At 64.6% G+C, this 56,595-nt stretch carries 54 protein-coding genes, 1 tRNA gene and 1 CRISPR repeat array (2 of these 56 running past the window's edge); of the genes, 26 read left to right on the top strand and 29 right to left on the bottom strand.

All coding sequences use genetic code 11. The features are described 5' to 3' along the window. Both U4Y90_RS24535 and U4Y90_RS24540 read right to left on the bottom strand, forming a co-directional pair. Positions 1-567, bottom strand: the beginning of a protein-coding gene (locus tag U4Y90_RS24535; protein ID WP_321798421.1) for a cytochrome c. Its footprint begins 732 nt before the window's first position; 567 of the gene's 1,299 nt are visible here — the first part of the coding sequence; its start codon is at positions 565-567; its stop codon lies off the left edge, out of view. 21 nt (positions 568-588) lie between these two features. Then, positions 589-1,335, bottom strand: a complete 747-nt coding sequence (locus tag U4Y90_RS24540; RefSeq protein ID WP_321798507.1) for a c-type cytochrome — start codon at positions 1,333-1,335, stop codon at positions 589-591. 461 nt (positions 1,336-1,796) lie between these two features. Here U4Y90_RS24540 and U4Y90_RS24545 point away from each other — a divergent pair, with 461 nt between their 5' ends. Next, the gene (locus U4Y90_RS24545) at positions 1,797-2,729 is read left to right on the top strand and encodes a copper resistance D family protein (protein ID WP_321798509.1); all 933 of its coding nucleotides are present in this window, start codon (positions 1,797-1,799) and stop codon (positions 2,727-2,729) included. A gap of 15 nt (positions 2,730-2,744) precedes the next feature. Here the strand turns inward: U4Y90_RS24545 and U4Y90_RS24550 are convergent, their stop codons facing one another. The 7 genes from U4Y90_RS24550 to hda all read right to left on the bottom strand — a co-directional run bounded on the left by U4Y90_RS24550 (position 2,745) and on the right by hda (position 8,398). After that, positions 2,745-3,044, bottom strand: a complete 300-nt coding sequence (locus tag U4Y90_RS24550) for a hypothetical protein (RefSeq protein WP_321798422.1) — start codon at positions 3,042-3,044, stop codon at positions 2,745-2,747. 127 nt (positions 3,045-3,171) lie between these two features. Next, on the bottom strand, positions 3,172-3,987 hold the full coding sequence (panB, locus tag U4Y90_RS24555; RefSeq protein WP_321798424.1) for a 3-methyl-2-oxobutanoate hydroxymethyltransferase: 816 nt from the start codon (positions 3,985-3,987) through the stop codon (positions 3,172-3,174). Between the two features lie 38 nt (positions 3,988-4,025). Next, the gene (locus tag U4Y90_RS24560) at positions 4,026-4,706 is read right to left on the bottom strand and encodes a deoxynucleoside kinase (protein WP_321798425.1); all 681 of its coding nucleotides are present in this window, start codon (positions 4,704-4,706) and stop codon (positions 4,026-4,028) included. After that, on the bottom strand, positions 4,703-5,257 hold the full coding sequence (folK, locus tag U4Y90_RS24565) for a 2-amino-4-hydroxy-6-hydroxymethyldihydropteridine diphosphokinase (RefSeq protein WP_321798427.1): 555 nt from the start codon (positions 5,255-5,257) through the stop codon (positions 4,703-4,705). The genes U4Y90_RS24560 and folK overlap by 4 nt, the downstream gene beginning before the upstream one ends. Positions 5,258-5,335: 78 nt before the next feature. Continuing rightward, complete coding sequence (gene pcnB / locus U4Y90_RS24570; protein ID WP_321798428.1) at positions 5,336-6,913, bottom strand: polynucleotide adenylyltransferase PcnB; 1,578 nt, start codon at positions 6,911-6,913, stop codon at positions 5,336-5,338. Then, positions 6,906-7,592 (bottom strand): HAD family hydrolase, encoded by a 687-nt coding sequence (locus U4Y90_RS24575; protein WP_321798429.1) that lies wholly within the window; start codon positions 7,590-7,592, stop codon positions 6,906-6,908. Before U4Y90_RS24575 ends, pcnB begins: the two co-directional genes overlap by 8 nt. A gap of 11 nt (positions 7,593-7,603) precedes the next feature. Beyond that, a complete protein-coding gene (gene hda, locus U4Y90_RS24580) occupies positions 7,604-8,398 on the bottom strand; it encodes a DnaA regulatory inactivator Hda (RefSeq protein WP_321798431.1) in 795 nt (264 codons plus the stop codon). Positions 8,399-8,648: 250 nt separating this feature from the next. Here hda and purM point away from each other — a divergent pair, with 250 nt between their 5' ends. After that, positions 8,649-9,704 carry a phosphoribosylformylglycinamidine cyclo-ligase gene (gene purM, locus U4Y90_RS24585; RefSeq protein WP_321798433.1) on the top strand — a complete coding sequence of 352 codons (1,056 nt, stop codon included), beginning with the start codon at positions 8,649-8,651 and terminating at the stop codon, positions 9,702-9,704. Positions 9,705-9,764: 60 nt separating this feature from the next. On the opposite strand, the gene miaA is transcribed toward purM, so the two are convergent. Together miaA and mutL are read right to left on the bottom strand one after the other, a co-directional pair. Then, positions 9,765-10,712 (bottom strand): tRNA (adenosine(37)-N6)-dimethylallyltransferase MiaA, encoded by a 948-nt coding sequence (miaA, locus tag U4Y90_RS24590; RefSeq protein WP_321798435.1) that lies wholly within the window; start codon positions 10,710-10,712, stop codon positions 9,765-9,767. Continuing rightward, positions 10,709-12,661: a DNA mismatch repair endonuclease MutL gene (mutL, locus tag U4Y90_RS24595; protein ID WP_321798437.1), complete on the bottom strand. Its 1,953-nt coding sequence runs from the start codon at positions 12,659-12,661 to the stop codon at positions 10,709-10,711. The genes miaA and mutL overlap by 4 nt, the downstream gene beginning before the upstream one ends. Before the next feature lie 214 nt (positions 12,662-12,875). Between mutL and U4Y90_RS24600 the strand changes: the two genes are divergently transcribed. Then, a complete protein-coding gene (locus U4Y90_RS24600) occupies positions 12,876-13,535 on the top strand; it encodes a DedA family protein (RefSeq protein WP_321798439.1) in 660 nt (219 codons plus the stop codon). Between the two features lie 70 nt (positions 13,536-13,605). On the opposite strand, the gene U4Y90_RS24605 is transcribed toward U4Y90_RS24600, so the two are convergent. Beyond that, a complete protein-coding gene (locus U4Y90_RS24605) occupies positions 13,606-13,854 on the bottom strand; it encodes a GlsB/YeaQ/YmgE family stress response membrane protein (RefSeq protein ID WP_321798510.1) in 249 nt (82 codons plus the stop codon). Between the two features lie 405 nt (positions 13,855-14,259). Between U4Y90_RS24605 and U4Y90_RS24610 the strand changes: the two genes are divergently transcribed. The 3 genes from U4Y90_RS24610 to U4Y90_RS24620 are packed head-to-tail and all read left to right on the top strand — an operon-like array spanning position 14,260 to position 16,185. Next, positions 14,260-15,192 (top strand): peptidoglycan DD-metalloendopeptidase family protein, encoded by a 933-nt coding sequence (locus tag U4Y90_RS24610; protein ID WP_321798441.1) that lies wholly within the window; start codon positions 14,260-14,262, stop codon positions 15,190-15,192. A 38-nt stretch (positions 15,193-15,230) separates the two neighbouring features. Further along, positions 15,231-15,779 carry an outer membrane protein assembly factor BamE domain-containing protein gene (bamE, locus tag U4Y90_RS24615; RefSeq protein WP_321798442.1) on the top strand — a complete coding sequence of 183 codons (549 nt, stop codon included), beginning with the start codon at positions 15,231-15,233 and terminating at the stop codon, positions 15,777-15,779. A gap of 19 nt (positions 15,780-15,798) precedes the next feature. After that, the gene (locus U4Y90_RS24620) at positions 15,799-16,185 is read left to right on the top strand and encodes a hypothetical protein (RefSeq protein WP_321798444.1); all 387 of its coding nucleotides are present in this window, start codon (positions 15,799-15,801) and stop codon (positions 16,183-16,185) included. A 324-nt stretch (positions 16,186-16,509) separates the two neighbouring features. Here U4Y90_RS24620 and U4Y90_RS24625 read toward each other — a convergent pair whose 3' ends face one another. Both U4Y90_RS24625 and U4Y90_RS24630 read right to left on the bottom strand, forming a co-directional pair. Beyond that, positions 16,510-17,001, bottom strand: a complete 492-nt coding sequence (locus U4Y90_RS24625; protein ID WP_321798446.1) for a hypothetical protein — start codon at positions 16,999-17,001, stop codon at positions 16,510-16,512. Between the two features lie 140 nt (positions 17,002-17,141). Further along, a complete protein-coding gene (locus tag U4Y90_RS24630) occupies positions 17,142-17,819 on the bottom strand; it encodes a glycine zipper 2TM domain-containing protein (protein WP_321798448.1) in 678 nt (225 codons plus the stop codon). Between the two features lie 189 nt (positions 17,820-18,008). On the opposite strand from U4Y90_RS24630, the gene U4Y90_RS24635 reads away from it, so the two are divergent. Further along, positions 18,009-18,905 (top strand): glutamate/aspartate ABC transporter substrate-binding protein, encoded by an 897-nt coding sequence (locus tag U4Y90_RS24635; protein ID WP_321798450.1) that lies wholly within the window; start codon positions 18,009-18,011, stop codon positions 18,903-18,905. Positions 18,906-18,921: 16 nt separating this feature from the next. Here U4Y90_RS24635 and U4Y90_RS24640 read toward each other — a convergent pair whose 3' ends face one another. The 7 genes from U4Y90_RS24640 to U4Y90_RS24670 form a co-directional block, all read right to left on the bottom strand. Continuing rightward, complete coding sequence (locus U4Y90_RS24640) at positions 18,922-19,476, bottom strand: carboxymuconolactone decarboxylase family protein (protein ID WP_321798452.1); 555 nt, start codon at positions 19,474-19,476, stop codon at positions 18,922-18,924. Positions 19,477-19,520: 44 nt separating this feature from the next. After that, positions 19,521-20,855 (bottom strand): aspartate aminotransferase family protein, encoded by a 1,335-nt coding sequence (locus U4Y90_RS24645; RefSeq protein WP_321798453.1) that lies wholly within the window; start codon positions 20,853-20,855, stop codon positions 19,521-19,523. A 148-nt stretch (positions 20,856-21,003) separates the two neighbouring features. After that, the gene (locus U4Y90_RS24650) at positions 21,004-21,864 is read right to left on the bottom strand and encodes a MurR/RpiR family transcriptional regulator (RefSeq protein ID WP_321798454.1); all 861 of its coding nucleotides are present in this window, start codon (positions 21,862-21,864) and stop codon (positions 21,004-21,006) included. 117 nt (positions 21,865-21,981) lie between these two features. Then, positions 21,982-22,058, bottom strand: a tRNA-Met gene (locus U4Y90_RS24655). Positions 22,059-22,152: 94 nt separating this feature from the next. Further along, positions 22,153-23,811, bottom strand: a complete 1,659-nt coding sequence (locus U4Y90_RS24660; RefSeq protein WP_321798455.1) for an MFS transporter — start codon at positions 23,809-23,811, stop codon at positions 22,153-22,155. A 231-nt stretch (positions 23,812-24,042) separates the two neighbouring features. After that, positions 24,043-25,626, bottom strand: coding sequence for a sensor histidine kinase (locus U4Y90_RS24665; protein ID WP_321798457.1), 1,584 nt, complete (start codon positions 25,624-25,626; stop codon positions 24,043-24,045). Positions 25,627-25,631: 5 nt separating this feature from the next. Further along, the gene (locus U4Y90_RS24670; RefSeq protein ID WP_321798459.1) at positions 25,632-26,360 is read right to left on the bottom strand and encodes a response regulator transcription factor; all 729 of its coding nucleotides are present in this window, start codon (positions 26,358-26,360) and stop codon (positions 25,632-25,634) included. Positions 26,361-26,643: 283 nt separating this feature from the next. On the opposite strand from U4Y90_RS24670, the gene recA reads away from it, so the two are divergent. From recA to U4Y90_RS24715, 9 genes are all read left to right on the top strand, one after another. Next, positions 26,644-27,714, top strand: a complete 1,071-nt coding sequence (recA, locus tag U4Y90_RS24675) for a recombinase RecA (protein ID WP_321798460.1) — start codon at positions 26,644-26,646, stop codon at positions 27,712-27,714. Between the two features lie 19 nt (positions 27,715-27,733). Then, positions 27,734-28,717: a recombination regulator RecX gene (gene recX / locus U4Y90_RS24680; RefSeq protein WP_321798462.1), complete on the top strand. Its 984-nt coding sequence runs from the start codon at positions 27,734-27,736 to the stop codon at positions 28,715-28,717. A gap of 111 nt (positions 28,718-28,828) precedes the next feature. Next, the gene (locus U4Y90_RS24685) at positions 28,829-29,479 is read left to right on the top strand and encodes a DUF2889 domain-containing protein (RefSeq protein ID WP_321798464.1); all 651 of its coding nucleotides are present in this window, start codon (positions 28,829-28,831) and stop codon (positions 29,477-29,479) included. Between the two features lie 93 nt (positions 29,480-29,572). Further along, on the top strand, positions 29,573-30,754 hold the full coding sequence (gene sucC, locus U4Y90_RS24690; protein ID WP_321798512.1) for an ADP-forming succinate--CoA ligase subunit beta: 1,182 nt from the start codon (positions 29,573-29,575) through the stop codon (positions 30,752-30,754). A 98-nt stretch (positions 30,755-30,852) separates the two neighbouring features. Further along, positions 30,853-31,734, top strand: a complete 882-nt coding sequence (gene sucD / locus U4Y90_RS24695; protein WP_321798466.1) for a succinate--CoA ligase subunit alpha — start codon at positions 30,853-30,855, stop codon at positions 31,732-31,734. A gap of 108 nt (positions 31,735-31,842) precedes the next feature. Next, positions 31,843-32,553 carry a TerC family protein gene (locus U4Y90_RS24700; protein WP_321798513.1) on the top strand — a complete coding sequence of 237 codons (711 nt, stop codon included), beginning with the start codon at positions 31,843-31,845 and terminating at the stop codon, positions 32,551-32,553. 110 nt (positions 32,554-32,663) lie between these two features. Beyond that, the gene (locus tag U4Y90_RS24705; RefSeq protein WP_321798468.1) at positions 32,664-33,254 is read left to right on the top strand and encodes a pilin; all 591 of its coding nucleotides are present in this window, start codon (positions 32,664-32,666) and stop codon (positions 33,252-33,254) included. Positions 33,255-33,435: 181 nt separating this feature from the next. After that, a complete protein-coding gene (locus U4Y90_RS24710; protein ID WP_321798469.1) occupies positions 33,436-35,241 on the top strand; it encodes a PglL family O-oligosaccharyltransferase in 1,806 nt (601 codons plus the stop codon). A 68-nt stretch (positions 35,242-35,309) separates the two neighbouring features. After that, positions 35,310-36,200 carry an HNH endonuclease gene (locus U4Y90_RS24715; protein ID WP_321798470.1) on the top strand — a complete coding sequence of 297 codons (891 nt, stop codon included), beginning with the start codon at positions 35,310-35,312 and terminating at the stop codon, positions 36,198-36,200. Between the two features lie 73 nt (positions 36,201-36,273). Here U4Y90_RS24715 and moaC read toward each other — a convergent pair whose 3' ends face one another. Then, positions 36,274-36,753 (bottom strand): cyclic pyranopterin monophosphate synthase MoaC, encoded by a 480-nt coding sequence (moaC, locus tag U4Y90_RS24720; RefSeq protein ID WP_321798472.1) that lies wholly within the window; start codon positions 36,751-36,753, stop codon positions 36,274-36,276. Positions 36,754-36,940: 187 nt separating this feature from the next. On the opposite strand from moaC, the gene U4Y90_RS24725 reads away from it, so the two are divergent. After that, positions 36,941-38,947 carry a M48 family metalloprotease gene (locus U4Y90_RS24725; RefSeq protein WP_321798474.1) on the top strand — a complete coding sequence of 669 codons (2,007 nt, stop codon included), beginning with the start codon at positions 36,941-36,943 and terminating at the stop codon, positions 38,945-38,947. Between the two features lies 1 nt (position 38,948). Here U4Y90_RS24725 and U4Y90_RS24730 read toward each other — a convergent pair whose 3' ends face one another. From U4Y90_RS24730 to U4Y90_RS24755, 6 genes are all read right to left on the bottom strand, one after another. Continuing rightward, positions 38,949-39,542, bottom strand: a complete 594-nt coding sequence (locus U4Y90_RS24730) for a DUF2946 family protein (RefSeq protein WP_321798475.1) — start codon at positions 39,540-39,542, stop codon at positions 38,949-38,951. A gap of 6 nt (positions 39,543-39,548) precedes the next feature. Further along, positions 39,549-40,622, bottom strand: coding sequence for a YheT family hydrolase (locus U4Y90_RS24735; RefSeq protein WP_321798476.1), 1,074 nt, complete (start codon positions 40,620-40,622; stop codon positions 39,549-39,551). A gap of 40 nt (positions 40,623-40,662) precedes the next feature. Next, on the bottom strand, positions 40,663-41,109 hold the full coding sequence (locus U4Y90_RS24740) for a nuclear transport factor 2 family protein (protein ID WP_321798478.1): 447 nt from the start codon (positions 41,107-41,109) through the stop codon (positions 40,663-40,665). 191 nt (positions 41,110-41,300) lie between these two features. Continuing rightward, positions 41,301-42,374 (bottom strand): lipopolysaccharide heptosyltransferase II, encoded by a 1,074-nt coding sequence (gene waaF, locus U4Y90_RS24745; RefSeq protein WP_321798480.1) that lies wholly within the window; start codon positions 42,372-42,374, stop codon positions 41,301-41,303. 146 nt (positions 42,375-42,520) lie between these two features. Beyond that, on the bottom strand, positions 42,521-42,718 hold the full coding sequence (locus tag U4Y90_RS24750) for a zinc-finger domain-containing protein (protein ID WP_008351333.1): 198 nt from the start codon (positions 42,716-42,718) through the stop codon (positions 42,521-42,523). Positions 42,719-42,773: 55 nt separating this feature from the next. Next, the gene (locus tag U4Y90_RS24755) at positions 42,774-43,694 is read right to left on the bottom strand and encodes a branched-chain amino acid transaminase (protein ID WP_321798482.1); all 921 of its coding nucleotides are present in this window, start codon (positions 43,692-43,694) and stop codon (positions 42,774-42,776) included. Positions 43,695-44,028: 334 nt separating this feature from the next. On the opposite strand from U4Y90_RS24755, the gene U4Y90_RS24760 reads away from it, so the two are divergent. From U4Y90_RS24760 to U4Y90_RS24800, 9 genes are all read left to right on the top strand, one after another. Next, positions 44,029-44,796: an AzlC family ABC transporter permease gene (locus U4Y90_RS24760; RefSeq protein ID WP_321798514.1), complete on the top strand. Its 768-nt coding sequence runs from the start codon at positions 44,029-44,031 to the stop codon at positions 44,794-44,796. Next, positions 44,793-45,116: an AzlD domain-containing protein gene (locus U4Y90_RS24765; protein WP_321798483.1), complete on the top strand. Its 324-nt coding sequence runs from the start codon at positions 44,793-44,795 to the stop codon at positions 45,114-45,116. Before U4Y90_RS24760 ends, U4Y90_RS24765 begins: the two co-directional genes overlap by 4 nt. A 386-nt stretch (positions 45,117-45,502) precedes the next feature. Next, entirely contained in the window at positions 45,503-46,699 is a 1,197-nt protein-coding gene (locus U4Y90_RS24770) for a phosphoglycerate kinase (RefSeq protein WP_321798484.1), read from the top strand. 4 nt (positions 46,700-46,703) lie between these two features. After that, the gene (pyk, locus tag U4Y90_RS24775) at positions 46,704-48,500 is read left to right on the top strand and encodes a pyruvate kinase (protein ID WP_415749409.1); all 1,797 of its coding nucleotides are present in this window, start codon (positions 46,704-46,706) and stop codon (positions 48,498-48,500) included. A 245-nt stretch (positions 48,501-48,745) separates the two neighbouring features. Next, positions 48,746-49,810, top strand: a complete 1,065-nt coding sequence (gene fba / locus U4Y90_RS24780; protein WP_321798486.1) for a class II fructose-bisphosphate aldolase — start codon at positions 48,746-48,748, stop codon at positions 49,808-49,810. Between the two features lie 136 nt (positions 49,811-49,946). Beyond that, positions 49,947-50,837 (top strand): phosphoribosylaminoimidazolesuccinocarboxamide synthase, encoded by an 891-nt coding sequence (locus U4Y90_RS24785; protein ID WP_321798488.1) that lies wholly within the window; start codon positions 49,947-49,949, stop codon positions 50,835-50,837. A gap of 54 nt (positions 50,838-50,891) precedes the next feature. After that, the gene (purE, locus tag U4Y90_RS24790; protein WP_321798490.1) at positions 50,892-51,413 is read left to right on the top strand and encodes a 5-(carboxyamino)imidazole ribonucleotide mutase; all 522 of its coding nucleotides are present in this window, start codon (positions 50,892-50,894) and stop codon (positions 51,411-51,413) included. Between the two features lie 79 nt (positions 51,414-51,492). Further along, complete coding sequence (locus U4Y90_RS24795; RefSeq protein WP_321798491.1) at positions 51,493-52,680, top strand: 5-(carboxyamino)imidazole ribonucleotide synthase; 1,188 nt, start codon at positions 51,493-51,495, stop codon at positions 52,678-52,680. A gap of 20 nt (positions 52,681-52,700) precedes the next feature. Further along, positions 52,701-53,732, top strand: a complete 1,032-nt coding sequence (locus U4Y90_RS24800; protein WP_321798492.1) for an L-threonylcarbamoyladenylate synthase — start codon at positions 52,701-52,703, stop codon at positions 53,730-53,732. A gap of 75 nt (positions 53,733-53,807) precedes the next feature. Then, a CRISPR array of direct repeats spans positions 53,808-55,665; the repeat unit is 28 nt; unit sequence GGTTCCTCCGCGTGCGCGGAGATAGACC. 131 nt (positions 55,666-55,796) lie between these two features. Here the strand turns inward: U4Y90_RS24800 and U4Y90_RS24805 are convergent. Next, positions 55,797-56,595 carry the 3' portion of an SGNH/GDSL hydrolase family protein gene (locus U4Y90_RS24805; protein WP_321798493.1) on the bottom strand. 311 nt of this gene lie beyond the right edge of the window, so the window shows 799 of its 1,110 coding nt (coding positions 312-1,110); its start codon lies off the right edge, out of view; its stop codon occupies positions 55,797-55,799.

Raw genomic sequence — 56,595 nt, forward strand, 5'->3', positions numbered from 1 at the left:
CTTGGTCGGATCCGGCTTGTACTCGCCTTCCGAGAAGAACAGCGTGCGCCAGCCGATCAGCAGATTGCGGTTGTTGAACGGGAAGCGTAGTTCATGCGGGCGGCTCGGCTCGGAAACCGGCGGCACCGAGCGCAGATACGCGTAGATCGCGTCCGAATCGGCGCGCGTGACCTTGGTGTAGCTCGTGAACGGGAAGCCCGGATAGAGCAGCGAACCGTCCTTCGAGCGGCCCGTGTGCATCGCGCGATAGAAGTCGTCGGAGGTCCACTTGCCGATGCCGTATTGATCGTCCGGCGTGATGTTCGGCGTGAACATCGTGCCGAACGGCGTGGCCATCGGCAGGCCGCCGGCGAATTCCTTGCCGCCGCGCACCGTGTGGCACGCGATACAGTCGCCGGCGCGCGCGAGGTATTCGCCTTGCTTGATGAGCGCGGCCTTGTCGGCCGGCGTCGCCGCGATGGCGCCGCCCGAATGCAGGTTGTCGCCGCCCGACCAGAGGACGGCGCCGGCTGCGACGGCTGCCACCACGACAGCCGAGGAAAGTGCGAACAGGGACTTGCGTTTCATTATGTTGTCGCTCCAGACGCCTTATTGCGGTTCGCTGCCGCACTTCAGCGGCATCTTCAACGAGCCAGCGGGCGCGGGCACCGGGTTGGCGGGTGCTTGTTGCGTGGACAGCCAGGCGGCGACGGCAGTCACGTCGTCATCCGTCAGGCGCGAGGCGATCTGCTGCATGCAATCGGGCGCCTTCGCGTGACGCGTGCCCGACTTCCATGCGCCGACTTGCGCGCTGATGTAGTCCGAATGCAGGCCGACGAGACCCGGGATGGCCGGCTGCATGCCGGTCAGGCCCTTGCCGTGGCAGGCCGCGCACGCGGGAATGTTCTTCGATGCGTCGCCGTTCAGCACGATCTGCTGGCCGCGCGCGAGCGTCGAGGGCTGCACGTTCGACTTGGCGGGCGTCGGATACGGCGGACGCTGGTTCGAGAAGTACGTCGCGATCTGATGAAGGTAATCGTCCGAGAGATACGTGACGAGGTAGTTCATCGGCGGGTACTTGCGCCGGCCTTCGCGGAAATTCTGGAGCTGGTTGTACAGATAGTCGGCAGGCTTGCCGGCAAGACGCGGGAAGTAGTCGTTATCCGTGCCTTCACCGTGAACGCCGTGGCACGCGGTACAACCTTGCACGCGCGCGGCCATCGTGTCCGGTGCGATCGGCTGGTTTTGCGCCTGCGCGGCGGAGCTGAAAACGCCAGCGCTGCCTACCAGAGCCGAGGCAAACGCCATAGCGAGCAGCGGACGAAAAATGCGTCTTGAAAACACGCGACACTCCATGAAATTCGGGGACCTGCCGAGCTTCGTGCGGCTCGGTGCGAAGGTGGCGAACCACGGCCACGCAGGGGGCGGTGGGTGGCGGACCACGGCCACAGCGGCTCGACGAGCCTCTGATGCGACGCGGCATTCTATCATCGATGCATGATGATGACTATTTGACACAATCTCGCTCTGAGCCCCGCTGCAGCGCATTCGCGACAATATGCCGCGCGGCTATTGACCGCCCGAGGCGAACTTCCATAGCGCGAGCGGTTCATTGCGTTTCGACAAATAGTCGACTCGACGCGCGACGCCGAACCGTTGTGCTTCATGCAGTTTCGGAAGCGTCCGGCAAAAATTCAAGGCGTTTCGATGACGTTCGATGCTGTGCTGCACCGTAGACGTTCGTTTAGACTCCGCAGATTTCCTTCGATGACCATCCCCTCGGCAAAGCGCGTTCGCGCCGCGCCTGTTTCCGCATGATGAACGACGATCCTCTCTGGCTCGCGCAGACGGCCCTCGCGGCGCTCGCCGATCTCGCCTTCGCCTGCGCGCTGGGTGCGCTGCTGCTGAACGGCTGGCTCGCGCGCGAACAGGCGTTCGCGACCGTGTCGCCCGCGCGGCGCGGCTGGCGGCGCGCGGCGTGCGTCGGCCGAATCGCCGGGGCCGCGCTGATGCTGTGCAACTTCGCTTCGTTGTGGCTCCAGTCGGCGGCGATGAGCGGCGTGCCGATCGCGGAAGCGGGCGGATCGTTGTGGCTCGTCGCGACGGGCACGCATGCGGGCATCGGCTGGTCGGTGGCGCTGGCGGGCAGCGTGCTGTTGTTGATGACGTCGGCGGGTGGCGGCGCCCTATCGGCATCGCGGATCTTATCGGCGATGCTCGCGGCGCTGATCGTCGCGGCGGGCAAGTCGGCGGTCGGGCATGCCGCCGATGCGGGCGCGTTCTCGTTCGCCGAAGCGGTTCAAACACTGCATCTGCTCGCGACGGCGGCGTGGGGCGGCGTCGTCATCGCGGGCGCGCTCGTGTTGCCGGCGCTCGACACTTCCGTCGCGCGGGCGTTTCTGATTCGCACGGTCGCGCACATGTCGCGCGCGGCGACGTTCGCGGTGGCGTTCGTCGTCGTGACGGGCGTGTTCAACGCGTGGCGCGGCCTCGGGGGATCGCCCGCGGTGTTGAGCGCGAGCGCATGGGGTCATGTGTTGATCGTGAAAGTCGTGCTGGTCGCGATGGCGCTCGCGTTCGGCGCGCTCAATCGCTGGTCGGCGCTGCCGCGCTTGCGCCGCTCGGCATCGACGATGGACGCGCGCACGGTCATCAACGTGATGCGCATCGAAGCGCTGATGATGGCGGGGGTGTTCGTGGCGGCGGCCGTGCTGTCGCACAGCGTGCCGGGGGCGGCGCTCGCCGGGTGAAAACGGCGCGCGTCCTTACTCGTAGCCGAGCCTGTGACTGACGATCGGCGCGCAGAAGAGCGCCACAGCGCAGCCGATGATCTTGCCTTGCAGTTCGACGAACGCCGTGTGCGAATCGGCGAAGAAGATCACGTCGAGCAGTTGCGGAAGGCAGAACACGACCGCCGCGCCGATGAACCAGCGCGTCACCGCCGCGATGCGCCAGCCGTGTTGCGCGCCGATTCCCGCAGCCACCACCCGCGCCACGCCCAGCGCGACGAGCGAGCCCACTGCCAGCTGGGCGCGGACGTATTCATCGGGAAGGGTGTGCCACATGATCGTTCTCGCAGTTTTTTAGTGACTGTCGGCAAGCGTATGCGCAAGAAGCTCGCCAGTATGTACGAGAAAACGCAGATCGTGCGGGCCAGAAACAAAAAAGCCCGGTCGATGCCGGGCCTCGCGATCAGAACGTGTGCTCGGGTCCGGGGAAGCTGCCGTCTTTCACCGCGCGCACGTAGGCTTCGACCGCCGCGAAGATGCTCGGCTGTCCTTGCATGAAGTCCTTGACGAAGCGCGGCCGCTTGCCGTGGAAGATGCCGAGCATGTCGTGCAGCACGAGCACTTGCCCCGAGCAGTCGATGCCCGCGCCGATGCCGATGGTCGGGATCGCCACCGTTTCGGTGACTTCGCGCGCGAGCAGCGTCGGCACGGCTTCGATCACGAGCAGTTGCGCGCCCGCTTCCTGCAGCGCGATGGCGTCGCGCTTCATCTGCAGCGCCGCCGCTTCGGACTTGCCCTGCACCTTGAAGCCGCCGAACGCGTGCACCGACTGCGGCGTCAGGCCGACGTGCCCGCACACCGGAATCGAGCGCTCGACCAGAAAGCGCACCGTGTCCGCGAGCCACTCGCCGCCTTCGATCTTCACCATCTGCGCGCCCGCGCGCATCAGTTGCACGGCGTTCGCATAGGCATCTTCCTTCGAGCCGATCGTGCCGAACGGCATGTCCGCGACGATCAGCGCGCTGCGATTGCCGCGCGCGACCGATGCCGTGTGATACGCGATGTCGGCGAGCGTCACGGGCAGCGTCGTGTTATGGCCTTGCAGCACATTGCCGAGCGAATCGCCGATCAGCAGGACATCGACGCCCGCGCGTTCGAGCAGCGCGCCGAAGCTCGCGTCGTAGCACGTGAGCATCGCGATGCGCTCGCCGGCTTCGCGCATGGCCTGAAGTTTGGGGACGGTGATCGTCGCGCGATTCGTTTCCTGCAGATACGTCATGATCGTTTCACTGGAGAGAGCGTGGCCGCGCTGTGAACTCAGGCCGACACGCCTTTGACAAAGAATTCCTTGCGCCCGCGCATGGCCCCGATGCGCTCGATCAGGAGCGCGAGGTCGTCATCCGATGCAAGCGGGTTCAGGTGCTCCGCGTTCACCGTGAGCAGCGGCGTCGCGTCGTAGTGATAGAAGAACTCGTTATAGGCATCGCAGAGTGCGCGCAGATACGAATCGGAGATTTGCAGCTCCATCGGCAACGCGCGTTTCTGGATGCGCGAGAAGAGCACTTCGGGGCTCGCCTGCAGATAGATGACGAGATCGGGCGCGGGGCCGCTCGAACGTATGCGCGAGGCGACGTCCTTGTAGAGCTGAAACTCGTCGTCGGGCAGCGTGAGACGCGCAAACAGCTCGCTCTTTTGCGTGACGAAGTCGGTCATCAGCGCGGCGCCGCTCGTCACCATATCGGCGGCTTGCTGCGTTTGCGACGCGCGCTGCAACGCGAAGCTCAACTGCGTGGCGAGCGCGTGACGCGTGGTGTCGCGATAGAAGCGCTCGAGAAACGGGTTGTCCTGCGGGCGCTCGAAGAGCGTATGCATCGACCAGCGTTCGGCGAGCAGGGTCGCGAGCGTCGTCTTGCCGACGCCGATCGGCCCTTCGATCGCGATGTAACGATGCGGCGGCCGCAGTTGCGGCGCGGTGACGGTGAGTGGCGGAACGCTCATCGGCAGTCTGTCTTGTTGGAAGGGGCGGCGGTTGCATCCGTGCCGCGCGATGGCGCACCGACCATGCACTGGCAACTGGCGACCAGCTCGATGCGCTGATCGGCGACTTGCGCGATGAACGCATCCGCGCGGCCGCGTTGAGGAAGAATGAGATCCGGTTCGAGCTCGACGAGCGGCACCAGCACGAACGCGCGCTCGGTCATGCGTGGATGCGGCACGACGAGATCCGCTTCGTCGATGCTCGATGCGCCGTACAGCAGGATATCGAGATCGAGCGTGCGCGGCGCATTGCGATACGGCCGCTCGCGCCCGAACTGCGCCTCGATGTGATGACAGAGACGCAGCAGCGAGCGTGCTGCCAGGCTCGTGTCGAGCTTGACGACGCAATTGAAGTAATCGTCGCCCGATGCATCGATCGGCGCGGTGCGATAGACGCTCGATTTCGCGAGCACGGTGATCGTGTGCTGCTGGGCGAGACACACGACTGCGTCTTTCAGGGTCTGGCGCGCATCGCCGAGATTCGCCCCCAGGCCCAGATAAGCAATCGTCATGGCAGAAGTCCTACGCGTGGGTCACAGCGAAAAGCGGAAAAGCAACATGGCTCTTCGCTACTGTAACCAAAACCGGCGTTACTCGTTGTCGGCGCCTTCGCGCTTGTTGGCCGCACTCGATACCGCGTCGCCATTGCTACCTTGCGCGGCCTGGCTCTCCTGCGTGCCCGGCTCGCCGTCGCGGCGCTTCGCGTTGCTGCGGCGCCGACGCTTCTTCGGCGCGCCGCGCTCCTTGCCGCCCTGCGACAGCAGTGCTTCGCGCTCGGCGTGATCGCCACTGATGAAGTCGCTCCACCACTGGCCGATGGCCGCATCGAGCTCGCCCGATTCGCAACGCAGTAGCAGGAAATCATACCCCGCTCTGAATCTTTGGTGTTCCAGCAGCTTCAGCGCGCTGCGGCCGCGCTTTTCCAGCCGATGCTGAAGACCCCAGATCTCGCGCATGTCCGACGAGTAGCGCTTGTGGATCGCGAGCTTTTCCGTCTGCATGTCGAGGACGTCGTCCATCGCGTGATGCAACGCGGGCACCGGATATTCGCCGTTCGCCGTGTACTGCTGCCAGCGCGTCTGCACGTCGTGCCACAGGAGCGTGGCGAATAGAAAGCCCGGCGAGACAGACTTGCCCGCACGCACGCGCTCGTCGGTGCTGGTGAGCGCGAGGGTGACGAACTTTTCGCCGTGCGGTTGTTCGAGCACGACGTCGAGCAAGGGCAATACGCCGTGATGCAAGCCTTCCTGACGCAGACGCGTGAGACACGCGAGCGCGTGGCCGGACAGCAGCAGCTTGAGCATCTCGTCGAAGAGCCGCGCGGCCGGCACGTTGTTCATCAGGTCGGCGAGATCCTTGATCGGCGCGCGCGTGGCTTCGTCGATCTCGAAGCCGAGCTTCGCCGCGAAACGCACGACACGCAGCATGCGCACCGGATCTTCGCGATAGCGCGTGGCGGGGTCGCCGATCATGCGCAAGAGGCGCGCGCGGATGTCGGCCATGCCGTCGTGATAATCCAGCACGGTTTGCGTGGCCGGATCGTAGTACATCGCGTTGATGGTGAAGTCGCGGCGCGTGGCGTCTTCGTGCTGCTCGCCCCAGACGTTGTCGCGCAGCACGCGCCCGCTCGCGTCGACGGCATGCGTGCGGCCGTCGAGCTCGCCGCGCTTCAGGCGTCGCGGCGGTTCGGCGGACGGTTCCGGCGGCGCATCCATGAGCGCGCGGAACGTCGATGTCTCGATGATCTCCTGCCCGAACTGCACGTGCACGATCTGAAAGCGCCGCCCGATGATGCGGGCGCGGCGAAAGAGCTTCTGCACCTGATCGGGCGTGGCGTCGGTGGCCACGTCGAAATCCTTCGGCGCGACACCGAGCAAAAGATCGCGCACCGCGCCGCCGACGATGAACGCGCGATGCCCCGCGTGCTGCAGGCCGTCGGTCACGCGAACGGCGTTCTTCGAGATCAGCGATGGATCGATGCCGTGAATCTCCGACGACAGGATGACCGGCACGTTCGGGTCGCGCTTGACGGGCGCGGCGGCTTTCTTGCGTGTGCTCTTGCGAGCGGGTTTGGGCTCGGGCGAAGCAGTCGGCGTGTCGTTCGCTGCGCCGACGCTTGCGTCGGTGGTTTCTTGCCCGAACAGCTTGCGGATGAGTTTTTTAATCACGTGTATCGAACAGGTTCAGGATGCGCCAGCCTTTGGCTTGCGCATGCGCGCGCAGGGTGTCGTCGGGATTGGTCGCGACCGGATCGGTGACGCGCTCGAGCAGTGGAATGTCGTTGTGCGAGTCGCTGTAAAAATAGCTGTGCTTGAAGTCGTCGAGCTTCTTGCCGATCGACGCGAGCCATTGCTCGACGCGCACGATCTTGCCTTCGCGATAGCTCGGCGTGCCGGTCGGCCGGCCGGTGAGCGCGCCGTGCGGATGGTCGTCGACCGTTTCCACCTCGCAGGCGATCAGCGTTTCGATGCCGAATGCCTCCGCGATGGGCGCGGTGATGAACGCGTTCGTCGCGGTGACGAGGCAGCAGAGATCGCCGTTGTCCTGATGCTCGCGCACGAGCGTGACGGCCGTCGGCACGATGCGGGGATTGATCACCTCGCGCATGAATTGCGCGTGCCAGTCGGTGAGTTGCGCGCGCGAATATTTCGCGAGCGGGGCCAGCATTGCATGCAGATACGCGTTGATATCGAGCACGCCTGCCTTGTAATCGGCGTAAAAGGCATCGTTCTGACGCGCGAAAGACTCCGCGTCGACGATGCCGAGCTTCACCATGAAGCGGCCCCATTCGTGGTCGCTGTCGGTGGGAATGAGCGTGTGGTCGAGATCAAAGAGGGCGAGGTTCATGGGTGCGCATTCTACTTGAAGCAGGTCGGATCGTTGTCCGGCGCGGCCGGGCCGCGAGCGGGACTGGCCGGATCGCCGGGCGCCGGCTCCTGCGCCGACACGGGAACGAGCGGTGCGGCGCGGCCGCTCTGCTGGAGCATCGTGCGCAGCAGCGCCCGCGTCACCGCGCGCTTTTGTTCCAGCGAGAAGCGGTCCAGTTCGTCCAGCAGGGCCATGAGGCTCGGCATGTCGCGGCGGAAGTGCGTGAGCAGATAGCCGGGCACGTCCTCGGCGAGCACGATGCCGCGCTCACGCGCCGCGTGCTTCAGCACCGATGCCTTCGCTTCGTCGGACAGCGGCTGAAGGTGGAACACGAGACCCCAGCCGAGCCGCGTGCGCAGGTCTTCGCGCACGGTGAGCGCGAGCGGCGCGTCGCTGCCGGTCGCGACCAGCGCGCTCGTCGGATGCGCGCGCACTTCGTTGAAGAGATTGAAGAGGGCGATCTGCTGCGCGGGCGAAAGACGGTCGCAATCGTCGACGGCATAGAGCGACACGCGCGGATCGAAGCCGAAAGCGTTGAGCGCGCTTTGCGGGCTCAGGTAGCGCGCATGGCCGTTCGCTTCGTGCGTGAGCGCCTGCAGCAAATGGCTGCGGCCGCTGCCCGGCTCGCCCCACACGTAGAACGTGCGGTCGGCGACCGGCCCGGCCGCGAGCGCGCCCTCTAGCTCGCGCAGCCGCGCGATCAGTTCGTGATTGCCGGCGGCGAAAAAGTTGTCGAAGGTGGCGGGCGGCGGCGTGCCCAGATCGAGCGTCAGTTGGCGTTGCACGGGAGATCGGTGTCGTCGGGCCTTGAGTCGGGCGTATCTTGAAAAATGCCGGATGAGCTGCGGGTATACGCGCAAAGCCGTGCCGGACAGCGCTGTGCGCCAATGGCTCGGACGCTTTTCAGATCGCCTTCGATCTCGAAACGAGCGCCTTCGCAGATTCTGGCGAACGCGGGAAAATCCGGCCCGCCGACCGTCGCCGGGTCATCATCGGGTAAAATCGCATTTTACCGACCTTCTTGCTCTCCCCTCCATGAATCAACCGAAATCCGCCTCTGACGCCCAAGGTTTGTCGTATCGCGACGCGGGCGTGGACATCGACGCGGGCGACGCGCTCGTCGACCGGATCAAGCCGTTTGCCAAGAAGACCTTGCGCGACGGCGTGCTGGGCGGCATCGGCGGATTCGGCGCGCTCTTCGAGGTGCCCAAGAAGTACAAGGAGCCGGTGCTCGTCTCGGGCACGGACGGCGTCGGCACGAAGCTGCGCCTCGCTTTCACGCTGAACCGGCACGACACCGTCGGCCAGGATCTCGTCGCGATGAGCGTGAACGACATCCTGGTGCAGGGCGCCGAGCCGCTGTTCTTCCTCGATTATTTCGCGTGCGGCAAGCTGGATGTCGACACCGCCGCGGACGTCGTGAAGGGCATCGCGACGGGTTGCGAACTGGCGGGTTGCGCGCTGATCGGCGGCGAGACGGCGGAAATGCCGGGCATGTATCCGGACGGCGAATACGACCTCGCGGGCTTCGCGGTCGGTGCGGTGGAAAAGAGCAAGATCATCGACGGCAGCACGATCAAGCCGGGCGACGTGGTGCTGGGCCTCGCGTCGAGCGGCATCCATTCGAACGGGTATTCGCTGGTGCGCAAGATCATCGAGCGCGCGAATCCGGATCTGAACGCCGATTTCGACGGCCGCTCGCTCGCGGACGCGCTGATGGCGCCCACGCGCATCTACGTGAAGCCGCTGCTCTCGGCGATGCAAAGCGTCACGGTGAAGGGCATGGCGCATATCACGGGCGGCGGTCTGGTCGAGAACATTCCGCGCGTGCTGCGCGAAGGGCTGACGGCGGAGCTGGATCATCGCGCGTGGCCGTTGCCGCCGCTTTTCGCGTGGCTGCAGAAGCATGGCGGCGTCGCGGATGCGGAGATGCATCGCGTGTTCAATTGCGGGATCGGGATGGCGGTGATCGTCGCGGCGGAAGATGCCGATGCGGCTACCGGTTTGCTGTCGGCCGCGGGCGAGCAGGTGTGGAAGATCGGCGTCGTGCGCGAGAGCAAGGAAGGGGAGGCGCAGACGGTGGTGGTTTGAGATCGCTGCGTTGCGCTGAGAGAAACCCTCGCCGTGTGCGAGGGTTTTTGTTTTTGGAGGCTATGTTCGCAAGACCCGCTCCACTGCCTCCACCACCCGCTGCGTCGCATCCCCCGCACAGCAATCCACCACGATCCGCTCCGGCATCGCCCGCAACCACGTCAACTGGCGCTTGCACAACTGCCGCGTCGCGAAGATGCCCTTGTCGCGCATCTCGTCATAGCGCGTCGCGCCGTCGAGATATTCCCACGCTTGCCGATAGCCGACGCAACGCATCGAAGGCATCGACAGATTCAGATCGCCGCGCGCGCGCAAGGCGCGAACCTCGTCGATGAAACCGTGCGCGAGCATCGCGTCGAAACGCGCGGCGATGCGCGCGTGCAGCACCGCGCGATCCGAAGGCTCCAGCGCGACCGGCACGAAGCGAAACGGCGCATCCGCGTCCTGCGTGCGCGGCGCGGCGAGCAGCGCGGACATCGGCTGCCCGGACAGAATGAAAATTTCGAGCGCGCGCTGAATGCGCTGCGAGTCGTTCGGCGCGAGCCGCGCGGCGGTTTCCGGATCGACGGCCGCGAGCCGCGCGTGCAGCGCGGGCCAGCCGTCGCGGGCGGCGTCGGCATCGAGGGCGGCGCGCACATCGGCGTCGGCGGTGGGCAGGTCGTTCAGGCCTTGCGTCAGCGCCTTGTAGTACAGCATCGTTCCGCCGACGAGCAACGGCACCTTCCCTCGCGCGACGATTTCGCCGGCGAGCCGCAGCGCGTCCGCGCGAAACTGCGCGGCGGAATACGTGTCGGCGGGATCGATGATGTCGATCAGATGATGCGGCGCCGCCGCGCGCTCTTCGGCGCTCGGTTTGGCCGTGCCGATGTCCATCTCGCGATAGACGAGCGCCGAATCCACACTGATGATTTCGACCGGATGCCGCGCCGCGAACGCCAGCGCGGCCGCGGTCTTTCCCGAAGCGGTCGGCCCGAGCAGGCAGGCGACGGGCAAGGCGGAATCGCTCATTGTCCGCGCATGAAGAGGCGGTCGAGATCGGCGAGCGTGAGCTGATACCACGTCGGCCGGCCGTGATTGCATTGATCGGCGCGCTCGGTCGCTTCCATCTGGCGCAGGAGCGCGTTCATTTCGTCGAGCGTGAGCCGGCGATTCGCGCGCACCGCGTTGTGGCACGCGAGCGTGCCTAGCAATTCGTGCTGGCGCTCCGTGAGCACGCGCGAGCCGCCATACGCATGCAGATCCGCGAGCACCGCGCGCGCGAGCGATTGCAGATCGGCGTCCTTCAGCAATGCGGGCACCGCGCGGATCGCGATCGATGTCGGCGACAGCACCGCGAGATCGAAGCCGAGCGCATCGAGCGTCTCGCGCTCTTCCTCGACGATGCCGATCTCGACCGGCTCGGCCGTCATCGACACGGGAATCAGGAGCGGCTGCACAGCGATCGCGCGATCGGCGAGCGCGTGCTTGAACTGCTCGTAGAGAATGCGTTCGTGAGCGGCGTGCATGTCGACGATCACGAGACCGCGCGCGTTCTGCGCCAGCACGTAGATGCCGTGAATCTGGCCGACGGCAAAGCCGAGCGGCTGCTCGTCCGCATGATCGAGCGCGCTGTCGTTCGCCATCAGCGGCGTCGAAGGCCGCTCGTCGAGCGTCGGATAAGGCGTGTCGACGGCCGTCGTCGCGTTCGACGTGCCCGCGCCGATATCCTTGCGGCCGAAGAGCGCGTCATAGAGCGCAAGCGGTTGCGCGACCGGCAGCGTGCCCTGCGTCATGCGCGACTGGCGCATCCAGTTGGTGCCGTTCTCGCTTTTCGGATGCAGCGTTTCCGGCGCGCTGGCGAACGGTTTCGCACTGAACGACGCGGGCCCGGTCGGCGCCAGTTGCGCGGCGTGTCCGCCGGAAGTCGTCTCCGGCGATGCGCCCGCGTGCCGCGCCAGCGCGCGCTGCACGGCGTGAAACACATACTGATGGATCGAGCGCGAATCGCGAAAGCGCACTTCGATCTTCGACGGATGCACGTTCACATCGACGGATTCGGGCGGCAGATCGAGGAACAGCACGTAGGCCGGATAGCGATTGCCGTGCAGCACGTCTTCGTACGCCGCGCGCACGGCGTGCGTGAGCAGCTTGTCGCGCACGAAGCGGCCGTTCACGAAGAAATATTGCTGATCGGCGCGGCCGCGGCTCGCGGTCGGCAGGCCCGCGCATCCGTAGACGGCGAGCGGCCCGGCGCGCTCGTCGAGCGGCAGATGCGCGGTTTCGAACACCTCGCCGAGAATCTTCGCGACGCGCGTCCGCGGGTCGCTCGCGTTCCAGTGCTCGACGGCTTTTCCGTTGTGGATCACCGAAATCGCGACGTCCGGCCGCGCGAGCGCCGTGCGGCGAATCACGTCGAGGCAATGGCCGAGCTCGGTCTGCTCGCTCTTCAGGAACTTGCGGCGCGCGGGCGTGTTGAAATACAGCTCGCGCACTTCCATCGTCGTGCCGACGGTGCCCGCGGCGGGCGAGAGCGCGCCGGTCTGCGCGTCGATGCGCGTCGCGTGCGCGCAGCTTTCGGTGCGGCTCGTGATGAACAATTCGGCGACGGACGCGATCGACGCGATCGCCTCGCCGCGAAAACCGAGCGTCGCGACGGCTTCGAGCTCCGCGAGCGAGCGGATCTTGCTCGTCGCGTGGCGCATCAGCGCGAGGGGGAGTTCGTTCGGCGGAATGCCGCAGCCGTCGTCGGCGACCACGATGCGTTTCACGCCGCCTTCGTCGAGCGTGATGCGCAGCGTCGTCGCGCCCGCGTCGAGCGCGTTTTCCAGCAGTTCCTTGACGACCGACGCCGGCCGCTCGACCACTTCGCCCGCGGCGATCTGGCTGATGAGCTGGTCGGGCAGCGGGGCGATGGCGCGCGAACGGCGCCCGCCATCGGCTGTCAAAGCGCCAGCGGAGGTTTCGTTGAGGTCGGACATGGCGAAATTATAGCGATTCGCAACGTCTCGCCTTTTTTGCCTCCGGCCGGATCGCCAGCATCCGTCCAACCCCGCCAACACCCGGTGCGATGGCGTCGGGATACGGGTTTTTTAACAGACGCGCCGCGCCACTTCGGTATCATGGCGCGACTCCCGCATTCGATGCCCATGCGCCGCTTGTTTCGGCGCGGGCCTATTTTTCGAGGAAAGATTTTTGGACACGTTGCTGCAATTCCTGGGACTCATCCTTCACATCGACAAGTCGCTCGGTGTCTTCATCCAGAATTACGGCGCCTGGGTCTACGCGGTGTTGTTTCTGATCGTGTTCTGCGAAACCGGCCTCGTCGTGTTTCCGTTCCTGCCGGGCGATTCGCTGCTGTTCATCGGCGGCGCGTTCGCCGCGTCGCACGAGATGGACCTGTTCGCGCTGATCGCGCTCCTGCTCGTCGCGGCGGTGACCGGCAACACGGTGAATTACTGGATCGGCCGCGCCATCGGGCCGAAAGTCTTCGACACGAACATTCCCGTGCTCGAACGCTTTCTCGACCGGGCCGCGCTGCAGAAGACGCATAACTTCTACGAGAAGCACGGCGGCAAGACCATCGTGATCGCGCGTTTCGTGCCGGTGGTGCGCACCTTTGCGCCGTTCGTCGCGGGTGTGTCGTCGATGAGTCACGCGCGCTTTCAGCTTTTCAATATTCTGGGCGCGCTGATCTGGGTGTTGTTGCTCGTGTTGCTCGGCTATTTCTTCGGCAACATTCCGTTCATCAAGCAGTATCTGAACGTGATCGTGCTGGTGGGGATCGGCGCGGCGATCGTGCCGGTCGCGATCGGGGCGCTGTGGAAGATGAGTCGCCGCAATTCGAAGGCTTGATTCGGAGGCTCGAAGGGGCGGAATGCCGCGAGGCCGTCGAATGCCGGCCTCGCGGACGCTTGCAATCGCGTTAGCGGCGGAACAGGCGGACGATGAAAAGCAGCACGACCGCGCCAATCACGGCCGTGATCAGCATGCCGAGGATGCCGCCGCCGAACGAGATGCCGAGCGTGCTGAAGATCCATCCGCCGATCACGCCGCCGACGATGCCGACGAGAATGTCGACGATCACGCCGAAGCCGCTGCCGTTCATGATGAGACCGGCGAGCCAGCCGGCAACGCCGCCGATGATCAGGCTGAGGATGATTCCGTGTTGCATGATTTGCATGCGCTGAGACTCCTGTCGAATTGAGAGGTGCGGGACGCAGGCATGACCTGCGTTCGGGCGTGGGCAATGTAGCGGAAATGACCGCGGCAGGGGCCCGTCAACTGTCAAGGATTGTCTATGCAGCCGGCTGCCACGACGCGGGCGACCGGCGACGCGTGGCCGGGGCGATTTTCGTCAAAAATTTAGAATGCCAAAGGGTTTGGTCGGCCATTTTCCGAAGTGTGTCGTTTAGGTCACTGAGGCGAATTTGTTTCTGTAATGTTTTATGCTGGCGGCATTCTGTTTCTTCAGAATGTGAGCTACGTGTGGGGCGAGCGGGTGCGCGCCTTTGCGTTAAGTGAAGACGCCGCGCGATTTGGCGCGGCCGGCAAGTTGAAATAGTTCAAGACGACAAGCATGAAAAAGCGGGTGGCGATGCACAAGGAAGGTTTCGGATCGAATGCGCGCGGGGCGATCGCGGGCATGGCGCTCGTCGCGGGGATGGCCGCGGCGCTGACGGGATGTTCATCGACGCCGCGCACGCCCGCGCCGATCGTCGAAAGCTCGGCGCTGAGCGCGCCGCCGGTCGTACAGAGCACGTCGCCGAGCGTGACGCCCGCGCCGGTCGTGCCGCTCGGGCCGACGACGTCCGCGCCCGTCGAGGCCGGGTTTTATCGCGTGAAACCGGGCGATACGCTCTACGGCATTTCGCGCACCTTCAAGCAAAAGCCGGCCGATCTGGCCAAGTGGAATACGCTGCCCGAAAGCCGACAGGTGAATGTCGGTCAGGTGTTGCGCGTGGCGCCGCCGGGCGCGTCGACGACAGCAAGCACGGCGGGCACGGCAACCGCTGGATCGAAGATGGCGCAGCCGCCGCTTCTGCCGACGCCGGAAAAATCCGTCGCGCAGAAACCGGCGTCCGACAAGCCCGCCGCAACGAGCGAAGAGCATCCGGCCACCGTCACCGCGACCGCGCCCAAGGGCACCTTCGTGTGGCCCGTGCACGGCGAGGTCGTGCGCAAGTTCGGCGCGAGCGGCAACAAGGGCATCGATATCGAGGGCAAGGTCGGGCAGCCGGTCAAGGCGGCGGCGTCGGGCAAAGTGGTGTATGCCGGCAGCGGCTTGCGTTCTTACGGTCGCATGATCATCGTCAAGCACGGGAATGATTATCTGACCGCCTACGCGTATAACGACAAACTGCTCGTGAAAGAAGGCGACACTGTCAGGCAGGGCGCCACGATTGCGGACATGGGCACCGGGCCGAGCGGCACGCCGGCGCTGCACTTCGAAGTGAGAAAGTCGGGCGCGGCAGTCGACCCGATGCCGCTGCTCGGCGCGGCCGGCGGCTGATCCGGTCACGCGAAGAGGGGGTGAAGTTGAAGAAGATCATGATCACCGCACTTGCCGCGGCGTCGTTGACATCGTTGCTTTCGGGTTGCGATCAGCAGCAAAGCGAGGAAGCGGTGAACAAGCTCAAGTCGTTTTTCAACGCGGTGAAGCCGGACAACCTGCTGCTCAAGAACCTGCAGCCCGGCGTCACGACCGAGGCGCAGATCCGCGACCAGATGGGCGAACCGGAGACGGAGCGCACTTTCACCGATGGCAGCAAGCGCTTCGAGTATCCGCGCGGGCCGGCGGGGACGACCACCTACATGGTCGATCTCGATGCCAACGGCCGCTTCGTTTCCGTGACGCAGGTGCTGACCGCCGCGAACTTTGCGAAAGTGCGGCCCGGCATGACGATGGACGAAGTGCGCAGACTGCTCGGCAAGCCGACCGAAATTGCGGAGTATCGCCTGAAGCAGGAGCGCGTGTGGAGCTGGCATTGGCTGGAAGACGGCGTGAATCAGGACGCGATGTTCAACGCGCACTTCGGGCCGGATGGCACCGTCGTCACGACTTCGCGTTCCGAAGCGATCCGCGGCGGCCAGCGTTGATTACCCAGGCATGAGTACGATGAGCGATCCGTCTATCTGCAACACGCGCCTTCGTCTGATGGACGAAGCGTCGCGCTATCGCGATCAGGCGCTGCACCATCCGGACGAGAACACGACCGCGCGCTGGGAGTGCGGGCGCGGTCATCGCTGGGACAAGACGCTCGATATCGCGCAGAACGTGTGCTGCATGAACTGCGCGTCCGAGCGGCGCGAGCTGGAAACGAAGCGTTTGCGCGAAGTCGCGAGCGTGCGCGGCGGCATGCTGCTCTCGCGCAGCTATGTCGATGCCGCGACGCCATTGAGTTGGCAATGCGCCTACGGCCACGTGTGGGACGCGCGGCCCGACACGGTGTTGCGCCATTGGTGCGTCGACTGCGCGAGGACCGTGTTCGCCGGCATACGCTGATCCGCGATCGACACCACAAAAGAAAAAGCCGGCGAATGCCGGCTTTTGAGCTTCTTTGTCGGGGCGCTGGCCTCCTTCGCCTGCGACTCGCCGCGTCGTTGGCAAAAACTCGCGCTTTGCTTTTTTATTCTTGCGCTCTGCTTTTACCCACCACTCGTTCGAGTGCCGCCCATCCTGTTCGTCGGTCTCTCGGCGCGTTTTGCTGCTTCCCCCCGTGCGCTGGAATAAGTATTGCGAATCGCCATTTCCTGGAATGTACGCTCGCAAACACACTCGCGCATTGTTAAGCCCATTAGGGGAAAGCCCCGACTTTCGGCGCGATGCTCAGCTTGCCGACACCATGCTCTGCGCGCGTCCGACGCCCGAACGCATGTTCGCCGCGACGAGCGATTGCGTGACCATGCGCGCTTCGGCTTGTGCAATGTGTTCGAGCGTCGCGTCTTCCAGTTGCGCCGCGAAAACGGCGAGGCCCGTGCAGAGGCGCGCGTACTGATCGGCATCGAGCGTCCAGACGGCGTCGGCCGAATGACGTGCATCCAGCTCGACCAGCGCTTCGTGCGCGAGCGTGATGTCGTCTTCGCATTCCGGCGCGTGCCCGAGCTGGCAGAGCTCTTCCGCAACCAGCATGTGACGGCAGAGCGTCATGAAGAGCGATTGCGAGCCGTGTCCGCGATGAAACGCGTCGAGCGCCACGTAGCAGCGCAGCAGCATCGCGTCGATCATCGGTTCGCGTGCGGCGCGGCTGTATGTCAGCGCGCGCAACAACGGCGACATCGCGGGACGGGCGGACTTCATGTTCGTCGATTTCTTCTTCACGGCAGATCTCCCGAAAGAGGTTTTCGCGTGGGCCGGCGCGGTCTGTCGCGTCGGGACGCTGGGTGCGTTGGATGCATTTGGCGTGGAAAGCATCATCGCACCGGAGAATTAGCTGTTTCTTAAGGCGTGCCGCCGCCTGCTCACGCGGGCGTCAACGTGTCGCCGGAGACGTGCACCTTCTGGCCGACCGCCACACCGGGCGCGGCCTGGTAGTCGAAGCGGCGCACGCTGCCGTCGTTCATCCGAACCTGCACCTGATAGGTCGTCGCCTTGTGAACGACGTGCTCGATCTGATTGCCCGCGAGCCCGCCGCCGATCGCCCCGATGATCGTCGCTGCCGTGCGACCGCGGCCGTTGCCGATCTGCGTGCCCGCGAGCCCGCCGACCACCGCGCCGCCGATCGCGCCGATGCCGGTGGTCGGCTGAGCGGTCTGCACGGCATCGACGGCGGTGACTTCGCCGGCGTAAGGATCGTAGGCGGGCGCGGGAGGCGGCGAGTAGGACGTGTTGCCCTGAACCGGAGCGGGCCTGTGCACCGGCGTCGGATGATGCCCGCGCACCGCGCGCGGCAGCGATGCGGCTGGCGCGGTCGCCGGCTGCGACGCCTGCACGACCGGTGCGGGCCCGGCCGTTTGCGCATCGGCGGGCGGCGCGGCCGTGACCGTCGCGGCAGTCGCCTTCGACGACGGCAGGAGGCCCGTCATCGCAGCGACGCCGGTGCCGCACGCGAGGATGATCGACACGGCGGCGGCCGCGACGAGCGGATGGATGCGCGACGGCTTCGTTTGAATCTCGCGAATTTCGGGTGTGGCGTTCATGGCAGCGACTCCTGTGGGTGCCTGCCAGCTATAACGCCGCGCAACGATGGCGGTGGACGCGATTGCTGTGACATTTGTAAGTAAAAGTCGCGGCGCGCGGTTGTCCAAAACGGCCTAGGGTGAATACATATGTTGCGTTATTTTTGTCGATGGCAACATATGTTTCATTCGATACGAAAAGAGGCCTTCATGAAATCCACATCGCTGCTTGCATCCGCTATTGCGTTGTCGCTCATTTCGGGCGCGAGTTACGGCCAGGACGGCCAGTCGACGCTCGCCAAGGTCCAGAGCGTCGATCTCATCGCGATCGGACATCGCGAAACGTCCGTGCCGTTCTCCTATGTCGACGCGAACAACAACGTCGTCGGCTTTTCGCAGGACTTGTGCAACAAGGTGATCGACGCGGTCAAGGCGAAGACGAAACATCCGGACTTGCGCGTGCGCTTCATTCCGGTGACCTCGCAGAACCGCATTTCGCTGGTGCAGAACGGCACCGTCGATCTCGAATGCGGCGTGACGACGAATCTCACGTCGCGGCAGAATCAGGTCGCGTTTTCGGATACGTTCTTCGTCGCGACGACACGTCTGCTCACGAAGAAGGATTCCGGCATCAAGGATTTTCCCGATCTCGCGGGCAAGACCGTCGTGACGAATCAGGGCACGACGTCCGAGCGCATTCTTCGCAAGATGAACGAAGAGAAGAAGATGAACATGAGCATCATCAGCGCGAAGGACTACGGGGAAGGGCGCGCGACGCTCGAGACCGGCCGCGCGGTGGCCTACATGATGGACGACGTGCTGCTCGCGGGTACGCGTTCGCTGACGGCGAAGCCGTCGGACTGGGTGCTCGTCGGCACGCCGCAGTCATCGGAGGCATACGGCTTCATGATGCGCAAGGACGATCCGGAGTTCAAAAAGCTCGTCGACGACGCAATGAGTCAGGTGATGAAAAGCCCCGAGATCAAGACGATGTACGACAAGTGGTTCATGAAACCGGTGCCGCCGAAGAACGTCAATTTCGATTTCCCGATGAGCGAGACGATGCAGAAGCTCTACGCCGCCCCGAACGACAAGGCGTTCGAATAGCGCTCCGCTCGCGACGTCATTCCGCGAAGGGCAGTTCCGTCTGCCCTTCGGCGCGCATCCCGAACGTGTTGAGCGTCATCGCGACGAGCGCGTAATACCCCAGCAAGCCGACGAGATTCACGACGACCGTATGACCGAAGCGCGCAACGGCGGCGTCGTAGGTCGCATCGCTCACGCGCTTCGTGTCGTAGAGCTCGGTGGCGAAATCGAAGATGAGCTTGTCGTCGGCGTCGGCGAATGTCGGCGTGTTTCCGGTGCGCAGCGCTTCGGCGAGATCGGCGGGCAGGCCGGCGTCGAGCGCGATCGGATGATGGATGTGCCATTCCGCCTGCGAGCGCCAGCGCGCCGCGGTAACGAGAATCGCGAGCTCGGAAAGGCGCAGCGGCAGGCCGGTGTTGTAACGGCAAAACGCGCCGAGCTTCTGCGCGTTTTGCGCGAGTTCCGGACTGAAGATCCAGCCGAGGAACGGCCCGTTGAGATTGCCGCGCGGGCCGCTGAGGATGTCCTGCAAAACAGCCTTTTGTTCGTCGGACGCAGTGGCGATCTGGAAGTCGGGAAGTCGCTGGTTCATGATTCGCTCGATGTTCGTGATGTGTCGCTCGCCGGTCACGCCGCCTATGCGCCGATGACGCCGAGCGCGCCTTCGATCGCATCCGACAGCCGCTCGACGATCGTCTCGATCTGCGCGCTCGTCGTGATGAACGGCGGCGCGATGAGCACGTGGTCGCCGATGCGCCCGTCGACGGTGCCGCCCATCGGATACACCATGAGGCCGCGCTTCATCGCCTCGCTCTTGATGACCGCGTGCAGCTTGTGCTTAGGATCGAACGGCGCCTTGCTCGCGCGATCCCGCACCAGTTCGACGCCGGTGAAGAGCCCGCGCCCGCGTACATCGCCGATGAACGGATGATTCGCGTGCCGCTCGCGCAGCAATGCGCGCAGTTGCGTGCCGCGCGCTTGCACGTTGTCGAGCAGCTTGTCTTCGGCAATAACCTTCTGCACTTCGAGCGCCGCCGCGCACGCCGTCGCGTGACCGATATAGGTATGACCGTGCTGAAAGAACCCCGAACCGCCCACGATCGTATCGAAGATCTCGTTGCTGACGAGCGTCGCGCCGATCGGCTGATAGCCTGCGCCGAGACCCTTCGCGATCGCGAGAATGTCGGGCGACACGCCGTCTTCCTCGCACGCGAACAGGTAGCCCGTGCGCCCCATGCCCGACATCACTTCGTCGAGAATCAGCAGCACGCCGTACTTGTCGCAGACCGCGCGGATCTTGCGGAAGTATTCGCGCACCGGCGGCACCGCGCCCGCCGTCGCGCCGACGACCGTCTCCGCGACAAACGCCGCCACCGATTCCGCACCCAATTCGAGGATTTTCGCTTCGAGTTCGTCGGCGAGACGTTGCGCGAAGGCTTCGTCGGTTTCGCCGGCCTGCTGCTCGCGATACGCGAAGCAGGGCGAGACGTGATGCGCCTCGATCAGGATCGGCAGGAACGGCTCGCGACGCCAGGCGTTGCCGCCGATCGCGAGCGCGCCGAGCGTGTTGCCGTGATAGCTCTGCCGGCGCGCAATGAAGTGTCGTCGTTCGGGCTGACCTTTCTCGACGAAATACTGGCGCGCGAGCTTGAGCGCGGCTTCCATCGCTTCCGAGCCGCCGGACACGAAATACACGTGGCCGAGATGCTTCGGCGCGGCTTCGACGAGCAGGTCGGCAAGTTCTTCGGCAGGCTCCGTCGTGAAGAACGACGTGTGCGCGTAGGGCAACTGCTGCACCTGACGCTGGATGGCTTCGATCACGCGCGGATGGCTGTGCCCGAGACAGGAGACGGCCGCGCCGCCGCACGCGTCGATGTAGCGCTTGCCGGTCGAATCGACGATCTCGATGCCGTCGCCGCGCACGGCGACGGGAAGCCTGGCGCGTGGCGCGCGATGAAATACCGTGGACATGGTTCCCGCCTTCTGCCTTTGAGTGCGCATGCAACACGCGATGTATTATTCTAACTCGATAACAACATATGTTGTCAATGGCGCGTGTGGAGGCAACGCATTGTGTTGCGTCGATAGGGCGGGCCTCGGTTGCGCGAGCGTCGACCGGCTAGTTGGCCGCGTAGGCGCCTTGCGAGTGCAGCGCGGCTTCGGCTTGCTCCAGATTCGCGACGGCGTCCTTGCCTTCGAGCGCGAGCAACTGCGCGACGAGCATCTCGGCCAGCGCCGATGCCGCCACGAGCGACGGAAAGAACGAAGGCGATTCGTGCGAGAAGATCAGCGTGTGATCCGCGTTCAGCGCGATGGGCGAAACGGCGCTATCGGTCAGTGCGACGAGTTTCGCGCCGCGCTCGATCGCGGCCTGCGCGACGCGCACGGCTTCGATGGAATACGGCGCGAAGCTGACCACGACCACCGCGTGCTTTTTCTCGATGCCGCGCAACTGCATTTCGAGCGTGCCGGCTTCTCCGCTGACGAGACTCACCGACGGGCGGAACAGGCGATATCCGTAAAGCAAGCTGAACGCGACCGGATAGCACGACCGAAAACCCGCGACGTGAACGTGCGGCGCCTTCTTCAAGGTCTTCGCCGCTTCGACGACGCTCGCCGCGTTTTGCGCGAGCGTGAGCTCGAGATTGTGCGACTGCGCTTGCGCGAGATCGCGGCTCAGATGATTGTCGGCGCCCCCTTTCACGAGTGTCCGGGCGCGCGTCGTCAGCGCTTCGGGACGCGTGCGCACGCGGCTCACGAAGATTTCACGCAACTCGTTCCAGCCGGGGAAGCCGAGTTGCTGCGAAAGACGGACCATCGCGGCGGGCTGCACCTTGGCGCGCTCGGCGACCTTGCGCATCGAGAGGACCGCGACTTCATCGGGATAGTCGAGAAGAAATGCGGCGCCGGCCTGGAATTGCGGGCTCAGGTCGGGAAAGCGGTCGCGGATGATCGCGGCGAGTTGGTCGAAGGTGGGCACGGTCTGGATGCTTGAGAAGCGGACGCGCTATTTAAGCATGAGCCAGACCCGGAGCGGTGCGCGGTGGGAAAAGCAAAAAGCCGCTGTCCTTTTGGAACAGCGGCTTTTTGTTGAAGCTGGTGGCGAATCAGGGACTCGAACCCCGGACCTGCGGATTATGATTCCGTCGCTCTAACCGACTGAGCTAATTCGCCGAAAGAAGACGAGATTATGGCGAGCCATGAAACACCTGTCAACCCCTTCCACGCGATTTGTTAAAAGAACCGCGCGGAAGGTTGCCAGGTCTCATCAATCCTCGTGATAGACATTCGACTTGCGCGTGTCCTTCACGAACAGCATGCCGATCACGAAGGTGATGAGCGCAATCACGATCGGATACCACAAGCCTGAGTAGATATCGCCCCTCGCCGCGACGATCGCAAACGCCGTCGCCGGCAGGAAGCCGCCGAACCAGCCATTGCCGATGTGATACGGCAGCGACATCGACGTATAGCGGATCCGCGCCGGGAACATCTCGACCAGCATTGCCGCGATCGGTCCGTACACCATCGTCACGAAGATCACGAGGATCGTCAGGACCACGATCGCCATCGGCCAGTTGATCAGCGCCGGATCGGCCTTCGCCGGATAGCCCGCGCTCTTCAGCGTGCCGGCGAGCGTCTTGTCGAACGCCGCGCCTTGCGCCTTCGCATCGGCGGCCTTGCCGTCGTACGTGTTCACCACCGTCTCGCCGACCTTGATCTGCGCGAGCGTGCCCGCCGGCGCCGCCACGTTCTCATAGTTGAGACCGGCCTTCGACAGCGCGCTCTTCGCGATATCGCACGAACTCGTGAACTTCGACGTGCCCACCGGGTTGAACTGGAACGAGCACTCGTCCGGATTCGCGATCACGACGATCGGCGCCTTTTGCGTCGCGGCTTCGAGCGTCGGGTTCGTGTAGTGCGCGAGCGCCTTGAAGAGCGGGAAGAAGCTCAATGCCGCGATCAGGCAGCCCGCCATGATGATCGGCTTGCGCCCGATGCGATCCGACAGCGAACCGAAGAACACGAAGAACGGCGTGCCGATCAGAAGCGCCACCGCGACCATGATGTTCGCGCTGGTGCCATCGACCTTCAGCGTCTGCGTGAGGAAGAAGAGCGAATAGAACTGGCCCGTGTACCACACGACCGCCTGACCCGCGGTCAGGCCGAAGAGCGCGAGCAGCACGATCTTCAGGTTCTTCCACTCGCCGAACGCTTCCGTGAGCGGCGCCTTCGAGGTCTTGCCTTCGGCCTTGATACGCTCGAACACCGGCGACTCGTGCAGCTTCATCCGGATCCACACCGAGATTGCGAGCAGCAGGATCGACACGAGGAACGGAATGCGCCACGCCCACGCGCCGAACTGTTCTTCGCCGACGGCGGTGCGCACCGCGAGAATCACGATCAGCGAGATGAACAGACCGAGCGTCGCCGTGGTCTGGATCCACGCCGTCCACGCGCCGCGCTTGTTCGAAGGCGCGTGCTCCGCGACGTACGTCGCCGCGCCGCCGTACTCGCCGCCGAGCGCGAGGCCTTGCAACAGCCGCATCGCGATGAAGATCACCGGCGCCGCGATGCCGATCGACGCGTAACCCGGCAGGAAGCCGATCAGGAACGTCGACAGACCCATGATGACGATCGTGACGAGGAACGTGTACTTGCGTCCGACCATGTCGCCGAGCCGCCCGAACACGATCGCGCCGAACGGACGCACCGCGAAGCCCGCCGCGAAACCGAGCAACGTGAAGATGAAACCGGCTGTCGGATTGACGCCCGAGAAAAACGTCTTGCTGATATAGACGGCGAGCGAGCCCGCCAGATAGAAGTCGTACCACTCGAACACCGTGCCGAGCGACGAGGCGAAGATGACCTTCTTCTCCTCCGCCGTCATCGGTGCGTGGGACACGCGCCCCTCAACCGTAGCCATGTATCGTCTCCTGATTTGATTTTCGAATACGTCGGTCCGCGCCCACGCGGCTCCGGTGAGTGGATTATTGGAACGAAAACTTACGGCGTTCTGACGCGTCGCATGGAAGCCGGAGCGGCGCTCCAAACGGGGAATTGCGCGGAATGCGCGGGTATGTGAAGCGAACGATCGTTTAAGTTCTCTTAAACTCGTTCTATTCGCGCGTTGATTCCCATTCGGCGATGCTGACGCTCAGGGTTTGTCCCGGGCAGGAAAAACCCGCTGAAGGCTGACCCGAACAAGGGTTCCGGCGAGTCTCGGGCTCTCCTGATAGACGTGATCCTCGATGGCGAGGGTGCCGCCGTGCATCGCCGCGATCTCCTTGACGATGGCGAGCCCGAGGCCGCTGCCGTCGCCTTCGCGTCCGAGGATGCGATAGAAACGCTCGACCACGCGCTCGCGCTCCGCCGCGGGAATACCGAGGCCCGTGTCTTCCACTTCGAGATGCACGAGATCGAGATCGTCGTCGTCGGTCCGCACGCGCACGGTGATGCGCCCGCCGGCCGGCGTGTAGCGGATCGCGTTGTCGATCAGGTTCGACAGCATCTCGCGCAACATCACGACGTTGCCTTCCACTTCGACCGAAAACGGCGGCTCTTCATAACCGAGGTCCATGCGTTTCGCGAGCGCCGCCTGCACCCAGTCGCGCACGGCGAGCCGAGCGAGATCGGTCAGCACGATGCGCGTGAAGATCTGTCCTGTCGCGCGATTCTCGGCGCGCGCGAGCGCGAGCAATTGCGTGACGAGGCGCGCCGCGTGCTCGGAACTCATCGCGATCTGCTCGAGCGAGCGCTGTACTTCGGTCGATACGTCCTGCCGCATCGCCAGTTCCGCCTGCATGCGCAGGCCCGCGAGCGGCGTCTTCATCTGATGCGCGGCATCGGCGATGAAGCGCTTCTGGAACTCCATGTTCTGTTCGAGCCGTGTGAGCAGATCGTTGAACGACGCGACAAGCGGCGCGATTTCGGGCGGCGCGCTGCCCGCCTGGAGCGGCGAAAGGTCATCGGGGCGGCGCGCGCGGATGTTCGATTGCAACGCATGCAGCGGCGCGAGTCCGCGCGAAAGCCCGAACCACACGAGGATGATCGCGAGCGGCAGGATCACGAACTGCGGCAGGATCACGCCCTTGATGATGTCGTTGGCGAGTTGGCTGCGTTTGTCGAGCGTCTCGGCCACCTGCACGAGCACCGGCTGCGCGCTCTCCGGATTGCGTCCGGGCGCGAGGCCGGGCAGATCGACCGTGGTATACGCGACGCGGATGTCGTTGCCGCGCAGCACGTCGTCGCGAAATTCGACGATGCCCGGCTGCGGACGGTCGTCGTCGTGCGGCAGGGGCATGTCACGGTCGCCGCCGACGAGCTCTCCGCGCGTGCCGAGCACCTGGAAGAACACGCTATCGACGTTGTCGGCGCGCAGGAAATCGCGCGTCGCGTCGGGCAGACGCAACTCCGCGACGCCGTTGACCGGCTGAATCTGGCGCGCGAGCACGTAGGCATCGGCTTCGAGCGCGCGGTCGAACGGCCCGTTCGCGATCGACTTCGCGACGAGATACGTCACCGCGATGCTCATCGGCCAGAGCAGGAGAAGCGGCGCGAGCATCCAGTCGAGAATCTCGCCGAAGAGCGAGCGCGGATGCGTTTCGGCGTCGGGTTCGAGTTCGTCGGGCGGCGCGAACGGATTGGCGTAGCGCGCGTCGCGCCGGGCGTCGGAATCGTCGGCGCTCGCTGCTGCGTGGTTCTTCGACTCGGGCGACTCGGTGGAAGCGGACGACGCCATGCAGCCTACTTATAGTGATGGCTGGCCGCATCGCCGGCATGCTGCGGGCCGGTGCCATTCGTCGCGGCGACCGCTTTCTCCAGCGTGTAACCCAGACCGCGTACCGTGATGATCTTCGCGCCGCTCGGCTCGATCTTCTTGCGCAGCCGATGCACGTAGACCTCGATCGCGTTGTTGCTGACTTCCTCGCCCCATTCGCACAGATGGTTGACGAGCTGTTCCTTCGACACGAGCCGGCCGGTTCGCTGCAGCAGCACTTCGAGCACGCCGAGTTCGCGCGCGGACAGATCGATGACCTGATCGCCGATCGTCGCAATCCGCCCGACCTGATCGAAAGAAAGCGAGCCGTGCTTCACGACCGTCGGGCCGCCGCCCGCGCCGCGCCGCGTCAGCGCCCGCACGCGCGCTTCGAGCTCGTTGAGCGCGAAGGGCTTGGCCATATAGTCGTCCGCGCCGAGGTCGAGCCCTTTCACGCGTTCGTCGACGCTGTCGGCGGCGGTGAGGATCAGCACGGGCATCTGCGAGTTGCGCGCGCGCAGGCGGCGCAGCACCTCGAGACCCGGCATCAGCGGCAGGCCGAGGTCGAGGATCAGCAGGTCGAACGTCTGCAAGGAGAGAGCGGTGTCCGCCTCGACGCCATGCTTCACATGGTCGACGGCGTATCCCGATTGGCGGAGTGATCGGACGAGGCCGTCCGCGAGTATGCTGTCGTCTTCGGCAATGAGGATTCGCATCGTTGTGTGCGCCTTTATACGCCATGCATGCGCGATGAAGCGCATCGGCATTGCCGGCACCGTTTGTCGCCCGGCGCGGCGGTCTCCAGGTGTTCGTGGTTTTTGCGCGTGTCGCGCGGCGTGGAAAAAAAGCTGCGCCACGCCCGTGACATGCTTGCAAAAACTACTGTTTTTTTATACAGTGTCTGCGTGAGTGGCAAGCGCGGTTTCGTATGCTCGATCAAGCAGCGAAAAGCCCGTGAACACTGCCTCAGACGCCGTTCATCATAGCAAAGGACGATTCATGGAAGAAAGCAAGAAAGGCCCGGCTGGAATGACTGCGGAGAAGAGCAAGGCCTTGGCCGCCGCGCTCTCGCAGATCGAAAAGCAATTCGGCAAAGGGTCGATCATGCGGCTCGGCGCAGGTGAGGCGGTCGAAGACATTCAGGTGGTCTCCACCGGTTCGCTCGGACTGGACATCGCGCTCGGCGTCGGCGGTCTGCCGCGCGGCCGTGTCGTGGAAATCTACGGTCCGGAGTCGTCGGGCAAGACTACGCTCACGCTGCAGGTGATCGCAGAGATGCAGAAGCTCGGCGGCACGGCGGCGTTCATCGACGCGGAACACGCGCTCGACGTGCAGTACGCGGGCAAGCTCGGCGTGAACGTGCCGGAACTGCTGATTTCGCAGCCGGACACGGGCGAGCAGGCGCTCGAAATCGCGGATGCGCTGGTGCGCTCCGGCTCCATCGACATGATCGTCATCGACTCGGTCGCGGCGCTCGTGCCGAAGGCGGAAATCGAAGGCGAAATGGGCGACTCGCTGCCGGGTCTGCAAGCGCGTCTGATGTCGCAGGCGCTGCGCAAGCTCACCGGCACGATCAAGCGCACGAACTGCCTCGTCATCTTCATCAACCAGATCCGCATGAAGATCGGCGTGATGTTCGGCAACCCGGAAACCACCACGGGCGGCAACGCGCTCAAATTCTATTCGTCGGTGCGTCTGGATATCCGCCGTATCGGCTCGATCAAGAAGAACGACGAAGTCATCGGCAACGAAACGCGCGTGAAGGTCGTGAAGAACAAGGTGTCGCCGCCGTTCCGCGAAGCCATCTTCGACATTCTCTATGGCGAAGGCATTTCGCGTCAGGGTGAAATCATCGATCTGGGCGTGCAGGCCAAGCTGATCGACAAGGCGGGCGCCTGGTACAGCTACAACGGCGATCGCATCGGTCAAGGCAAGGACAACGCGCGTGAATTCCTGCGCGAGAATCCGGATATCGCACGCGAGATCGAGAACAAGATCCGCGAATCGCTGGGTGTGGCCGCGATGGGCGAGGCTGTCGTCGTGGGCGCCGAAACGGCCAGCGACGAGTAAGCCTCGGGCCTGAAGGACGATGCAGAAGCGCCGGTTCGGGTCCAAGGCAGACACGGCGGATGAAGGAACCGGTGACGATTCCGAATCCGTCGATCGCTACGAACGAAGCAGCGAGCGGCGCAGCGCGTCGTCGAGGACCAGCGGCCTCAAAGGCAGCAAAAAGGAACGCGCCGGCGCGAATTCACTCGCACCGGCGCGTCGCCTTTTTGAGCCTTCGAGAGAAGGTGACCGTGCCGCTAACGCAAGTGATCGAGCCGCCCGTCTCGAACAAGCCCGCGCATTGCTGAATCAGGCGACGGGGCAGCCGAAGCCGCCTTCCGTCGATAGCGCGCCGCAGACCGTCCCGCCCGCAGGCACGGACGCCGGTCTCGATTCGACGCCCTTCGCCAATCCATTCGAAGACGCCGATCCTTTCGAGCCCTTCGAACAATGCGCGCCTTCGGCGCAGGCGCCGGCCGAATCGGGCGAACCGGTCTATAGCCGCTCCAGCCAGCGCGCCCGCAAGACATCTGCAAGCGAAGTCAACAGTCCCTGGCGTCCGCAACGCTCGCTCAAGGGACGCGCACTCGCTTTCCTGTCCCGTCGCGAGTACAGCCGCGCGGAGCTGTCGCGCAAGCTGCGTCCGTATGTCGAGGAAGCCGATTCGCTCGAATCCCTGCTCGACAGTCTCGAGCGCGATGGCTGGCTGTCGAACGAGCGCTTCGTCGAGAGCGTCGTGCATCGGCGGGCGTCGCGCATGGGCGGCAGCCGGATCATCAGCGAACTGAAGCGCCACGCCGTCGGCGATGCGCTCATCGGCGAAACCGCCGACAAGCTCGCGCAGTCCGAAACCGCGCGCGCCCGGGCCGTGTGGGAAAAGAAGTACGGCGTTGCGCCCGAGACGCCAGCCGAGCGCGCCAAGCAGGCGCGTTTCCTCGCCGCGCGCGGTTTTTCGAGCGGCACGATCGGCAAGATCCTGAAAGGCGGTGACGAAGACTGGAGCGAAGAGATCGTCGACGATTGAGCGTCGAGCCGCTCGATCTGCACGCCCGTTCCTTTCGTCAGGCGCATGTCCGGCTCGAAATACCCAATATGCTAAAATTCCACGGTTTCCCCCGTACCGGCTCACTCCAGCATGCCTCTCTCGCCTCCCGCTCCCCGACATTTGCGCCATAGCCGCGCGATTCGGCTGGAAGCGTTCGAGCGCGACGACGGTCTGTGGGATATCGAAGCCTGTCTAACCGATGAGAAGCCGCGCGACTTTCAACTCGCGACGGGCGTCCGGCCTCACGGCCTGCCGATCCATGAACTCTGGCTGCGCATCACCATCGACCGCAAGCTCACCATCGTCGACGTCGAAGCGTCGTCCGACTGGTCGCCCTATGGCGCGCTGTGCGCCGAGTCCAATCCGGTCTATCGCGCGCTCATCGGCCTCAATCTGCTCCAGAATTTTCGCCGCGAAGCCAGCAAGCTGCTGCGAGGCGCGGCCGGCTGCACGCATCTCACCGAGTTGTGCGGCGTCTTGCCGACTGCGGCCATTCAGGCATTTGCCGGCGATGTCTGGAAGATCGAGGACGGCAATCCGTTCCGGCAAGCCGAAGCCGCGAATGCCGGCACGGCCCCGCACGACGAGCCGCCTTTTCAGCTGGGCCGTTGCCATGCGTTGCGTTTCGACGGACCCGCGGTCAAGGAGTATTACCCGCGCTGGTTCGGCTACGCGCCCGATGAACAATCCGACTCTGGAACAGCGGTACAAGACAGGCCGGAGACAAAGTCCGCCTCGTAGCGCGCAGGCAGCGCCTGCGTGCGCGCACGGAATTCAAATAAGAATCGAAGAATCAGCGGTTCAAGCAAACAGAAGTTCACTCCAACTCTCAGACTGAAGGAATCACGCATGAAGATTCACGAGTACCAGGGTAAGGAAATCCTGCGGAAATTCGGCGTCGCGGTCCCGCGCGGCAAACCCGTGTTCTCGGTGGATGATGCGGTCAAGGCCGCGGAAGAGCTGGGCGGCCCGGTTTGGGTCGTCAAGGCGCAGATTCACGCCGGCGGCCGCGGTAAGGGCGGCGGCGTGAAGGTCGCGAAGTCGATCGAGCAGGTCCGCGAATACGCGAACCAGATCCTCGGCATGCAGCTCGTCACGCACCAGACTGGCCCCGAAGGTCAGAAGGTCAATCGCCTGCTGATCGAAGAAGGCGCGGACATCAAGAAGGAACTGTACGTCGGCCTCGTGCTGGACCGCGTTTCGCAGAAGATCGTCGTGATGGCGTCGAGCGAAGGCGGCATGGACATCGAGGAAGTCGCGGAAAAGACGCCGGAACTGCTGCACAAGTTCGCCGTCGAGCCGTCGACCGGTCTGCAAGACAAGGACGCGGACGACCTCGCACGCAAGATCGGCATCCCGGACGCATCGATTCCGCAAGCGCGCGCGATCCTCCAGGGTCTGTACAAGGCGTTCTTCGAAACCGACGCATCGCTCGCTGAAATCAACCCGCTGATCGTGACCGGCGACGGCAAGGTGATCGCGCTCGACGCCAAGTTCAACTTCGATTCGAACGCGCTGTTCCGTCACCCGGAAATCGTCGCGTACCGCGATCTGGACGAAGAAGACCCGGCTGAAGTCGAAGCGTCGAAGTTCGACCTCGCGTACATCTCGCTCGACGGCAACATCGGCTGTCTGGTGAACGGCGCAGGCCTGGCGATGGCGACGATGGACACCATCAAGCTGTTCGGCGGCGAGCCGGCCAACTTCCTCGACGTCGGCGGCGGCGCGACCACCGAGAAGGTGACCGAAGCCTTCAAGCTGATGCTGAAGAACCCGAACCTGAAGGCGATCCTCGTGAACATCTTCGGCGGCATCATGCGTTGCGACGTGATCGCGGAAGGCGTGATCGCTGCGTCGAAGGCAGTGGACCTGAAGGTGCCGCTCGTCGTGCGCATGAAGGGCACGAACGAAGACCTCGGCAAGAAGATGCTCGCTGATTCGGGCCTGCCGATCATCTCGGCGGACAGCATGGAAGAAGCCGCGCGGAAGGTCGTCGCGGCGGCCGAAGGCAAGTAAGCGCGTTTCGCTTGTTGCCTTAAGAGAGCGTTCCACCAGATACGAATGGCGGCGCCTGGTTTTTTGCATGGCGACGCCAAACGAACAGAGGTCACTACATGTCGATTCTGATCAACAAAGACACGAAGGTCATCACGCAGGGCATTACCGGCAAGACCGGCCAGTTCCACACGCGCGCCTGCCGCGAATATGCGAACGGCCGTGAAGCGTACGTCGCGGGTGTGAACCCGAAGCGCGCCGGCGAAGACTTCGAAGGCATCCCCATCTACGCGTCCGTCAAGGAAGCGAAGGCCGAAACCGGCGCGACCGTTTCGGTCATCTACGTGCCGCCGGCGGGCGCAGCCGCAGCGATCTGGGAAGCCGTCGAAGCCGATCTCGATCTCGCGATCTGCATCACGGAAGGCATTCCGGTTCGCGACATGCTCGAAATCAAGGACCGCATGCGCCGCGAAAACCGCAAGACGCTGCTGCTCGGACCGAACTGCCCCGGTACGATCACGCCGGACGAGCTGAAGATCGGCATCATGCCGGGTCACATCCACAAGAAGGGCCGCATTGGCGTCGTGTCGCGTTCGGGCACGCTGACGTATGAAGCGGTCGGCCAATTGTCGGCGCTGGGCCTCGGCCAGTCGTCGGCGGTCGGTATCGGCGGCGATCCGATCAACGGTCTGAAGCACATCGACGTGATGAAGATGTTCAACGACGATCCCGACACGGACGCCGTCATCATGATCGGCGAAATCGGCGGTCCGGACGAAGCGAACGCCGCATACTGGATCAAGGACAACATGAAGAAGCCGGTCGTCGGCTTCATCGCGGGCGTGACGGCGCCTCCGGGCAAGCGCATGGGTCACGCTGGCGCGCTGATCTCGGGCGGCGCGGATACGGCTGACGCCAAGCTCGAAATCATGGACGCGTGCGGCATCAAGGTCACGAAGAACCCGTCGGAGATGGCCCGTCTGCTGAAGTCAGTGCTGTAAACGCATTCGGCAAACTAAGCGAGGGTTTGGTACTCTTACTGATTCCTTTCGTATAAGCCGATGAAAAGCGAGGGAGCATTGCTTCCTCGCTTTTTTTATTTCTGCCTCATGCTCGAATTTTTCTCGACGCTCCACTGGGGCGCGGTCGTTCAGATCATCGTGATCGACATCCTGCTCGGCGGCGACAACGCTGTCGTGATCGCGCTCGCCTGCCGCAATCTCCCCGATCTGCAGCGCACGCGCGGTATCGTGCTCGGCACGCTCGGCGCGATCATCCTGCGCGTGGTGCTGATCGCGTTCGCGGTGCTGCTGCTCGATGTCCCGTTTCTCAAGTTCCTGGGCGGCGTCCTGCTCCTGTGGATCGGCGTCAAGCTGATGCAGCCGGATCACGACGACCATCAGATCGACGCGTCGGACCGCCTGTGGGCTGCGGTCAAGACGATCATCGTCGCGGATGCCGTGATGAGCCTCGATAACGTGATCGCGATCGCGGGCGCGGCCGAAGCTGCCGATCCGCGGCACCGGCTCACGCTGGTGATCTTCGGCCTGATCGTGAGCATTCCGCTCATCGTCTGGGGCAGCACGCTGGTGTTGAGACTGCTGGACCGTTTTCCTGTCGTCGTGCTGTTAGGCGCGGGGCTGCTCGGATGGATTTCAGGCGGTCTCATCATCGACGACCCGTTCATCGACCGCTGGCCCGCGCTCAATACCGAACTCGTCGGATACGCGGCGCGCGCCGCGGGCGCGTTTTTTGTCGTCGCGGTGGGCTGGCTGCTCAAGCGGCGCGCGATCGCCGAAGGCAATCGCGCGGCGAGCTGAAGTTTCCTAGGCCGTTCGGCTGACTGTCGCCAGATCATCTCCCTCAATACGATCGAAGCGTCCTGTCCGCATCACGCGGAAGGGCGCTTTTCTGTCTTTTGGGAGCAACAATGACGACGATGGCTTGTAGTTTCGACGCGCCGTGCGAACGGCGCGCATGGTGGTTCGGGCGCGCGAAAGACGCACTGGCGCGCGGCTTCACGCTGATCGAACTGATGATCGTGCTCGCGATCGTCGGCGTGGTCGCGGCGTATGCGATACCCGCTTATCAGGACTATCTGGCCCGAAGCCGTGTGGGCGAGGGCATGACGCTCGCGGCGGGCGCGCGGCTCGCAGTGGCGGAGAACGCGGCGAACGGCGCGGATCTCGCGGGCGGCTTTGCGTCGCCGCCGGGCACGCGCAACGTCGAGTCCGTACACGTCGACAGCGACAATGGGCAGATCACGATCGCCTATACGACGCGCGTCGCGCCCGCCGGGTCGAACACGCTCGTGCTCGTGCCTTCGACACCCGACAACGCCGATGCGCCCACGGCGCGCATCGCGCTCAGCCGCGGTGCGGTGCAGGCGGGATCGGTGACATGGGAGTGCTTCGCGGGTGCGAAGACGGCGTCGTCGCTGCCCGCGCCGGGCGCCGGCCCGGTACCCGCGCAAGCGCCGACATTGCCGGCCAATCTGGCGCCGCCGGAGTGCCGCGCGTAAGCAGTGCGAGCGAGGGAGACGCGTGAGCCCGAGCGCGGCGGCAGGATTTACGACGCCGCCGCCCTTGCGCTCCGTCGTTTTTGCGCGAAAGGCAGCGATTTCGTAGCAATTCCGGCGGTTCGACGGACAGCGGGGACAAAGTTTTGTATAGTGCGCCGGTTGCCGACGTTCCCCGTACCTCATGCCTTCCCAATACGCGCGCTTTCTCTGCTTTGCCGTCCTCTGTCTTGCGTTGACGATTCCCTTCACGGTCGTCAACCATACCTATCCGATTCCGACCTTCTACGCCGAATACAGCGCGCTCGCACTTTATCTGGCGCTCGGTGCGACGGTTGCGCTCCTCGTGCGCGTATCCGAGCCGAAAGTGCCGTTCGCGTCGCCGGTCGTCGCATTGATGCCGCTCGCGTTCGGTGCGCTGCTCGTCGCGCAGACGGTGCTGTTGCCGGTCGCGCAGCCGTCGATGAACTGGCTCGGCGGCGCGTATTTGCTCGCGTCGTTCGTCGCAGTCCACACCGGCTTCGGCTTCGTGCGGGCAGGGCTCGCGGAGAAGGCGCTGCGGATCGGCGCGGCGGCGTTGATGGTCGGCGGGCTGTTCGCGGTCTTCTGCCAGATCGTGCAGTTGCTGCATCTCGAAGTGAAGTTCACGCCCTTCGTGGTCGCGTACAACGTGATGATCGAGCGACGTCCGTTCGGCAACATGGCGCAGGCGAATCACCTCGCGACCGTGATCGCGTTCGCGCTGGCGGCTGCGCTTTATTTCGTGCAGACGCGGCGGCTGCCGATCGTCCTGTGGCTGATCTTGTCGGCGGTGTACTCGCTCGGGCTCGCGTTGACCGTGTCGCGTGGACCGTGGCTGCAGACGGCGGTGATCGTGGTCGCAGGTTTCTGGATGGCTTTCGTCCTCGGGCGGCCGGTCGCGTCGGAAGGCATGGACGGTCCGGGCCGGCGCGATGCGCGCGCGTGGATCGTCCCGATTCTGCTCGCCATCGTCTTCTTCGCGGTGAACGCGGCCGTGCGCTGGGCGAACGTGCGCTTCGACTTCGGGCTCGCGCAATCGGCGGCGGAGCGCATGCAGGAAGCGAGTCAGATCGCGCCGCGCCTCGCGCTCTGGAAGTACGGCTGGACGATGTTCAAGACCCATCCGCTGCTGGGTGTCGGCTGGGGTGAGTTTCCGCGCTATCAGTTCGACCTCGTGCGCGACCTGGGCGGCGTCGAGATCGCGAACAACGCGCACGACATCTTCATCGACCTGCTCGCGAAAACGGGCGCGTTCGGCGTGGCGATTCTGGTCGCGGGCGTCGCGTTCTGGCTGATTCGCGTGCTGCGTGCGCCGCAGACGCCGGCGCGCATTTTTGCGCTGTCGCTGCTCGGCGTGCTGATGATGCATGCGCTCGTCGAATATCCGCAGCAGTACATGTTCTTCCTGATGCCGGCGATGCTCGTCATCGGACTTCTGGAGACGCGGCCTCTGCGTCTGGTCGCGCGCCCGCTGTCGTATGGCGTGTATGTCGTGCTCGTGTTCGGCGGGCTCGCTGCGTTGTACCCGACGCTGCGCGACTACAACCGCGCCGAGGTGCTTTATTACGGGGCGCGGCCGGCGGAGCAGTATCGCGATAATCCGTCGTTCCTGTTCACGGCGTGGGGCGAATACGGTGCGGCGACGCTGCTGCCGATCAACGCGCAGAACGTCGAAGAGAAGCTTGCGGCGCATCGGCAGGCGATCGCGCTGTTGCCGGGCGAAACCGTGTTGCGCCGATATGCGGTGCTCCAGGCGCTCGCCGGGCAGAAGGCGGAGGCGCTCGATACGATGGCGCGTCTGAAGATTTTCTCGACGCAATTGCACGACTGGCCGAAGCAGCTTCTGGCCGTCTACGATCTGACCGATGAAGCGGGCAAGCCGCTGGCGTCGTTCAAGGCGGATCTGGTGAAGCTGTACGGAGTACCGTTGCCGAATGAGGAGCCTTCGGCGGAGGACGATGAGGAGTGAGGAATTTGGCGTATGGGTCTGCCTTCAGGCGCTCAAGTTGTTCCAAGTAGGCCCTTGTTTTGAGAGATATGTTTGCAATTGCACCGACCGATCTCGACTGGTTTTATCAACTCAGAGCTGCGCCGACGGGACGTTTTGTCAATTTTTGGACGCCGACTCCTTGGCGCGTAAGAGGGCTGAGCGAGGGTGATCGACTGTATTTTCTGTTGAAGGCTCCGATACGAAAAATCGGCGGATACGGCATCTTCAGTCGCTATGTAGACATGACCGCCGCCGAAGCGTGGGAGACGTATGGGCTGGGGAATGGTGTCGACAGTCAGGCGAACCTGGTCGCGAAGATTCAGGCGTTTGCGCAGAAGCGATCGAACGACTTTGTGGCGGCATCTAATCCTTTGATCGGATGTATTGAATTAGAAGATCCTGTGATGCTGGACGATGATCGCTGCTTCGATCCCGAATCGGTTGGTCATCCATTCCCCCGGCAGATCGTCAAGCTCAAGTATTTTCACGAGCACGACAATCTCATGCTGCAACTGAGAGAACGTTCAATAACGAACGCGTTTGAGATGGTGACGGGCGCTGCGAGTCGCAAACCCGCGCTACGTAAGGATCGGAAAGGGCAGTCTGCGTTTCGTCAACGAATACTGCGCAACTATGATCATCGCTGTAGTGTCTATGGCGAGTCCGTTGTCGAGTTGTTGGAAGCCGCGCACATTCAGCCGTACATCAATGAAAATAGCAACCACGCCCAAAACGGCCTCTGCCTTCGCGTGGATTTGCACAGGCTCTTTGATGAGGGTTTGCTTGCAATTTCGGATGAACTCACTCTGATGGTGAGTTCGCAGTTAGCGGGCACCTCCTATGAAGCGCTGGAAGGGAAAAAGCTTAAACTTCCGGCAGATCCGGCGGCGCGCCCGTCGACTGAAGCACTGGCATTCCATCGAAAGAGCTTCCGATAGCGTGTTTTGGCCCCGGGTCTGACTGCTATCGAAGTCACATGAAAATCGGATTGCGATGCGGCGTGGCTGAGCGCTACGTCTGCGCCACCCAATCCCCCGACTTCCCCCCATGCTTCTCCATGACCTTCACATTCGTGATCGTCATCCCCCGATCCACCGCCTTGCACATGTCGTAGATCGTCAGCAAGCCGACCTGCACGGCGGTCAGCGCTTCCATCTCCACGCCCGTGCGCCCGACCGTCTCCACGCGCACTTCGCAATGCACGCCGGGCAGCGTTTCATCGATCATGAAATCCACCGCAACGCGCGTCAGCGCCAGCGGATGACACAGCGGAATCAGATCCGCCGTGCGCTTCGCTCCCTGAATCGCGGCGATGCGCGCCACGCCGAGCACATCGCCTTTTTTCGCGCGGCCTTCGCGGATCAGTGCCAAGGTGGGTGCGAGCATCGCGATCGAGCCGCGTGCAACGGCGACACGACGCGTTTCGCTTTTCGCGCCGACATCGACCATGTGGGCCTCGCCGGCGGCATCGAAATGGGTGAGTCCGGACATCGCATCTCCTTCGAATGGGCGCCTATCATACCAGCGTGAAATCGCGCGATTTTCCGTGGAAAACGTCGCGGTCCGGTGCAACGCACCGCCGACCCGAGACGCGCCCCGCGCGACACTTGATACGATAAGCTCGTTTTGGTTTCCGGGCCGATCGAGCCGACTATCGGCGCTGCGCCCGTTTCGCGCCATGCTTTTGACACGTCCGAGCCGCGTGCTCGCCTCGCTGCTATGCGTCGCTCTCGCCATGCCGCCCGCGGCGCTGGCGCAGACGGGCTCGCCTTCCGCGAGCCCGACCGGCACGCTCGCGGCCTCGCAACTGCGTTCATCGCAGGAAAACAGCGCGGGCGACGTGCCGCCCAATGTCGCGGAAGGCGTGTTCGGTGTCTATGGCGGCGCCGAAAGCCGCTTCGCGAATCGTCCCGGCACCATGTCGGGCCTGCGCGCGCCGCTGTCGTCGGTGCAGCTTCCGGATCTCGGCGACGGCTCCGGCGGCTCGCTCACGCCGCAGGCCGAGCGCAAGGTCGGCGAACGGATGATGCGCGAAGTGCGCGCCGACCCCGACTATCTCGACGACTGGCTGCTGCGTGATTACCTCGATTCCATCGCGTCCAAACTTTCCGCCGCGGCAGCCACGCAGTATCTCGGCGGCTATCGGCCGGATTTCGACCTTTTCGCGGTGCGCGATGCGCAGATCAACGCGTTTTCGATGCCGGGCGGCTTCATCGGCGTGAATACGGGCTTGATCGCCGCGACGCAAACGGAGTCGGAACTGGCGTCGGTGATCGGCCACGAAATGGGTCACGTGCTTCAGCGGCACATCGCGCGGATGCTCGGCACGCAGGAAAAGAGCACGTACGCCGCGCTCGCCGCGATGGTCGCCGGCATGCTCGCGGGCCTGCTCGCGCACAGCGGCGACCTGGGCATGGGCATCGCGATGGGCGGCCAGGCATTCGCCGTCGACAATCAACTGCGCTTCTCGCGCGCGGCCGAGCACGAGGCGGATCGCGTCGGGTTCCAGATGCTCACCGCCGCCGGTTACGATCCCTACGCGATGGCCGCGTTCTTCGAGCGCCTTGACCGCTCGTCGATGGCCGACAACGGCGTGCCGCCCTACGTACGCACGCATCCGCTCACGATCGATCGCATCGCCGACATGGAAGGCCGCGCGCGGCGCGTGCCGTACAGACAGCCGCGTCAAGCGGGCGAATACGCTTTCGTGCGCGCCCGCGCGCGCGTGCTGCAAGTGAATTATGCGAGCGATTATCGGGAGGTCGCGAGCCGGCTCAAATCGGAGATCGAAGATCAGACGGCGCTCAATCCGGCGTCGAACTGGTATGGAATCGCGCTCGCGCAATCGCTGATGGGCAACTACGATGCCGCCAGCGACGCGCTCGCCAAAGCGCGCAAGCTGTTCGAGGGCGAGGAGGCGAGTGCGGCGGCGGCATCGGCGCAAGTGCAACAGCAGGATCGCGCCGCGCCGCCGAAGCAGACGGTCGCGAGCGCGCCGCCTGTGCCTTCACGCGACAAGGGCGCCGGACCATCGTTGCGCAACGCGGATGCTTCGATGGTCGCGACGCCGCTCAACAACGCGCGCGCGACCCTGAGCCTCGGCCACGCGCCGCAGCCCGATACGACGACGGCCCAGCCGCCTCACCCGGGCAGCGACATCGCGCTGCCGCCGGTTCACGTCGAAGCCCGGTCGACGCCGGCTTCGAAACCTCAGCCCGCGCCGCCGACGCTGCGCAGCACGCCGAGCCTCGACGTGCTCGCAGCCGACATCGCCCGCCGCGCGGGCCGCAACGACGACGCGATCCGACTCGCGGACATCGCGCAGAAGCGCTGGCCGGAGTCGCACGCGGCCATCGACGTGCATCTGCAGACGCTGCTTTCCGCTCGCCGCTTCGCCGAAGCGCAGACGCTCGCGCGCCGCGAAACACGCGCCGAGCCGACGCGGCCCGACTGGTGGCTCTATCTCGCGCAGGCGAGCGCGGGTCTCAACGATCCGCTGCAGCAACATCAGGCGATGGCCGAGAAGTTCGCGCTGGACGGCGCGTGGCCGTCCGCGATCCGGCAACTGAAGGAAGCGCGCGACGTGAAGACCGCGAGTTTCTACGATCTTTCGACGATTTCCGCGCGCCTGCGCGATTTCGAGACGCGCTACAAGGAAGAGCGCGAGATGGAGAAGAACAGCTAGCTCAGTCCTTCTTCGCGGCGGCGCGCGCGGCGGGGCTCGCGACGAAGCCGAAGCGCGTCGCGATATCGGCGCGCGCGACCGGTTGCACGGACAGGTCGACGCCGTCGCGCCAATGGAACACGCCGCGCCTGCCTGCATCGTCGAGCGACGCGTGATTCGCGAACAGTTCGAGATCGTGATCGTGCAGGGCCGCCACGCGCGCGGGCGATGCGGCATCGGATGCATCGGAAAAGAGGATGCCGCCCTCGTCGTCGATCCACGCCTGCACAGGCTCGAACGCCGCGCCCGCCTGATCGGTCAGGCGCAACACGCCGTCTATCGCATGGAGGCGCACGATCCAGGGCGTGTACCCCAACTCCACATACACGCGCTGCGGGCCGTTCTGGAAAAACCATTGGCCTTCGGCGTCGCGTTCGTAGTTGCGGTTGATGAAGCCGAGCAGCGCCTCGTGGCGGATCGGCGTGCCGAGCTCGCCGGCGGCTTGCGCGGCGTCATCGCGCATGCGCCATTGACCGCGCCGGTCGAGCAGCAGCCAGCCGGTGCAATGCGGAACGTTGGGCCATTTGGCGAGCGCCTGTTTGACGATTTCATCCATGATCGTTCAGGAAACGAAGTTCTCCAGATAACCGAACACACGCAGCGACAACCAGTCGATGCGGCCCGGAAACGGTCCCGTCATGAAGCCGACGTGTCCGCCGTGGTTCGGTTGATCGAGCGTGACGCGCTCCGACACTTCGGCCATCGAAGGCAGTGCGAACTCGGGCAGAAAGGGATCGTTGCGCGCGTTCAGCAGCAGCGCGGGCACTTCGATGTGCTTCAGATGCGCGCGAATCGTCGCCGTCGACCAGTAGTGGTTGGTGTCGCGAAAGCCGTGCAGCGGCGCGGTGACGACGTTATCGAACTCGTACAGCGTGCGCGCGGCGAGCACGGCATTGCGATCGTAGAGACCGGGATACTGCCCGAGCTTCGCGAGCGCCTTCTTCTTGAGCGACTTCAGGAAGCTGCGCGTATAGACCATGCCGAAGCCCTGCGAGATCGCGAGGCCGCCCGCGTGGACATCGAGCGGCGCGGAGATGGCGGCCGCCGCGCTGACGATCGATGCATCCCTGCCGCTCTGACAAAGCCAGTGCAGCAGCACGTTGCCGCCGAGCGAGACGCCCGCCGCGACGATCGGCCCGCGATGCGTCTGTGCGAGCCGCCGCAGAATCCAGTCGACTTCGGCGCTGTCCGCCAGATGATAGAAGCGCGGCAGCAGGTTGAGCGGTCCGCTGCAACTGCGGAAATGCGGCACGACGCCGTGCCAGCCGCGCGCTCGGGCGGCGGCCATCATCGTGCGGGCGTAGTGCGAGTCGGAATTGCCTTCGAGGCCGTGAAAGAGCACGAAGAGCGGGGCGTTCGCGGGGGGCTCGCCGCCGGCATCGTGCGCGAGATAGTCGAGATCGATGAAATCGCCGTCGGGCGTATTCCAGCGCTCGCGCCGGTAATGCACGATGGGCTTGCGGCCGAACAGGGCAGGGACGATGGTCTGCGCGTGACTCGTCGGCAGCCAGCGCGGCGCGCTGTAGAGCCACTCGGCGGCGCTGGGCGCGACGAGGCGCGCGGTTTCCCTCAGTGCCACGGCGGGCGCCTTGTCCACGAACGACGAATCGTGTTTCAACAACGGATCGCGCTTCATGGCCCCTCCCCACAGACGTCTTCTTCAGCGCTTCAAATCTTTAGTGCAGCGGTCCCTGACCGTGACGCAGCTTCGCGGCGAACTGGCCCGCGGTTTCGAGCGGCATCTCGCTCGCGTGAATGTGCGCGATGCGCCACTCGCCGCGCTCGTGAACCATCACGTAGGTCGTGTAGATCATGCGCGGCGCGGCGGCGGGCGCTGCCGGCTGATGCGCCTCGGCGATCGCATACACGACCGTGCCCAGGCTGTCGTACACGCGAATATCGAGCGGCTCGATGGTCACGGGCTGCGTTTCGAATTGCTTGCCGAGACCGGCGCGGATGCTTTCCAGCCCGTGCAGATGCGTGCCGTCCGCGCACACGCAGGTGGCGAACTCCTCGTCGATCCACAGCGACATCACACTGTCGATGCTGTTGTCCGCGACTGCCTGATAGTAAGCGTTGAGAGTATCGGCGGCGGCTTCGAAGAGGCGGGCGAAACGTGGCATGGCTCGTGGGTCTCTGGCATTCGGTGCAGGCGCCGCGCGAAGCCGCTCATGCGGCGGAACGACGACAACGGCGCGCTGCATCGGTCATTGGTCAAAGCATGCCCCCGTTCGGAGACATTCGCGTGTCCGCACCCGCACACACGGCTGGAAACCGCGAGATGAACGCGCGTTTTCGACGCGTGAGCGCAACATCAGCGATGCGCGAGCAGCATTCCGCGCAAATCGCCGAAGACCTGTTCGGCCGAGAGTTCGCGAAGGCAGTTCAGATGGCCGAGCGGACACTCGCGGGCAAAGCACGGACTGCATTCAAGATGCAGCCATTGTACCTTTGCGAGATCGGACAAGGGCGGCGTGTGGCGCGGATCGGTCGAGCCGTAGACCGCGACGAGCGGCCGGCGCGATGCGGCAGCGACATGCATCAGGCCGGAATCGTTGGTCACGACCGCGCTCGCCCGCGAAATCAGCGCGCACGCCTCGCCGAGCGAGGTCTGGCCGCACAGGTTGCGCACCATCGGCGCACGCTCCGCGATGGCCTGGGCGATCGGCGCATCCTTGTTCGAGCCGAGCGCGATGATGCGCGCATACGGGAACGACTGCGCGATGAACTGCGCGAGCGACGCGAAATGCTCCGGCGGCCAGCGCTTGGCCGGGCCGTACTCCGCGCCCGGACAAAACACGACGAGCGGCGTGCGGGTATCGAGGTTGAAGCGCGCCGAGACGCGCGCCGCTTCGTTCGGATCGGACTCTAGGCGCGGCACGGGCAGCGTCTGCGCGTCGGGTAGCGCGGCGGCTTCGGGCTGGGCGAACCGGTCGACGAACGGCAGCTTCGCGCCCGGCGCGAAGGCGAGCGCCGCGTAATGCGCGGTCATCGGCGGACGCTCGGTCTTCGGCGGATTCGCGTGGCGCACGTTCAACAGCCCGTAGCGGCTCTCGCCCTTGTAGCCGATGCGCAGGTTGATGCCCGCCATCCACGGGATCAGCGCGGATTTGACGGAATTGGGCAGCACATAGGCGGCGTCGTAGCGGACATCGCGCAAATCGCTCGCGAGCTGCCAGCGGCGCAGCAGTTGCAGCTTGCCGTGGGCGAGATCCGTCGCGTAGACATCGCTAATTTCGGGCATGCGCTCGAGGACGGGCGCGACCCAGGTGGGCGCGACGGCATCGATCGCGATACGCGGATGGAGCTTGCGCAAAAGCGTGAAGAGCGGCTGCGCCATCAATGCGTCACCGATCCAGTTCGGTGCTATAACCAGCGCACGGCGCATCTGTCGTTATCCGATCTCAAAATGAACGCGGCCTGCCGCCTTCGGGCGGGCCGTCGATTGTCATGGGTCTGATGTGCGCCTTTCGCTTTCCGGCGCGGACGAATAAGGTGTCGGCGCCCGGTCGATGCCCGGCGCCCGGCGCGCGTTCAGTGACCGCCCTTGAGCACTTCGCCGTCTTTCAGCTTGTAGCGGGTGCCGCAGTACGGGCAGCGCGCTTCGCCGTGAGTCACGTCGATGAATACGCGCGGATGCGTGCTCCAGCGCTGCATCTTCGGGTTCGGGCAGAAGGCGGGCAGGTCCTTCGCCGACAGTTCCACCAGCGGCATTTCCTTCAGGTCGCTCATTGCTATCTCTTTTCCAGGTGCGGGGAGAGGCGGGCGTGGCCCGCCGCTTGAAGCATCAAACCTTCGCGAGCCAGCTCGCGTATTTCTCGTTCTTGCCGCCGACGACGTCGAAGAACGCGCTTTGCAGCTTCTCCGTGATCGGACCGCGCTTGCCTGCGCCGATGGTGCGGTTGTCGAGCTCGCGGATCGGCGTGACTTCGGCGGCGGTGCCGGTGAAGAACGCTTCGTCGCAGGTGTAGACCTCGTCGCGGGTGATGCGCTTTTCGATCACCGGGATGCCGAAATCGCGCGCGAGCGTGATGACCGTGTCGCGCGTGATGCCGTCGAGGCACGACGCGAGATCGGGCGTGTAGATCTTGCCGTTGTTCACGAGGAAGAAGTTCTCGCCGGAGCCTTCGGACACGTAGCCGTCGACGTCCAGCAGAAGGGCTTCGTCGTAGCCGTCGGCCACGGCTTCCTGATTCGCGAGAATCGAGTTCACGTACCAGCCGGACGCCTTCGCGCGCACCATCGACACATTCACGTGATGGCGCGTGAACGACGACGTCTTCACGCGGATGCCCTTCGCGAGGCCGTCTTCGCCGAGATACGCGCCCCACGGCCATGCGGCGATGGCGACGTGGATCGTGTTGCCCTTGGCCGAAACGCCGAGCTTTTCCGAGCCGACCCAGATGATCGGGCGGATGTAGCACGACTCAAGATTGTTCGCCTTCACCACTTCCAGTTGCGCGGCTTCGAGCGTCGCGGCGTCGAACGGGACGTCCATCTGGAAGATCTTCGCCGAGTTGAGCAGGCGCTTCGTGTGTTCCTTCAGGCGGAAAATCGCCGTGCCCTGCGCGGTCTTGTACGCGCGCACGCCTTCGAAGACGCCCATGCCGTAGTGCAACGTGTGGGTCAGAACGTGGATCTTGGCATCACGCCAGTCGATCAGCTTGCCATCCATCCAGATCTTGCCGTCGCGGTCGGCCATTGACATACGATTCTCCTAGCTGTCTCGTTCAAGTGAGTTCGGGGCAAGCCGCCCGAATGTCCTTGGGCGGCGTTCGTGCTTCGGCTTCTTGCCGAGGAACGCGGCTTCGGGGGCGCAAAGCCGGCGAAAGACCGTCATTTTAGCGTCTTTTCACGATGAAACCGATCTTGGAGCGCCTTTCACGACGCTATAATTTGCCTTTCGCCGTCCGCTGAAAACAGCGCAACGAAACGACGAAGCCCGACATTCCCGATTTTCCCGGTTTTTCCCGCTCCATCGCGCCATCGATCGAGGCCGCGCAGTGGCGTCACGGGTGGTCATACTCGCCTCGCATCCGCTCATGCTCGACCGGCTGACCGACACGAATCGCCGCGCTTTCTTCGAGGGCGTGCGCACTTTCTCGCCCGCCGTCCTGGCGACGTTCTCCTGGGGCCTCGTCACCGGCGTCGCGATGACGAAGTCCGTGCTCACGGTGCCTCAGGCGCTCGGCATGTCGTTCGCGGTGTACGCGGGCTCGTCGCAGCTCGCGGTGCTGCCGCTCTTCGCCGCGAAACTGCCGCTCTGGACGATTCTCCTGACCGCCGCGATGGTCAATCTGCGCTTCGTGATCTTCAGCGCGGGCCTCGCGCCGCATTTTTCGTATTTGCCCCTGAAGCGGCGTCTGCTGCTCGGCTATTTCAACGGCGACATCATCTATTTGATGTTTTCGAAGCGGAATTTCCCGGTCGGCTGGCAGCCCGGCAAGGAGGCGTTCTTCTGGGGGCTGGCGGTGTCGAGCTGGTGTTCCTGGCAGACCTCGTCGGTGCTCGGAATTCTGCTGGCGAGCCTGATTCCCGATAACTGGGGCCTCGAGCTGGCCGGCACGCTCGCGCTGATCCCGCTCATCGTCTCGGCGATCGCCACGCGCTCGACGCTCGCGGCCGTCGCGGTGGCGAGCGTCGTCGCGCTGCTGGCCTTAGATCTGCCGTATCGCTTCGGCTTGCCGCTCGCGGTGTTCGCGGCGCTGTTCGCGGGCACGCTCGCGGATGTCGTGGCCGAGCGCGCCGCGCCGAAGCCCGCCGCCGATGGCAAGAGCGACAAGCCCGCCGCCACGAGGACCGTTCGATGAGCGCGCTTCAGGTCTGGCTCGCGATTCTCGGCATGGGCCTCGTCACGGCGGTGACGCGCGCGCTCTTTCTGATCGGCGGCGAGCGCATGGTGCTGCCGCCGCGCGTGCAGCGCGTGCTGCGCTATGCGCCGGCCGCGGCGCTCGCGGGCGTCGTCGTGCCGGATCTGCTGGAGACGCCCGCGGGCATTTCGCTCGCGCTGTCGAATCATGCGCTGTGGGCGTCGGCGGCGGGGCTGGCATATTACCTGTGGCGGCGCGGCATGATGGGCACGATCGCCATCGGCATGCTGGTGTTCACGCTGCTGCGGCTCGCGGCGTGACACGCGCCCGCGTGCCGCGTCAAATACGCGTCATCAACGATTGCCCGCTAAAAGCGGCCGGGTTGATCGGTTAAAATGAGGGTCTTTCCCGAGTGAGCGAGGTCGAAAGTGTGTCCGGCAGTCACCGCGCTACGGTTTTGCAATTCGCCGCTCCCGGCTGCATCGCCGCGCCCGAGCAGGGTTTGCGCGCATCTCCGGATTTCTCCGTCCGATCTCTTTCTCCCGTTTCCCGCACGCGCGTTCGGCTTCGACGCGCGTCCTTCGCCCCCGGCTTGATCCGCGCGCGAGCCGCCCTGCCCGGCGGCCCGCGCGCGGTGACTCCACGAACCGGCCCCGCCCCGACGGCCGTTCCCGCCCGAACCGCTTCTTAATCTACGTTGACTCCCATGACGAAAGTACTGCGTTTCACCGATCTGATCGCCGAAGGCAAAGTCTCCGGCAAGCGTGTGTTCATCCGCGCGGATCTCAACGTGCCGCAAGACGATGACGGCAACATCACCGAAGACACGCGCGTGCGCGCCTCGGTCCCGGCGATCAAGGCCGCGCTCGATGCGGGCGCGGCCGTAATGGTCACCTCCCATCTGGGCCGTCCGACCGAAGGCCAGTTCAAGCCGGAAGACTCGCTCGCGCCGGTTGCGAAGCGTCTGTCCGAGCTGCTCGGCCGCGACGTGCCGCTCGTCGCCGACTGGGTCGACGGCGTCCAGGTGCAGCCGGGCAACGTCGTGCTGCTGGAAAACTGCCGCTGCAACAAGGGCGAGAAGAAGAACGACGACGGCCTCGCGCAGAAAATGGCGAAGCTCTGCGACGTCTACGTCAACGATGCGTTCGGCACCGCGCACCGCGCCGAAGCCACGACGCACGGCATCGCGAAGTACGCGCCCGTGGCATGCGCCGGCCCGCTGCTCGCCGCCGAGCTCGATGCGCTCGGCAAGGCGCTCGGCAACCCGAAGCGTCCGCTCGTCGCGATCGTCGCGGGCTCGAAGGTGTCGACCAAGCTCACCATTCTCAAGTCGCTCGCCGAGAAGGTCGATCAGCTGATCGTCGGCGGCGGCATTGCCAACACGTTCATGCTCGCGTCGGGCCTGAAGATCGGCAAGTCGCTGGCTGAAGCCGACCTCGTCGGCGAGGCGAAGGAAATCATCGAGCAGGCGCGCACGCGCGGCGCGTCGGTGCCGATTCCGAGCGATGTCGCGACGGCCAAGGAATTCGCCGCGACCGCGAAGGCCGAGATCAAGCCCGTCGCCGACGTCGCCGACGACGACCTGATTCTCGATATCGGCCCGGATACGGCCAAGGCGCTCGCCGCGCAACTGGAAACGGCCGGCACCATCGTGTGGAACGGGCCGGTCGGCGTGTTCGAGTTCGACCAGTTCGGCAACGGCACGAAGACGCTCGCGCAGGCCATCGCCAGTTCGTCGGCCTTCTCGATCGCGGGCGGGGGCGACACGCTCGCGGCGATCGCGAAGTACAACATCCACGACAAGGTGAGCTACATCTCGACGGGCGGCGGCGCGTTCCTGGAATTCCTGGAAGGCAAGACGCTGCCCGCGGTCGAAGTGCTCGAATCCCGCGCCGGGGCTTAAGGCGTTGGCGGCCCGAGGCAATCCGGCGAAGGCAGGCAAGAAGGGCGCGCAAGCAGCCGGCGGCGCGCAAGAAGAAGTGACGCAGGACGTGATCGACAGCGGGGCGCTCGACGCCGCCGCTGAAGCAGCTTTGGTGATCGCGGAAGCGGCTCGGCCAGAATCGGCATCACCCGAAGGCGAAGCCGCAGTGCCGGCGACGCCTCCGGTCATCATCGGCGGCGTGCCCGCCCATGCCCTGAAAGACATCGACAAAGCGACGCCGGCCCGGACCGGCGCGCGCGCGCAACCGGTGAGCAACACCTCGCCGCAAGCGCAACGTGCTCGCAGCCTCAACACGGGCGTTCCTACAGAGACGAGGAAAGACATGCATCGCGCTACCAAGATTGTTGCCACCATCGGCCCGGCTTCCACGAACCCGGACATCCTGCTGCAAATGCTGCAGGCGGGCCTCGACGTCGTACGCTTCAACTTCTCGCACGGCACCGCCGACGATCACCGCCAGCGCGCCGAAATCGTGCGCGAAGCGGCGCGTCAGGTGGGCCGCGAAGTCGCGATCATGGCGGACCTGCAAGGCCCGAAGATCCGCGTCGGCAAGTTCGAGAACAACAAGACCATGCTCGTCGCGGGCAATCCGTTCATCCTCGATGCGAACTGCACGCTCGGCAACAACGAGCGCGTCGGCCTCGACTATAAGGATCTGCCGCGCGATCTGCGCGCGGGCGACGTGCTGCTGCTCAACGACGGTCTCATCGTGCTCGACGTGACGCGCGTGATCGGCGAGGAAATCCACACGACGGTGAAGGTCGGCGGCGAGCTCTCGAACAACAAGGGCATCAACCGCCAGGGCGGCGGCCTCACCGCGCCCGCGCTGACCGAGAAGGACATGGAGGACATCAAGACGGCGATGTCGCTCGGCGCGGATTTCGTCGCGGTGTCGTTCCCGAAGAATGCGACCGACATGGAAATGGCGCGCCAGCTCGCGAACATCGCGGGCGCGCCGTACGGCATCAAGCCGAAGATGATCGCGAAGATCGAGCGCGCCGAAGCGATTCCGGCGTTGCAAGGCATTCTCGATGCATCGGACGGCATCATGGTCGCGCGTGGCGATCTCGCGGTCGAAGTGGGCAACGCGGCGGTGCCGGCGCTGCAAAAGCGCATGATCCGCATGGCGCGCGAGTCGAACAAGCTCGTGATCACCGCCACGCAGATGATGGAATCGATGATCCATGCGCCCGTGCCGACGCGCGCCGAAGTGTCGGACGTCGCGAACGCCGTGCTCGACGGCACCGACGCCGTGATGCTGTCCGCGGAAACCGCCGCCGGCAAGTATCCGGTGACGACCATCGAGACGATGGCGGCCGTGTGTATCGAGGCGGAGAAGTCGGAAGAGTCGCAGCTCGACCGCGATTTCCTCGACCGCACGTTCACGCGCATCGACCAGTCGATCGCGATGGGCGCGCTCTTCACCGCGTTCCATCTCGGCGCGAAGGCCGTCGTCGCGCTGACGGAATCCGGCTCGACCGCGCTGTGGATGTCGCGTCACTGGACGCACGTGCCGATCTTCGCGCTGACGCCGCGCGTATCGAGCGAGCGCACGATGTCGCTGTATCGCAACGTGACGCCGCTGCACGTCGACACCAACATGGACCGCGACGCCGCGCTGAATCAGGCGCTGGAAGTGGTCGTGTCGAAGGGCTACGCAGCGCGCGGCGACATGGTCGTGCTGACAGTGGGCGAGCCGATGGGCCAGGCGGGCGGCACCAACACGCTGAAGATCGTGCGCGTCGGCGACCACATCTGACTCCATCGCAGGCAAATAACCAGGCAGTAAGCAGGCAATAACGAGAAAGATGCGCGGTCCAAGGGCCGCGCGGCTTGACGCAGGTCTTGGAGCGCTCGCCGCGCCAGCAGCGGCGAGCGCTCCGACAAGCGCGCAAGACGACGAGGCCGTCTTCGTCAGTCGACGCAACCATTAAGCCGAAAACCGCCCGAGAGCGGAATCGAGCGCGCTGCAGAATTCGTTTCACATCATGGAGTCTCACCACAATGCCTCTCGTATCAATGCGTCAACTGCTGGATCACGCAGCCGAACACGGCTACGGCCTCCCGGCATTCAACGTCAATAATCTCGAACAAGTGCAGGCGATCATGTCGGCCGCGAACGAAGTCAACGCGCCCGTCATCATGCAGGCGTCCGCCGGCGCGCGTAAGTACGCGGGCGAAGCGTTCCTGCGCCATCTGATCGAGGCCGCCGTCGAGTCGTACCCGCATATTCCGGTCGTGATGCATCAGGATCATGGCCAGTCGCCCGCAGTGTGCATGGCCGCGATCCGCTCGGGCTTCACCAGCGTGATGATGGACGGCTCGCTCGAAGCCGACGGCAAGACCGTCGCGTCGTACGAGTACAACGTCGCGGTGTCGAAGCAGGTCGTGGAGTTTTCGCATTCGATCGGCGTCACCGTCGAAGCCGAACTGGGCGTGCTCGGCTCGCTCGAAACCATGAAGGGCGACAAGGAAGACGGCCACGGCGCCGAAGGCACGATGACGCGCGAGCAGCTTCTGACCGACGTCGAGCAGGCCGCCGACTTCGTCAGGGAGACGCAATGCGACGCGCTCGCCATCGCGATCGGCACGTCGCACGGCGCGTACAAGTTCTCCAAGAAGCCGACGGGCGATATCCTCGCCATCGACCGCATCCGGGACATTCACCAGCGCATTCCGAACACGCACCTCGTGATGCACGGTTCGTCGTCGGTGCCGCAGGAGTTGCTCGCCGAAATCCGCGAATTCGGCGGCGACATGAAGGAAACCTACGGCGTGCCCGTCGAAGAGATTCAGGAAGGCATCAAGCACGGCGTGCGCAAGGTGAACATCGACACCGATCTGCGCCTCGCCATCACCGGCGCGATCCGCCGCTATCTGTTCGAAAATCCGTCGAAATTCGATCCGCGCGACTATCTGAAGCCGGCGCGCGAAGCGGCGAAGGAAATCTGCCGTCAGCGCTACATGCAGTTCGGCTGCGAAGGCATGGCGGGCAAGATCAAGCCGGTTTCGCTCGACAAGATCGCCGAAAAGTACAAGTCCGGCGCGCTTGCTCAGATCGTGAAATGAGACTGATCTGAGCCAGTCGGTATTTGTAAAGTAAAATCAACGGGTTCCGGGTTCGGAACCCGTTCGCGTTTCTTTCCCCGCGCTTCGCACACGAGGCGCGGGGTTCATCTTTTCAGTCCTTCTTCGGTACATGACGATGTCCACGCTATACGAATCCACGATCAAATCGCTGCCGCTGCTCGGCCGCGGCAAGGTCCGCGACAACTACGCAGTCGGTCAGGACAAGCTCCTGATCGTCACGACCGACCGCCTTTCCGCATTCGATGTCGTCATGGGCGAGCCGATTCCGAACAAGGGCCGCGTGCTGAACACGATGGCCGATTTCTGGTTCGAGAAGCTCGGCCACATCGTGCCGAATCACAATACGGGCATCGATCCGGCGACGGTCGTCGTGGCGGACGAAGTGGAGCAGGTGAAGGGCCGCGCGGTCGTCGTGAAGCGCCTGGAACCGATTCTCGTCGAAGCCGTGGTGCGCGGTTATCTCGCCGGCAGCGGCTGGAAGGACTATCAGGCGACCGGTTCGGTGTGCGGCGTCGAACTGCCGCCGGGCCTGCAGAACGCGCAGAAGCTGCCCGAGCCGATTTTCACGCCTGCCGCGAAGGCCGAAATGGGCCATCACGACGAAAACATCGCCTACGATGAGATGGAGCGCCGCATCGGCACCGAGCTGTCGGCGACGATCAAGCGCATCTCCATCCAGCTCTACAAGGAAGCGGCGGAGTACGCGGCGACGCGCGGCATCATCATCGCGGATACGAAGTTCGAGTTCGGGCTCGACAACAAGGGCGACCTGTACCTGATGGACGAAGTGCTGACCGCCGATTCGTCGCGCTTCTGGCCCGCCGATGGCTATCAGGTCGGCACGAATCCGCCGTCCTTCGACAAGCAGTTCGTGCGCGACTGGCTCGAAACCCAGCCGTGGAAGAAAGAGCCGCCCGCGCCGAAGCTGCCCGACGACGTGATCGCGAAGACGTCGGAAAAGTATCAGGAAGCGTTGCAGCGTCTTACTGGCAAGACGCTGTCGTAATCGTCGGATGAAGCGCCGCTCATGAAGCGGCGCGCGCAATTCAAGGGAAATGGAATGAGCGAAGTACAGACCGGCGCGCATGCACACGAAGCGCCGCTCGTCGGCGTGTTGATGGGCTCCAGCTCCGACTGGGACGTGATGAAGCACGCCGTGGCGATGCTTCAGGAATTCGGCGTGCCGTACGAGGCGAAGGTCGTCTCGGCGCATCGCATGCCGGACGAGATGTTCGCGTATGCGGAGAGCGCGCGTGCGCGCGGCGTGCGCGCGATCATCGCGGGCGCGGGCGGCGCGGCGCATCTGCCGGGCATGCTGGCCGCGAAAACGACGCTGCCGGTGCTCGGCGTGCCGGTGGCGAGCAAGTATCTGAAGGGCGTCGATTCGCTGCATTCGATCGTGCAGATGCCCAAGGGCGTGCCGGTCGCGACATTCGCCATCGGCGAGGCGGGCGCGGCGAACGCGGCGCTGTTCGCGGTATCGATGCTGAGCGTCACCGATGCGACATTCGCCGATGCGCTCGCCGCCTTCCGTGTGAAGCAGAATCAGGCGGCGCGGGATATGGCGCTGCCGCCGCTTTGATCCCGTTTTGTCCCGCTTGGAGCGCGCGGCGCAGCACGCGCCGCTCACAGTTCGCAACGCAGCCCCACGTTCAGCCACGATGAACCCACAAAACTCCCCGATCTCTCCCATCCTGCCGGGCGCATGGCTCGGCATGGTCGGCGGCGGCCAGCTCGGCCGCATGTTCTGCTTCGCCGCGCAATCGATGGGCTATCGAGTCGCCGTTCTCGATCCGGACGAGACGAGCCCCGCGGGCGCCGTCGCGGACCGCCACATCCGCGCGCCGTACGACGACAAGGCGGCGCTCACCGAACTCGGTCGCCTGTGCGCGGCGGTATCGACGGAATTCGAGAACGTGCCGTCCGCGAGCCTCGAGTTTCTCGCGTCGTGCACGTTCGTCAGCCCGGCGGCCGGATGCGTTGCGATCGCGCAGGATCGCGTCGCGGAGAAGCGCTTCATCGCGGAATCGGGCGTGCCGGTCGCGCCGCACGTCGTGATCGAATCGACGCAGGCGCTCGCCGCGCTGCCCGACGAGAAGATCGCGGCCGTGCTGCCGGGCATTCTCAAGACCGCGCGTCTCGGCTACGACGGCAAGGGGCAGGTCAGCGTGCGCAACGTCGCGGAAGTGCGCCATGCGCATGCGTCGCTGTCGGGCGTGCCGTGCGTGCTCGAAAAGCGCATGCCGCTCAAGTACGAAGTGTCGGTGCTGATCGCGCGCGGCGGCGACGGCAAGTCGGCGGTGTTTCCGCTCGCGCAGAACGTGCACGTGAACGGGATTCTCGCGAAGACCGTCGTGCCCGCGCCGGACGCGTCGGATGCGCTCGTCGCGCAGGCGCAGGACGCCGCGCTGACGATCGCCGCGAAGTTGGGCTACGTCGGCGTGCTGTGCGTCGAGTTCTTCGTGCTGGAAGACGGTTCGCTGATCGCCAACGAGATGGCGCCGCGCCCGCACAATTCCGGCCACTACACCGTCGATGCCTGCGCGACGAGCCAGTTCGAGCAACAGGTGCGCGCGATGACCGGCATGCCGCTCGGCGACACGCGCCAGCATTCGCCGGCCGCGATGCTGAATCTGCTCGGCGATATCTGGTTCGACGGCGCCAAGGCGCGCGCGCCCGCGTGGGCGGAAGTCGCCGCGATGCCGTCTGCGCGCCTGCATCTGTACGGCAAGGAAGAGGCGCGCCGGGGCCGCAAGATGGGGCACATCAATTTCACGGCGGCGACGCTCGAGGAAGTGCGCACGGCGGCGCGTGACTGCGCGCGCATGCTGCACATCCCGCTCGATTGAGTTTTTTCGTCGTAGAAGCAATGACCATCATCTATCCGAGCGCCGCGCAGATCGACGAAGCCGCGGCTTTGCTCGATGCGGGCGAACTCGTCGCTTTTCCGACCGAGACGGTCTACGGGCTCGGAGGCGACGCCGAGAATCCCGACGCCATCGCGCGTATTTATGCGGCGAAGGGGCGGCCGGCGAATCATCCGGTGATCGTGCATCTCGCGCCCGAGGCCGATCCGGGATACTGGGTCCGCGAGTTGCCCGCCGATGCGCGCAAGCTCATCGATGCGTTCTGGCCCGGGCCGTTGACGCTGATTCTCAAGCGCGCGGCGCACATTCCGGCGGCGGTGAGCGGCGGGCAGGATTCGGTTGGCGTGCGGTGTCCGTCGCATCCGGTGGCGCAGCAGTTGTTGTCGGCGTTTCATCGGCGCCGGCTCGGCACGGGAAAGCAGGGCGGCGTGGCGGGGCCGTCGGCGAACCGCTTCGGCCACGTGAGTCCGACGACCGCGCAGCACGTGCGCGACGAGTTCGGCAGCGCCGTGCATGTGCTCGATGGCGGCGCGGCGGATGTCGGCATCGAATCGACGATTCTGGATTTGTCGCGCGGATTTCCGGCGTTGCTGCGGCCGGGGCACGTGAGCCCGCAGCAGATCGCGGATGTGATCGGCATTGCGCCGAAGTTGCCGGACGGGTCGGATGCGACGGCGCCGCGTGCTTCGGGGACGCTGAAGGCGCATTACGCGCCGCGGACGCCGTTGGCGTTGCTGCCGTTCGGTTTGATCGAACCGCTTCTTTCCGGTCAGGATCGGGCGAGCGGGAAGAAGATCGCGCTGGTTGCGCGGGCGTCGAGCGCAGGCGAGTGGGCGCATGCGGCGAATGTGCATTTTGTCGCCGCGCCGGAAGATCCGCAGAGTTATGCGCGGGATCTTTACGGATTGCTGCGGGCGCTGGATCGGGCGAATGTCGAGCGGATTTTGATCGAGAAGCTGCCGGAAACCATCGACTGGATCGCGGTGAACGATCGGCTCGGCAGGGCGGCGGCGGCGTTCGAGGCGCAGGAGTGATCGGGTTTTTTGTGCTGGATTTATGAAGATGTGTTGTGGGGATTTCGCTTTTGGATCAGAGGGTTATGATCTGGGGGTTCCTCCGCGTGCGCGGAGATAGACCCCGCCGGGCGACACCAATCGCCATTCATTTCGAGGTTCCTCCGCGTGCGCGGAGATAGACCCATTGAGCGCGGTGATCGAGCAATGCCGCGACAGGTTCCTCCGCGTGCGCGGAGATAGACCCGGGTGAGATTGATGTGACCGATCTCGACGGCCGGTTCCTCCGCGTGCGCGGAGATAGACCCGATGGATTACACACAGGTCACAGACCCGGAATGGTTCCTCCGCGTGCGCGGAGATAGACCGTACGGACTGGAGTTGCTCGATAAGGGGGCGTGGGTTCCTCCGCGTGCGCGGAGATAGACCCACCTGCGTTTCCTTGCGGCACTTCTGGCAGCGGGTTCCTCCGCGTGCGCGGAGATAGACCGTCGCCAAATGACCCAACTTAGAACATGGGCGGGGTTCCTCCGCGTGCGCGGAGATAGACCCTGTGAGTTCCTGAGGCTGGGCGACTTTGTTGTGGTTCCTCCGCGTGCGCGGAGATAGACCCGTGGCAGCGGCGCGGGTAGCGCTCACTCCGCAGGTTCCTCCGCGTGCGCGGAGATAGACTCAGTGCGCCGAAGGGCGACCGGTATGCTGTTCTGGTTCCTCCGCGTGCGCGGAGATAGACCTTATTGAATGCATCGAAGCCGCGATCCGTGACGGGTTCCTCCGCGTGCGCGGAGATAGACCCATTGGTTGATCGACAAGGCGTGCAAAATGCCCGGTTCCTCCGCGTGCGCGGAGATAGACCCACACCGAGCTACACCGCCGGGCAAACCGTCGTGGTTCCTCCGCGTGCGCGGAGATAGACCCTTCTTAAGCAACTCGCGGACGTTTATCCATCGGGTTCCTCCGCGTGCGCGGAGATAGACCATACAGCGCTTTCGGTGCGGCGCCCGCGTCTGCGGTTCCTCCGCGTGCGCGGAGATAGACCGTTTCCTCGGCAATGCCAGTGAGATTCGGTGTTGGTTCCTCCGCGTGCGCGGAGATAGACCCGAAGGGCGGAGTCACGCCGACGTCGCAAGCTGGGTTCCTCCGCGTGCGCGGAGATAGACCAGACGGAGACAGGATTCTGCCGGCGATGGTGCGGGTTCCTCCGCGTGCGCGGAGATAGACCCCTGAGTGCAGGACGCACGCCGATATGCGATGTGGTTCCTCCGCGTGCGCGGAGATAGACCTCGTACTTGCCTGTGGACCTGCCGTTTGAGTTCGGTTCCTCCGCGTGCGCGGAGATAGACCCGTTTGCCGACTTGTTCGACGCGTGGATCGTGGGGTTCCTCCGCGTGCGCGGAGATAGAGCTTGTCGAGACGGTGAAGCATGAGAGCAAAGCCTGGTTCCTCCGCGTGCGCGGAGATAGACCCTATCAGGAAATCGCGCGGATGGACTGCGTCTTGGTTCCTCCGCGTGCGCGGAGATAGACCCGCGATCCGGGATAGCGATCTGTCCAAGAAGCCGGTTCCTCCGCGTGCGCGGAGATAGACCGCCATCGTCTACCAGAATCATGCGTCCAGGCTGGGCTCCTCCGCGTGCGCGGAGATAGACCCACGGCGCAAGGCGCTTTCCAGAACGCATTCGAGGCTCCTCCGCGTGCGCGGAGATAGACCGTGCTCGCGCGTTCTTGATCGCACCGGTGGTCTGGCTCCTCCGCGTGCGCGGAGATAGACCAGATGGCCCTTGCCGATTCCGCCGATCGACGGAGGTTCCTCCGCGTGCGCGGAGATAGACCCAGGCAGTCCGTCACTTTTTTGATGCCGATTTCGGTTCCTCCGCGTGCGCGGAGATAGACCTTTTCAGGACTTCGAGAGCGCGGTTCTTCGCAAGGTTCCTCCGCATGCGCGGAGATACGCCCTTCAAGCGCACAGTAACGCAGGGCGACTCGACGATTCCTTCGCCCCCGCCGCAACCACCGCCTCACCAAAACAAAAAACCGCCCGGCGATCCCTCAACCGAGCGGTTTTTCCATCCTCAAACGAAACCCCTTACTTCCCCAACCCCGATTTCGCAATCACCTGCTCCGCCGCCTGCGCATAGAGCGCGCCGAGATGCGTCGTCGGATGCACGGTGTCCGCGTACATATACGTCTGATCCGCGCCCGCGACAGTCAAAGTCTGCGGCGAGCAGAACAGCGACGTGGCGAAAGCCTGCGGATTCGGTTCGCCGAACTTTTGCGCCGCCGCGGCCATCGCCTGCAGATTGCACGCCGTTCCCGTGTTCGACACGGTGAATCCGAACTGCGCAAAATTCGTCGTGACGTTGGCGAGCACCGGCACGATGTCGAGATAGATCACTTTCGACATCAATCCCGCTTGCGTCAACGCCGCCGCGAGCGCCTGGTTGAAGCCGAGCGATGCCTGCGTGAGCAGCGCGCGATTGGCCGCCGAACTCATCATGCCCTGCGGCGTCGCGCCGATGTCCGGCACGTTGGACACCAGCACGTGCGTCGCGCCGCTCTGCACGATCTTGCCGATCACGCCCGCGAGATCGATCGCCGCCTTGCCGATCGCCGCGCTCGCCTGAGCAGGCGTGATCGAACCGGCTACCGCCAGCTGGAAGTTGTAGAGAATATCGTTGCCGCCGCCATTGACGATCACGAGCTGCCCCGCATTGAAGCTGCCGTGCGCGGTCAGATAGTTCGTCACCTGCTGAGCCACCGGCACCGTGAGCGCGCCCTGATAATTCGCCGGATCGCTCGACACGTGATTGATGCCGATCGGATTCGTCACGAGCGCGCCACCCTGCGCGTAACCCAGCCCCGATTGCGTTTGCGGCGCCACGCCG

Source organism: Caballeronia sp. J97 (assembly GCF_905220305.1).
Classification (GTDB): domain Bacteria; phylum Pseudomonadota; class Gammaproteobacteria; order Burkholderiales; family Burkholderiaceae; genus Caballeronia.

Coding starts and splice junctions, on each gene's coding strand:
- panB (WP_321798424.1), bottom strand. CDS start 3,987: ATGACGTATCTGCAGGAAACGAATCGCGCGACGATCACCGTCCCCAAA.
- U4Y90_RS24610 (WP_321798441.1), top strand. CDS start 14,260: ATGAAAAAGCGGGTGGCGATGCACAAGGAAGGTTTCGGATCGAATGCG.
- U4Y90_RS24665 (WP_321798457.1), bottom strand. CDS start 25,626: ATGGCGTCGTCCGCTTCCACCGAGTCGCCCGAGTCGAAGAACCACGCA.
- U4Y90_RS24575 (WP_321798429.1), bottom strand. CDS start 7,592: ATGAACCTCGCCCTCTTTGATCTCGACCACACGCTCATTCCCACCGAC.
- U4Y90_RS24705 (WP_321798468.1), top strand. CDS start 32,664: ATGACGACGATGGCTTGTAGTTTCGACGCGCCGTGCGAACGGCGCGCA.
- U4Y90_RS24560 (WP_321798425.1), bottom strand. CDS start 4,706: ATGAGCGTTCCGCCACTCACCGTCACCGCGCCGCAACTGCGGCCGCCG.
- recX (WP_321798462.1), top strand. CDS start 27,734: ATGCAGAAGCGCCGGTTCGGGTCCAAGGCAGACACGGCGGATGAAGGA.
- U4Y90_RS24550 (WP_321798422.1), bottom strand. CDS start 3,044: ATGTGGCACACCCTTCCCGATGAATACGTCCGCGCCCAGCTGGCAGTG.
- U4Y90_RS24740 (WP_321798478.1), bottom strand. CDS start 41,109: ATGCCACGTTTCGCCCGCCTCTTCGAAGCCGCCGCCGATACTCTCAAC.
- U4Y90_RS24715 (WP_321798470.1), top strand. CDS start 35,310: ATGTTTGCAATTGCACCGACCGATCTCGACTGGTTTTATCAACTCAGA.
- U4Y90_RS24660 (WP_321798455.1), bottom strand. CDS start 23,811: ATGGCTACGGTTGAGGGGCGCGTGTCCCACGCACCGATGACGGCGGAG.
- U4Y90_RS24700 (WP_321798513.1), top strand. CDS start 31,843: ATGCTCGAATTTTTCTCGACGCTCCACTGGGGCGCGGTCGTTCAGATC.
- U4Y90_RS24755 (WP_321798482.1), bottom strand. CDS start 43,694: ATGTCAATGGCCGACCGCGACGGCAAGATCTGGATGGATGGCAAGCTG.
- U4Y90_RS24645 (WP_321798453.1), bottom strand. CDS start 20,855: ATGTCCACGGTATTTCATCGCGCGCCACGCGCCAGGCTTCCCGTCGCC.
- recA (WP_321798460.1), top strand. CDS start 26,644: ATGGAAGAAAGCAAGAAAGGCCCGGCTGGAATGACTGCGGAGAAGAGC.
- U4Y90_RS24710 (WP_321798469.1), top strand. CDS start 33,436: ATGCCTTCCCAATACGCGCGCTTTCTCTGCTTTGCCGTCCTCTGTCTT.
- bamE (WP_321798442.1), top strand. CDS start 15,231: ATGATCACCGCACTTGCCGCGGCGTCGTTGACATCGTTGCTTTCGGGT.
- U4Y90_RS24725 (WP_321798474.1), top strand. CDS start 36,941: ATGCTTTTGACACGTCCGAGCCGCGTGCTCGCCTCGCTGCTATGCGTC.
- U4Y90_RS24635 (WP_321798450.1), top strand. CDS start 18,009: ATGAAATCCACATCGCTGCTTGCATCCGCTATTGCGTTGTCGCTCATT.
- U4Y90_RS24670 (WP_321798459.1), bottom strand. CDS start 26,360: ATGCGAATCCTCATTGCCGAAGACGACAGCATACTCGCGGACGGCCTC.
- U4Y90_RS24760 (WP_321798514.1), top strand. CDS start 44,029: ATGCTCGACCGGCTGACCGACACGAATCGCCGCGCTTTCTTCGAGGGC.
- U4Y90_RS24620 (WP_321798444.1), top strand. CDS start 15,799: ATGAGCGATCCGTCTATCTGCAACACGCGCCTTCGTCTGATGGACGAA.
- U4Y90_RS24770 (WP_321798484.1), top strand. CDS start 45,503: ATGACGAAAGTACTGCGTTTCACCGATCTGATCGCCGAAGGCAAAGTC.
- fba (WP_321798486.1), top strand. CDS start 48,746: ATGCCTCTCGTATCAATGCGTCAACTGCTGGATCACGCAGCCGAACAC.
- U4Y90_RS24785 (WP_321798488.1), top strand. CDS start 49,947: ATGTCCACGCTATACGAATCCACGATCAAATCGCTGCCGCTGCTCGGC.
- sucD (WP_321798466.1), top strand. CDS start 30,853: ATGTCGATTCTGATCAACAAAGACACGAAGGTCATCACGCAGGGCATT.
- U4Y90_RS24735 (WP_321798476.1), bottom strand. CDS start 40,622: ATGAAGCGCGATCCGTTGTTGAAACACGATTCGTCGTTCGTGGACAAG.
- U4Y90_RS24800 (WP_321798492.1), top strand. CDS start 52,701: ATGACCATCATCTATCCGAGCGCCGCGCAGATCGACGAAGCCGCGGCT.
- U4Y90_RS24795 (WP_321798491.1), top strand. CDS start 51,493: ATGAACCCACAAAACTCCCCGATCTCTCCCATCCTGCCGGGCGCATGG.
- waaF (WP_321798480.1), bottom strand. CDS start 42,374: ATGCGCCGTGCGCTGGTTATAGCACCGAACTGGATCGGTGACGCATTG.
- U4Y90_RS24545 (WP_321798509.1), top strand. CDS start 1,797: ATGAACGACGATCCTCTCTGGCTCGCGCAGACGGCCCTCGCGGCGCTC.
- U4Y90_RS24540 (WP_321798507.1), bottom strand. CDS start 1,335: ATGGAGTGTCGCGTGTTTTCAAGACGCATTTTTCGTCCGCTGCTCGCT.
- folK (WP_321798427.1), bottom strand. CDS start 5,257: ATGACGATTGCTTATCTGGGCCTGGGGGCGAATCTCGGCGATGCGCGC.
- U4Y90_RS24640 (WP_321798452.1), bottom strand. CDS start 19,476: ATGAACCAGCGACTTCCCGACTTCCAGATCGCCACTGCGTCCGACGAA.
- U4Y90_RS24730 (WP_321798475.1), bottom strand. CDS start 39,542: ATGGATGAAATCGTCAAACAGGCGCTCGCCAAATGGCCCAACGTTCCG.
- purE (WP_321798490.1), top strand. CDS start 50,892: ATGAGCGAAGTACAGACCGGCGCGCATGCACACGAAGCGCCGCTCGTC.
- U4Y90_RS24685 (WP_321798464.1), top strand. CDS start 28,829: ATGCCTCTCTCGCCTCCCGCTCCCCGACATTTGCGCCATAGCCGCGCG.
- U4Y90_RS24630 (WP_321798448.1), bottom strand. CDS start 17,819: ATGAACGCCACACCCGAAATTCGCGAGATTCAAACGAAGCCGTCGCGC.
- U4Y90_RS24605 (WP_321798510.1), bottom strand. CDS start 13,854: ATGCAACACGGAATCATCCTCAGCCTGATCATCGGCGGCGTTGCCGGC.
- U4Y90_RS24765 (WP_321798483.1), top strand. CDS start 44,793: ATGAGCGCGCTTCAGGTCTGGCTCGCGATTCTCGGCATGGGCCTCGTC.
- mutL (WP_321798437.1), bottom strand. CDS start 12,661: ATGTCCGACCTCAACGAAACCTCCGCTGGCGCTTTGACAGCCGATGGC.
- purM (WP_321798433.1), top strand. CDS start 8,649: ATGAATCAACCGAAATCCGCCTCTGACGCCCAAGGTTTGTCGTATCGC.
- U4Y90_RS24750 (WP_008351333.1), bottom strand. CDS start 42,718: ATGAGCGACCTGAAGGAAATGCCGCTGGTGGAACTGTCGGCGAAGGAC.
- miaA (WP_321798435.1), bottom strand. CDS start 10,712: ATGAGCGATTCCGCCTTGCCCGTCGCCTGCCTGCTCGGGCCGACCGCT.
- moaC (WP_321798472.1), bottom strand. CDS start 36,753: ATGTCCGGACTCACCCATTTCGATGCCGCCGGCGAGGCCCACATGGTC.